Here is a 57,671-nt window from a genome sequence, read left to right as displayed (position 1 = left end):
GCCTCAGGGCGCCGGCTGCTCCCGCGCGCGTGCCTGCTCGGCCGCGCGGGTCCTCGCGAGCAACGCCGGCCACTCGGCCTGCGCGTGGAGCGAATCGAAGTCGTCGTTCTCCTCGACCAGCCGCGGCTGATCGAGCCCGAGATCGACGGCCTGTCCCAGGAGCGCGAGCGCCGGCTCCGGCTCGCCGCCGAGCGCCCGCAGACACGCGAGGTTGTAGGGCGGGATCCAGGAGTCGGGACGGACACGCGCCGCCTCCGTGTAGTAGTCCGCGGCGGTCTTCGGGTCGTCGACGAAGCGCGCGGCGTTCCCCGCCTGCACGAGCACCTCGAAGAATTCCGGGAGCGTCACCAGGACCTTGCGGTAGTAGTCGAGCGAGCGCCCGAAGTCCTTGCGGTCGTAGAAGAGATCCGCCAGGCGGCGGTACACGTGCGGGAAGGTCGGATCGACGGCGATGGCCCGCTCGTACCATTCCTGCGCGCCGGCTTCGTTGCCGCGCACGAGCTCGACGAATCCGAGGTTGCTCATCGCCTCGACGAACGTCGGCGCCAGCTCCAGCGCCTTGCGGAAGCTCCGCTCCGACTCGTCGAGGTCGCCACGCCGGAGCGCCAGCGAGCCGAGGGCCCCGTACACCCGGTGCTGGCGCGGCTGCTGCTCGAGCGACGCCCGATACTGCCGCTCGGCCTCGTCGTAGTCGCCGCGCTTGACCGCTCCGTAGGCGAGGAGGTTGCGTGCGGTCACGTTCTCGGGCGCATCCGCGAGGACTTCGTCGAGCAATGCCTTGGCGCGATCCCACTGCTCCACCTGCACGAGCTGCCGCGACTCCTGCAGCTTGTTGTAGAGCGCCATCCCGTCCTTCGGATCGCGACCCGTCATCTCGGCGCGCTGCTCGGGTGGCGCCAGGTAGCCGAGCGCGCGCAGCATCTCTTCGGTCTCGCGATCGATCTCGCGCGTCGGCGCGGTCAGGGCTCGGCGCGCGCTGTCCGCGGTCACGGCTTCCAGCTCGGCCTCGAGCGGCTTCGCCGACGCGGCTTCGGCCGGATAGAGGTTCTGGAGCTCCCGCGGATCGCGGCGCAGGTCGTACAGCTCCGGCCGCGGCGCCTGGATCCACTTGTGCCCCGAGTGACGCACGCCGAAGAGCGGCGCCATGCCGAAGCCCTCCTCGGCCAGGCGCGCCTCGGAGTACTGCGTGAGGTCGATCGGGGGCGTGCCGCCCTGGAAGGCGGCGAGAAGGCTCGTGCCCTGCACGGTGTCGCCGCCGGGAAGCCCGAGCACCGCGAGGATCGTCGGGACGATGTCGATGTGCCGGACGGGCCCGCCATACGTCACGTTGGCGGGAATCACCCCGGGAAGGCGCCACACCATCGGCACGCGGATCGTCGCGTCGTAGATGAAGATGCCGTGCGTCGGCTCGCCGTGCTCGTCCAGGCTCTCGCCGTGATCGGCCGTGAGGACGACGAGCGTGTGGTCGAGGGCACCGTGCTCGCGGAGCCAGTCGATCAGGCGGCCGGCGCCGCGGTCGGCCTCCGCGATCTCGGCGTCGTACGGCGTCGGCGCCATCGCCGCGAGGTCGATCGACGCCAGCTTGTACGGTTGGTGCGGGTCGAAGAAGTGGACCCACATGAAGAACGGCTGGCGCCGCCCGCCCTTCCACCAGTCTTCGAGCCAGGCGAGCGCGCGCGCCGCCGTCCGCGCCGCGGGTCGCTCGCGGATCATGAACAGCTCGGGCTCGTCCTCCGACCACAGATCGTCGTCGTAGACCTCGAAGCCCTGGTCGAGGCCGTAGCGACGCGTGAGGACGGCCGCCGAAATGAATGCGCCGGTGTGATAGCCGGCCGACTGGAGCCGCTCGGCGAGCGTCACGGCCTCGGACGGCAGCGCGTAGTTGCCGTTGTCGCGCACGCCGTGCGCCGGCGGATAGAGCCCGGTCATGATCGAGCTGTGGGCGGGGAGCGTGATCGGCGCCGATGTCGTCGCGTCGGCGCAGCGCACACCCTCGCTGGCGAGCCCGTCGATCGTCGGGGTCTGCGCGAGCCCGAAGCCGTAGCAGCCGACGCGGTCGGCGCGCAGCGTGTCGATGGTGACGACGAGGACGTTCGGACGATCGCGCCCGTTGCACGCCGCCAGGACGGCGAGCGCGAGAACGGTAACCGCGCGGGTCGCCCGGCGCGGTGACGGGATCAAGAGAGCGTCGCCGTCCCCGATTTCCCTGCCGTCGCCTTCCAGGTGTAGGGCAGATCGGCCGCGTACTCGCCCGGGCCCGCGGTCATGGTGAGCGGGATCGTGACCGGCACGTTGCTCGCGTCGGCGTTGGTGAGCCCGTACTGCGCCAGCGTCGTCTGCAGGTCGCCCTTCAGGTTGAAGGTGACGTTGTAGGTTCCGGCCTTCGTCAGACCGTTCTTGAGGCTCACGTCCAAGTTGAACTTGTTGCCGTTGCCGTTGTTGGCCGAGCCGCCCTTGCCGAGAAGGAACGTCTGCGTGATGCCGCCGAAGTCGACCGCGACGGGAAGCCCGGCCAGCGAGATGCCGCCGGCGACCGTGATCTTTCCCTTCCACTGCACGGTGTCCTGCCCGGTCTTCTTGAAGTTCAGCTTCACCGTGGACTTCTTCGGCGTCGGCGGCGTGATGTGCGCGAAGTTGATGACCTGGGAGAGCTCCTGCTCGGACATGCACTTGATGGCGGACGACGGGATCGGCGTCTGCACCAGATTCTGGCAGGTCTGCTTGCTCTGCTTGTTCTTTCCCTGGACCGTGACGAACGTCATGATCACCGCCGTCCCGCCCGGCTCGATCGTCGGGATGTAGGTGAACGCCGCCTTCCCGGGCGGGGTCGTGGTGATGCTGATGCCGGCGTTCGACGGCGGCGTGGTGGCGCCCGGACCCTGCACGACGAATCCGAGGCGCGGCTCGTAGGACGTGATGCCCGCCGGCAGGCTCTGCTGGGTGGTGAACCACTGGTCCTGCGCGCTCACCTGCGAGTCACCGCTCGAGCTGGCGACCACGATCGTGTCCGATCCGGATGCGATCCGGCCGAGGAGTGAAATGGCCACGGACGTCGCCGTGGGCCCGGTGTTCGTCACGATGTTGAGCCAGCGTGCCCACTCCTGGTTCTGCGACACGTAGACCTTGCGGGTGAGCGACAGGTTCTGATCGGGGAACGCCTGGGCGGCGAAGATGAGCTGCTGGGGCTTGCCGTTGGCCATGCAGTTCGGGTCCTCGGTCGCGATCTGGCCGGGGTTGTACGCAAGCGGGACCGGAAGCTTCTGTCCGTTGAGACCAGAGATCAGGAGGGCGTTGAAGCCGGCGAAGGCCGGCGTGAGCGGTACGTTCACCTCGTGCTGGACCGTGTAGGTGGTGAGGAAGCCGAACCACGGCGTGAAGCCGATGTAGTAGCTGGTCACCGTGACGGGCTTGATGAAGGTGGCGTTGTTGAGCCCGCCCGACGCGGATGAGGGGCTGAGGGGCGGCGGCGCCGGAACCACCTGCGTGTTGACGTTGTACTTGGTGCCGTTCGAGTCCTTGAGCGTCACCGGCAACGCATAGGCCAAGCTCGCCGTCAGTAAGACGGAAGCGACAATGGTGGATCGGAGAGCGGCGCGGGCTGTCATCGGGGGCTCCTTGCCTCGATCGGGTAACGTCGATCGGATTGGGGGTGACGGGACCATAACAAACCGCGACGTACCCCATCTTGCCATTCCACGCCATGGGCAAACTGCCGCGCGTCCTGGCCAGGTGTCGGACGATACGCTCGGAGGGCGTTCAGAGCCCGATGCGCGCCAGGAACCGCCGCGTCGCCGTCATTCCGTGATCGATCGCGCGACCCGCCGAGGTCGCGGACGGAGCGTTCGCACGCGTCACGTGTGGGCCCGCGTCGCGGGGCTCGAGGTCCACGCGCACCTCGGACGGTTTGCCCGCTTGCACGCGCACCTCGCGCGCCACCTCGGCGAACTTCGGGTGGGTGACGCGAACGTGGTAGAGCCCGGGCCCGAGCGGACGCCGGGCGACGCCGTCGTCGCCCTCGCTCATCGTGGTGACGATCGCGTCGTCGGGCGTGCGAACCTCGACCACCGCCCCGTGCACGACGCGCTCGCTCCCCGACTCGTGGACGACCGCGACGATTTCCCCCGGCTGTCCGGCGGCGCGCAGATAGTCGACCGCGGAGTAGGCGGCCCCGCCGATCGAGGTCAGGCCGGCCACGAGCGCGACGGCCGACTGCATCGACGACAACGACGGCTTGGCCACCACACCGACCTCCTCCGTCGAGGATGGCTGCCGGCGGGCGAACTCTCAATCACCGCCGGCCGATGCCATGCGCCCTGCCTGGCGCTGCGGCGCCGAAGCCGATCACGCCGACCTGGCAGATGCCAGCCCGGGCACGACGATTTTTTCCTTCACTTCTCGGTCCGGGATGTGGCAGGCTCCGGTCGTGGGGGGATCCGTCGTGCACCCGGTGTTACCAGGCGACCGCCGGGTCGGTAAGACGTTCTGATCCCGCTTCGTACCACTAGGCTCGCAGAAGGAGAACGCTCGTGAAACGATCGCTCGGCTCCGTGTTGGCCCTCGCGCTGCTCGCCGCCGTTCCGGCGGCGGCCGCGGACATCGCCCGCTACATCCTGCCTCCCGGCAACTTCGGAGGCGCACCGTTCACCGTGAACTCCACGGATCAGCTCCCGCTCTATTCGAGCCTCTCCCCGCTGCGGGACAACATCACGCTGGCCGACATCGATGCCCACTACCTCCCCGAGGACTTCACGCCGATCGAGCCCTCGCACGAGGAAGTGACGGGGCGGCCGGGCCTCCAGCTCATCTACGATGCCTGGGGCATCCCGCACATCTACGGTCAGACGCGGGCGGACGTGGCCTTCGGAGCCGGATGGGTCACGGCGCGCGATCGCGGCCTCCTGCTCGCGGTCGGGCGCGGGCCGGCGCGCGTCGCCGTCGCCGACGTGCCCAACATCGACGCCTTCTCGCTGGTGACCACCCTCCAGCCGTTCACGCCGAGCGCGGAGGCCGAAGCGCTGGTGACCCAGCAAGCCCAGCTCCTCGTCACCACCTACGGCGCCAAGGGACAGGAGATCCTCGACGACGCCCAGGCCTACGTCGACGGCATCAACGGCTACCTGGCCGCGAACAGCCTCCCCAACCCACAGCCCTTCGTCGTGAACGACGTCATCGCGGTGACCGCGTTCATCGGCTCGATCTTCGGCGCGGGTGGCGGCGGCGAGGCGGCCAACGCCGATCTGCTCGCCAAGCTCGAGCAGTCTCCCCTCGGCGTCGACCAGGGCTACAAGGCGTGGTCCGACGTGATGCTGGCCGACGATCCGGAGGCCCCGACCACGATCAACCGGAGGTTCAAGTACCCGCCCCTCACCGGTGGCCCGGTGACGGGATCGGTGGTGGTCGACGCCGGCTCGATCCAGAGCATCAACCCGCGCGTGCCGCCCGCGATGGCGGCCCTGGCGCCGCACCGGCTGCGGGCATCGAACTTCCTCGTCACGTCGCCCAAGCGCTCCGCGTCGGGGCACTCGCTCGCGGTGATGGGCCCGCAGCTCGGCTACTACTACCCCGAGATCGTCCAGCAGATCGATCTGCACGGCCCCGGCATCAACGCCCAGGGCGTCGGGGTGCCGGGTCTCTCGATGTACATCCTGATCGGCCGCACGCCGGACTACGCGTGGAGCCTCACCTCCGCCGGTCACGACGTGCGCGACGTGTACGCCGAAGAGCTGTGCGAGCCCGACAATTCGACGCCGACGCGGGCGTCGACGCACTATCGCTACGCCGGTGACTGCCGCGCGTTCGACGTCTTCAACGCCGGCGTGCTCGGACCCAACTCGCTCATCTACAACGTCTCGGTGCACGGCCCCGTGTTCGCCACCGCCACCGTCGGCGGGAAGCCGTACGCCCTCTCCCGCCGCCGCTCGACGTTCGGTCGCGACGGTCTTAACCTGGCCGCCCTGAAGGACATGACCGAGGGCAAGGCGTCCTCGCCGCCGCGCTTCTGGCGCGCTGCGAACCAGTTCGGGTTCACCTTCAACTGGGCCTGGGTCGGGCGCAGGAAGACGGCCTACTTCTCGTCCGGGTATCTCCCGAAGCGCCCCGCCGGCCTCGACCGGCGCCTGCCGACGCTCGGCAACGGACAGTACGAGTGGGCGGGCTTCCTCACCGAGAAGAAGCATCCGCACGACGCCGGCGGTCCCCAGGGACTGCTCCTCAACTGGAACAACCGCTCGGCGCCGGGGTTCATGCACGGCGACGACGAGCCCTACGGCTCGGTGCAGCGCGTGGAGATGTTCAACAAGTGGCCCGACCAGGTCGAGATCACCGACAACGTCGGCATCATGAACCGCGCCGCCACGCAGGACACCCGCTCGCCCGTCTGGCCGCTCGTGAGCCGGGCGCTCCACATGAGCACGGCGCCGAGCCTCCGCGACCAGCAGATCGTCGACATCCTCGACGACTGGGTCTCCCGCGACGCCCCGCGCGTCGACGCCGACTCCGACACGTACTACGACGAGCCCGGTCCGGTGATCATGGACGCGCTCTGGCGACCGATCGCCGACGCCGTGATGTCGCCGGTGTTCGGCACGCTGATCCCCGATCTGGACAACGTGCGTGACCTCGACGGCATGGAGGGCCTGTCCTACGTGGACAAGGACCTCCGCACCCTGCTCGGCGACCCGGTGACGGGTCCCTTCAACCTCCACTACTGCGGCCTGGGCTCGCTCATGCCGTGCGTGGACTCCCTGTGGCAGGCGGTGCACCAGACCGGCGACACGCTCACGGCGCAGCAAGGCCAGGTGAACCCGGCCCTGTGGCGGAAGCTGGCGGCAACCACGGGGTTCGTGCCGGGACTGCTCCCGAACCGCTTCCCGTCGACGAACCGCCCGACCTTCCAGCAGGTGCTGGAGTTCGAGCGGCAGTAGAGAAACCGACACGATGCCGGCGGGGCCAGCGTTCGAATCGACGCTGGTCCCGCCCCCAAGCACGGGGCACATCTCGGTCGCGCTGCTCGCGCGCCATTGGTACGTCGCCTGCCCATCGACTGGTAGGCGGCGCTAGCGCTTCACGGGCGCGCTGGAGACGACGACCTGCTTCGCCTCCGCCATGTAACGAGCAGCGGCCGCGGAGGCCTCCTCCGGGGTGCCCCCGCGCTCGCGAGCATCCATGTATGCCGCGTACCAGTCCCACCAGTCGTGCGGTGGGGCGACCGCCTCGAACGAGCCGTGATGCTCGGCCGTTTCATGCAGGAGCCGTGCGAGAGCCGCGACGTCCATCGTCACACCCGGCCGGGGAGCCGCTCCTTGATCTCCTGCAGGAGCCAGACGTTGCCGTCGTGATCGTTGAAGGAGGCATACGTGGCGTAGGAACGACGTTGGGGATCCGGACCTGGGGCGCGTCCCCCGCTGCCCGCGTAGAAGCCGCCGCCGAGGCCACCACCGGCGTCGTGGAACACGTTCACCTCGATGCCGTGCGAGACGATCGCGTTCCGCGCGGCGTCGATGTCGTTCACCGCCAGGACCAGGCGGTCGATCGAGCCCGGCCGAGCGGAGGTGACCCCCTTGCCGAAGATGATGGAGCATGCCGAGCCGGGCGGCGTCAGCTGCACGATCCGGTAGCCGTCGCTGCCGGCGAAGTCGATGTCCTCGCGGAATCCCAACCGCTTGTAGAAACCCTTGGCCCGATCGACGTCGGAGACGGGAATCACCACGACCTCGAGCTTCATGTCCATGCGCCCCTACTGCATGCTCGCCATCAGGCGTCGACGGGTTTTCGTGCCGTCACGTGTCGAGCACCGCGGGCGCGTGGTCGGGCGGCGGCCGCGCTCACCGCCCGACTTTTCCCGCGTCGGCCTGAACGCGGCAGGTCTCGATCGGCCGCACCTCGACGCCCCAGCCCAGGTGCTCGTTCAGGGGCGCTCTGCAAAAGTCGGTGCCGCGAGGGCGCGGCGAGGTATTGTCATGACGCGCGTCGCGTTGCTGTCCGGGTCCGTCCCGGGGCGGACGCCACGGCGGTGTCTATGTCCCGCGGTCCCAGACGACGTTTGACTGGCTCGAATGAGCAGTCGTATGGCTCGTGTCGCCATGATGCGACGTGGCGTTGGCTCGGCACGTTACGTTGGAGCGGGATTCGTCCCGGCCATCGCCATCACACTCGGTCTGCTCGGCCGCGTGCCGGCCGAGGCGGCGTCCGCCGCCAAGGTCTGCCGTAGGAGCTGCACCGCGGCCATCGGCGAGTGTCTCGCGGGCGCCAAGCAGGAGCGGACGGCGCGGCTGGCCGTCTGCACCTCCGGGGCCGCCGACCGGCGGACCTGCCAGCGTGAGGTGGCGCGGGCGGCCCACGCCACCGGCCGGGCCTGCGGTAAGCTGCGCAAGGGCTGCACGGCCTGCTGCCGCGCGCGCGGGACGGCCTGCGACCAGCCGCAGGTCACGCGCGACCAGGGGCGGGCGGCGAGCGGCCTCATCGCAATCAGCGGCGGCACGCTGACGGCGACCGCCGCCGACGGGACGACCTACACGCTCACGGTGCCCGCCGACGCGCTCCTCGACGACACGACGATCACGCTGACGCCCGTGACCGCCATCGGCGGATTCGCGGTCGGCCGCGACCTCGTCGCCGCCGTCGACGCCGAGCCGAGCGGCCTGCTCTTCCTGAAGCCCGCGACGCTCACGATCACGCTGCCGCGGGCGCCCGCCGAGCGCCTGCTCGGGTTCGGCTACGAGGGCGACGGGACGGACTTCCACGGCGAGCTGCTCGCCGCCAATGGGACGACGGCGCGCCTCATCGTGACCCACTTCAGTGGCTTCGGGGCGGGCCCCGAGTCCTCGCCTGAGCTGCACGCCCTGCTCGCGCGGCCGCCGAGCAGCGCCTCGCAGCAGTTCGACGGTCAGCTCGCGAATCTCGCCAGCCAGGGCGTGACCGACCTCCAGACCTACGTCGACCTGTTTCGCCGCTGGTACCAGCAGGTGATCCGCCCCCAGCTGCAAGGTGCCGTCGGCAGTGACCCGGCGCTCCGCCAGGCGCTGAAGGATTACGACCAGTGGTTCACTGAGTTGCAGAACGGCCTCCTCCTCATTGGCCTCAACGCCGGGACTGCGCTCGCTCCCGAGCAGGCCGAGGCGCTCACCCTCATCGCCGCGGCCCTGCGCGACGCGGTCGCCCGCGCCGACGCCCGCTGTCTCGCGCAGCACAGCCTCGCCGAGGCCGAGCGCGCGCTCGAGTGGCAGGTGATCGCCGCCGCGGCCGACGTCGACACGCCCGCCAACGCGCTCGATCTCGACACGGTACTCGACGGCCTCTGTGTCGAGGCGCACTACGACGACCTCTCGTATCCGAACGATCCGCCGCTCGGCGTTCGCTCCGAGCTTCGCCTCCACGTCGGGCTCGACTTCATCGACGGCGCGCGCGCGAGCGGCGATCGCATGCTCGTCGACATCACGCCGCACGGCACGGTCGAGCTGACGGTCCCGGCCGACACAAACCCGGACCGGAGCTTCGCCATCGACTTCACTCCGCGAGGTGACCGCGAGCTGCGGCTCGACATCCACTCGTGCGGCGACGTCCCGGGCCGACGCCGGCTCAAATCCGTCTGTCAAGACGCGTTCGTCGTGCGCGGCTTCGAGGTACGCCCGCCCACTGCCACGGTCGCGCCGGGCGGGACGCAGCAGTTCGGGGCGTTCCTGTTCGATCAGCCGACGACGAACATCACCTGGTCGGCCACGGGCGGGACGGTCGACGCGACCGGTCGCTTCACCGCCGGCAGCCAATCGGGAAGTTTCAAAGTGCGGGCGACCAGCACCGTCGACCAGAACGTCGCCACGGCCGAAGTCACCATCGGCAGCGCGACCACAACCACGGTTCCCAGCACCACCACCTCCACCACCCTCCCCGTGCCGACCGGGACGGCGACGTTCAACGTGAATCTGCCGCCGGGGTCTGATCCGATGTTCGTCGTTGCCGGAACGTTCAATGTCTCGATCAGCCATACGAGCGGAGGCGGATTCGATGCGTCGGCGAGCTGGCCCGGCGCCACGATGTTCTTCGGGAGCTCCACCGGCTGCCCGGGGGCGGAGTACGGGCTCCACGACGTGGGGGGCAGCCATTTCACCATGGTCAGTCCCGTGGTTGGGCAGCTCACCATCGGCGGCATCCAGGTCACCTCCCCGCCCGGCGGGTGCTTCACTAGCAGCGGCTTCACGGCCATCACCTTCGGTGGGCTTCTGCTGCAGCCGGACGTCATCCAGTTCTTCAGCGTGTGCATCGCTTCAACTTGCTATGATTCCCGGTTCGTGCCGGGCGTTCAGGTGGGGGGCGTCGTGCAGATCAGCGGCGCGCCGTGAACGAGGGTGAATCGCCTGACGCCGCGCTGCTGGGGGAGCATGTCTGCAGCGCTCGCCACTGCCTCCGCCTCGAGGCGATCCCCGTGCGCGGCAACCGGCGCCGTGGACGCGCCCGCCGGCCCGAATTCAGAAGACCGCGATGTGAAAGGGCGCGTTCTGGAGCGCGCTCTGAGTCGTGTTCTGGATGAACACGCCGACGTGCGACGTGTCATCGAACAGCGGGTTGCAATCCCCGCCGGCCGGGCCTCCGCCGCAGATGTTGGCCTGCGGCGCACCGGAGAAGATACAGGTCGCGTCGAGACAGGCGGCCGTGACCGACAGCGTCTTCCCCTCGAGGCCGGAGCCGAAGCCGACGTAGTACTCGCCCGGGTTGGGGTGGTCCACGGTGATCCCGCCCGACTGCGCGGCGATCGTGCCGTCGTCTTTGACGACCGCCCAGCGGGCGGCCGCGTCGCCTTTGTCCCCTTTGTCGCCCTTGGGACCGACCAGCCCGAGCGCCGCGGGATCGACCGTGGTCTCCTTGCCCTTGCAGGTCGTACGCGACGCCAGCACGCCCTTCTTGTTCTTGCAGAGCACCTCGGCCGACGCCCACGTCCCGGCGGCAAACACGAGCAGAGCGGCGGAAATGACGACGCTGGAGCGCTGTCGCGTCACAGGGAACCTCCTTCGGCTGCCGATTTCGTCTCGGTCGAGTGCTCCGAAACTACCGGTGAACACCTCGTGCGATCAACACGCGCGCGTCACGGGAAATCCCGAGGGCGACCAGGGACAGAGGTGTTGGCAATAGTTGTGGATCGGGCTCTGGAGGCCGGGTAGTATCCAAACGCCCTTGCGGAGTGGGGACACCCACGATCAATCTTCGCGTGGCTGCTACGAACTGGAGCGATTGGGCCCATCATGCCACCGCCCTTGCTCCGCCGCCGGTGGCGACCGTGGGGCTCGCCTCCGCCGATGCAGGAGAGAGCGTGATGCGAAACGTCGCGACGACGATCGGCACGACGCCGATCACGAGGAACACCATATCGGCCCCGATACGGGTCCACTCGAGCAGGTGGAAGGTGCCGCTCGTGAGGAACGCCAGCCGCCGTGCGTGCCAGTAGCCGTTCGAGAGCACATCCCAGAGCTGGAGCACGCCGCCCGGAAAGAGATCGAGCAGGACCATGAGTCCGAGCCCGACGTTGAGCCCCCAGAAGCCCGTCCGAATGAGCCCTTCGACGCGCTGCCACCGGGCATCGTCCGCCAACGCGCGCAGGCAGAACACGACGACGGCGAGGGCGAGCATGCCGAACACGCCGAACATCGACGCGTGCCCATGATTGCTCGTGAGCAGCGTCCCGACCTCGAAGTAGGAGACGATCGGCAGGTTGATGAGGAAGCCGAAGATGCCGGCGCCGACGAAGTTCCAGAAGCCGACCGCCATGAGGAAGTATATCGCCCAGGTCTGCCGTGCCGCGAACGCATGCCCGCATTCGGCGCAGCGGCGATCCTTCAGGCTGACGAAGTCCCATGCGTCGAGCGTGAGCAGCGTGAGCGGCACGACCTCCATAGCGGAGAAGCAGGCGGCGAGCCCCATGTTGAGGGTGCCCTGGCCGGTGAAGTACCAGTGGTGCCCGGTGCCGACGATGCCGGCGCCGAGGTAGAGGATGGCGTCGAGATATACGATGCGAGTCGCCGTCCTCGCGGCCACGAGGCCCATCTGGAAGAACATGACGGCCACGAGCACGGTCGCGAAGAGCTCGAAGAAGCCTTCGACCCATAGGTGGATGATCCAGAACCGCCAGTTGTCGATGACGGCGAAGTTGGTGTGTGGGCCGTAGAACAGGGCGGGGAGGTAGAAGACGGGAATCGCGACCGCGGCGTACAAGAAGAGCGACGCGAGATCGCCGTCGTGCGGTCGTCGCATCGCGGGGCGGAGCGCTCGGAACATGAGGACGAGCCAGAAGACAAGTCCCGCGGCCAGCAGCAGCTGCCAGAGGCGCCCGAGATCGAGGTACTCCGAGCCCTGGTGACCCAGCCAGAACCAGAGGCTTCCAAGTCGATCGTTTATCCCGAGCCACTCACCGAAGAGGCTGCCGCCCACGACGAGGGCGAGTGCGCCGAGGAGCACGAGCACGCCCACGCGCTGGCCTGGCGGCTCCGCGCCACCCACGAGCGGCGCGAGAAAGAGGCCGCCCGCGACCCATGCGGTAGCGATCCAGAAGATGGCGAGCTGGAGATGCCAGGTCCGCAGCAGGTTGTACGGCAGCCACCGCGCGAGATCGAAGCCGTAGAATGCTCCCGGCTCCACGCGGTAGTGCGCGAGCGCCCCGCCGGCGAGGGTCTGGAGGAGGAAGAGCACGGCCACGACCGCGAGGAAGAACCGCGTGGCCCGCTGGCTCGGCGTGAGCTGCCAGTCCAGGAGCCGGTTGTCGTGCCGGTGTCCGGGGCCACCCTCACCTCTCCATCCGAGATAGTCGAACTTCCCGAAGGCGAGGAGGATGAGCCCAAGTCCACCGAGGAGCGTGACGAGGCTGAGCGCGCTCCAGAGGTACGTCGATGCGGTCGGGACGTTTCCGACCAACGGCTCGTACGGCCAGTTGTTGGTGTACGAATAGTCCTTGCCGGGACGGTTGGCGACGGTGGCCCAGGCCGCCCACGCGAAGTAGGCCGCGAGCGCGTCGAGCTCGGTACGGTTCGCGATGTAGCGCAGTGGGAGGCCGGGAGCGCCAGTGGCTCCGCCAAAGTACTCGCCCCATTCCCGCTGCTGGGTCGCGAACGCCGCGGCCTCGGCCGGCGAGAAGCGGAGCGTCTCGGTGGCTGGATCGTAGCGGTTCTCCTTCGCCTCCGTGCGAACCGCCTCGCCAATGTCCCGCGCGATTCCCGGCTCGAGCGCGGAGTACGGCTTCCCGTGCTGAGCCATCGCGAGCGTGTCGCGGCTGATCTCGGCGAGGCGATGGAGGTATTCCGCCGTGTAGTCGGGCCCGAGGTACGCCCCGTGCCCCCAGAGCGTCCCATGCTCCATGAGCCCGTACTTGAGGAAGACCTCCTGCCCCCGGAGAACGTCGTCGCCGGTGAAGATTGTGCGCCCGGCCCCGTCGACGACCCGTGCGGCGATCGGTGGCGCGTTGTCGTAGGTCTCGACGGTGACGATCGAAAGGATGGTGAACCCTACGATCATCACGAGGATGGCGCCGTGTCGCCACCAAGTGGAGAGGGATTCTGCGTGCGATCGCTCGTCCATCATGTCCCCCCTCATCGGCGCGACGCGGAGCGCCCGTGTTCTTCCGGCCACGTTCCTGAACGAGAGAGGGTCTAGAGGACGCGACGGCCAAGGGGAAGAGACCGGTGTGAAGATAACTGTTCAAGGCCGTGGAGGGCGCGCCGTGATCAGGCCGCTCTCGATCTCGTCCTGTTGACCTTCCCCTCCGACTGCGAAGCCGATGCCCGCCCGGACGAGCGGCAAGTGTGCGCCGTCGAGGCGTCGCCATCGCGCCTGTGCCATGTCGAGGAGCTTATAGGCCATCAAGAGGCCCTTCGTGCGGGAGCCTGCGCCCTTCGTCACGCGCTGCCGTGCCCGCACCGTCGCGAACGGCGACTCGACCACGTTCGACGTGCGAAAATGCTTCCAGTGCTCGGCGGGGAAGTCGAAGAACGTGGGGAGCACGTCGGCGTCCTTCTCCAACGTCGTGACCGCCCACGGCGACGACGGGTAGGCGCATGCCGTGACGCTTCAAGTCGCGGAGCACGGTCTTCCAGCTCTCGGCGCTGTCCCGGTAGCCGTCCTCGACCGTGATCAGCTCCTTCGTCCCGTCGGGTCGCACGCCGATCATGACGAGCGTGCAGAGGCGGTCGTCCTCCAGCCGGATGTTGAAGTGCAACTTCCGGTCACAACTCCCAGGGACAAGCGAACGGTTCCCCACACGTAGAGCGCCCGGAAGTACTCGCGTACCTTCACGACGGCATCGCCGGTCATGCGGGCGTACCTGGGCCGTTCCAGATCCGCATCGGCGGGTACGCCCGTGTACCTGGGCCATTGCACGACCCGGATCGGCCTCACGCGTCGTACCTGCGCCCTTGCACGACGGAAATCCGCCTCTTCCCAGTGTACCCGGCCGATCGCACGTCCGAACTGACAGGGCGACGAGCGTGCCGCGCCTCGGCCGTTGATGAAGCACCGGAGGGTCCGCTACAGAGCGAGCGATCGGGTTACCGCCGTCGGACGAGGAGGACGTCGTGCCCATACGCGGCCCGTTGATCGGCCCTGCTCTGCGACTCCGGATCGGTGCCTCGATGCTGTCCGCTGCCGGCGCCGTCGATACGCGGCCGGTGAAGAAGAGGCTCGTGCGCTTCCAGCGCGAGCACCGTCGCTATTTCGCGGCCCAGCGGAAGGTGATCGCCATCGAGCGGCGTCTTCGGACCGCGCGAGAGCGCCTGTCGCGACTCGATGCGGCGCAGGACGAGGCGGTGGAGACGCTCGCCCGGGCGCTGGTCGCCGATGGTCATCGGCGCCGGAACCCGTTTGCGGCGTTCGGGGCACCGTCACCGAGCCGCGTCGCGCGCCTGCCGTTCGCCGACGAAGTCGACGTCGTGCATCGCCTCGTCGCGGCCGTCCGGCGAGGCGGAGCGCTCGGCGAGCGGACGTCCGAAGCCGCCCGGGCGGCCGACGACGCGGCGCGAGCCGTCGGGCAGGCCGTCATCCGAGTGAACGAGATCGAGGCCCAGGTCCGCGCCGCGCGCCGGACGCGCGATGCCGTGGGACGTGCCTGGCATTCGGCGTATGCGGGGCTGAAGCGCGGCGCGCGGGCCGCGGCCGACGACGGGGCGCCCGAGATCCATGCGATTCTCTTTCCGGCGGCGTCGCGCGCGAGGTCGAAGAGGCCCCTGGGCGTGACCGCGCCGGGAAACGCAACCGGCGTGAAGCGAATCGCCGATTGAGAGTCGCGACGCACGGGTACGCGATGGGCACCATCGGCACCGGCACGTCCTCCGCCACACCGACGGTGCGAACCTGCCCTAGTTGATCTGCACGAAGAAGCCGGAATCGATCGGTGTACCCGCGGACAGGACCTCGACCATCGCCTGTTTCCCAACGCAGGCGCCGCCGGGAGCGATCCCTGCCTGAATGACCTCGGTCACGCCCGCCTGCACGACGTCCACCGTCGCGACGATGTTCTTCGGAGCGAACGACAGGCCATCGAAGCACCATTTGCCGGCGGCGGGATGGGTGACGTTGACGTCGGCGACGTTGCGCGCGTACGCCCCGTCGACGGTGTCGCCTCCGGTGGGCGCGGTCCCGTTCACGCGCGCGTAGGCGAGCGCGGTGCCCGTATCGCCCGTCTCCCCACGCGGCCCCTGCTGAGCCCACGTGATCGGTCGCTCGTTCTTGCGACAGTCCGAGCCCGCCTCGACCACACGCAGGCGACCGCCGCGCTTCGTGTAGCACCCCGCGATCGAACCGTCCCCTCCCGGGATGGCCCCGGCGGCCAAGGCCGCAGCGCCGATCGCCGCGCAGGCGGCGAGTGTGGCCATCACGTTCGCGTACCCGAGCTGTGTGCGAACCCGTGTCAGCATGCGTCCTCCTTGCGTTTGCGGCGGACTCAGCGAGCAGAATGGTGCCCGTCCGAAGGGCCTCGAGCAAACCACGGTCGTGGTAAGGGTAGATGTCGTGGTCCCAGAGCGAGTGCCAGTGGATGCGGCGGGCTGGTCTAGCAGCGCGGTGTTCGCTTACGGGTCCAACGTCAGCGGCAAGGGCACGCACGTGTCCGCGGTCCGCGCCACGTTCGAGGGGCGGACGGACGACTCGCCGGCGACGCATGAGTGGAAGGTCGACAAGTGATCGCCTAGCCGCCGCTCCGTCGTGCGTATTCCGGGCGGCGCACGGGCCGCGCGTCAGGGCTCGATGCGAAGCGGCAGCGTCAGCCCGAGCGAGGGGATGTCGAAGACCGTCATCGCCGGACCGAGATCGAGTGCGATGGGGGTGATCGCCACTTCGCAGCAGTTCCCGTTGGCGAGCGGCTCGTCCGCACCGCAGCCCGCCCCCGGCTTGGTCTTCTCACGCGACGCGGGGACCCTCGATTCGACGGGGTCGCCGGCATAGTAGCCTGTCGTTCCGACCACGTTCCCTTCCCGCACGAGCGCGTTGCGCCTGGAGACAAAGACGAGGCCCGCGTCGGCGCAGTGTGGGACCATATGGTAGAGAAATCCGTTCTGATCGAATCCCGCCGGGCCGATGATGAGGAACGTCACGACCTGACCCCCGGCTTCGAAGAGGACCGACGGGGTGTCGTCCTCGTTGGCCGGCTCGGCGAACAGGCCCACGGGCACGCCGGCGGCGTCGACGATCCGGACCGGCGGCGCGGTAGCGGCTCCGGCATCGCCCGGAGGTCCCTTTGGGAAGTCGAGCGTCGCCTCGCGCTTCTTGCAGCTCGTCCGGACGATCACGCGACCGTTGCGGGCGCGGCAGAGCACGTCGGCCGCGGCTGGCTCGGCGACGAGGATCGCGACGAACAGCACGGCGCTCCACGGCCGCTTCATCGCTCGATCTCCACGTGGAACGGCGCTGTGAAGGCGTCGAGGTCGAGCGAGAGGGCCGGTCCCGTCGCCTCCGTGAACGGAGTCCGCGGCTCGCAGCACGCGTCGAGGAGGACGTTGTAGGTTCCTCCAGCCGTCGTGCAGGCGGACGGAGTCTGTATCGCCAGCACTGACTTGAGGAGGTGATCGGTCAGGGGTTCACCGGTGTAGTAGGCGGTGCGGCCGACGACGCGAGCCCGCTGGTAGAGCGTCGAGTACTGGAAGGGCACGAATCCGGCGCCGCTGCAGTCCGTCGTCTCGAAGAAGAGCCCGCCCGTGGGCACGAAGCCGTCGGTCGTCGCCGTCATGGCCAGGGCGACGTCCCCTTGCCGGACGACGACGAGGCCGCTGGCATTGATGAACCCGATCGCCTTCCCGGATGCGTCGACGGCGCGCACCCGCGGACCGGATGGACCGGTCGGCCCCTGGTCCCCCTTGGGGACGACCACCGGGGTCTCGCGTCGCTTGCAGGCCTCGCGCACGAAGAGTGCGCCGCCCTTGCCGCGGCAGAGTGCGGCGTCGGCCCCCGAGGCGACGACCAGGACGGCGAGGACGGCGGCGTGAACCGGCGTCACTCTTCCACCTCGACGCGGAAGGGCGGGGTGAAGCCGCTCAGATCGACCGGGGTCGCGGGACCGCTACGCACCGACGACGGTCCGTCGGAACAACAGAAGCCGGTGGCGGGGACGTACGTCTTGCCGACTCCCGTGCACGCCGCCGGCGTCGACGGATAGGCCGAGGACATGAACGTCCGCATCGCGATCGGCTCGCCCGCGTAGTACGCGATCCCGAGCTCGACGGGAACGCTGGTGTAGAGCTCCTCACTCGCGGCGACGAAGCGATCCTCCGTGCAGCCCATCCCGTTGTAACCGAAGCCGCCGCCCGAGAAGCCGTCGGAGTGGACGACGATGCCGAAGACGTGGTCGCCGTCGCGGTAGACGAACCGCCCCGCCACGTCGAAGGTCCCGGGCAGCCGGCGCCCGCCGCTGTCGACGGCGCGCAGCCGGGGCTGGCTCCGTCCCTGCGCGCCGACGTCGCCTTTCGGTGCCCCCGCGCTCGCGGCGAGGTCGATGGATGTCTCCTTCCGCTTGCACCTGTCGCGGACGAAGACGGCTCCGCTCCGGCTCTTGCAGAACGCCGCCTCGACCGGCCGTGCGGGAACGGCCAGGAGGGCGATCACGACGAGGGTGAGCAGGCGCATGAGTCGCACGTGAGGTCTGCGCTCCGTAGCACACATGCTCGCCGGCCGGGAAGGCGCGGACGGTGCCGCTGGGCGCCTCTACCGCGTGCACGATGCCGTCTTCGTGCGACGTTCCGTTACGACTCAAGGGCGTGACACCCACCCGATCGTCGGAGTCGAATCCGTGCCCGGGTCCCGCCCGACGGGCATTCTCGACGGACGCACGCGCGGCACGATGGTTGCTCCGGCTCCCGTGCATGGAGCGAAGGCCGCTCGGCCACGTCGCGACCCTCGCGACGATCGCGATGGCGGGCGTCGCCTCGCTCGCCTGGGCCGGATTCGTCGCGGGTGGGGGATCGGCGGAGTCCGACTGCTACGTCGAGCTGCACGTTCGGGGGCTCGAGGACGCAGGGGTGAGCGGCAACCGCGTCGTGAGCTGCACCGACGGTGATGCGTGCGACGACGACCGGCGGTGCGGCAACGACGCATGCGAGTTCTCGATCGCCGTCTGCGTCAGCCGGCCGGATCCGAGCCTTTCGGCCTGTACGCCCGTGCCGCTCCGTCGCCTCTTCGGACGTGCGCGTTCGGTCGGGGCCGACCGGCATCAGACCTCGGACCGCAACCAGCGATCGCTCCTGCTGACGTCCTTCCCGGTGGCATACAAGTCGGGGACGTCGTGCGGAACTCCAAGCGGCCTGACGGCCCGTGTGCGCGTCGACCGGAGCGGCCGAAAGGCTGCGGGCACGATCGCCGTCTCCCTCGACGCGACGGCGGCGCGCGGCGCCGTCCCTGCCCGCGATCGCGACCGGATCGTGCTCCGCTGTCTGCCCCGCACGGGCGAATGCCCCGGCAGCACCTCCACCACGACGACGACGCTGCCGGGCCTCTCGTCGTCGCCGCTCGTCCTCGTCGGCGCCGACGGCATCCACTTCGACCCGGAGACGGTGCGCATCCGCGCCGGCGACACCGTGCGATGGCTCTGGGCGGGAAGCGGGTACAGCGTCGTCCATGCGCCCGCGACCGGCGATGCGGCCTTCTGCTCGCCGAACGACGAGCGCTGCGATCGGGCCCCGTTCTCCCTGTCCGGCAGCACCTACGAGCACACGTTCCCGGACGCCGGCACGTTTCCGTACGAAAGCGATGCGGGCTTCCCGCTCAAGGGACTCGTGATCGTCGATCCTTGAGTCGGCGAACGGAACGGCGTCGCGCTCCACGACCTCGGCAGCGGCGGCGCAGTAGACGCGCGCGCCACCGATTCCCAGCGAAAGAAGATGGCGGCGGGCTGGATCGAGGGCCCTGCCACTCGGATCCTCGGGATCGAGACCACGCTGCCGCAGCAGGCGACGCACCCGGGCGTGGATCGTCGCGAGCACCCGGGCCACCTGCGCGTCGGTCGGCGCCTGGAGCGGCAGGAATCGCAGCACACCCTCGCCGTCCGCCGCGAAGACGCCCTCCAATACGAGCGTATGAAAGTGCACGTGTAGATTGACGCCCCCGCCGAAGCGCCGGATCACCACCCCGCCCTGCCCGTCCCGCACGCCGGCGCGTCGCGCCCGGCGTCGATGGGAGCCCAACAGGACGCGGACGTAGACGCGCAGGATGGCACGGCAGAGCCGATGATCGAACGCCAGGAGATAGCGCAGCCGGTACGGCACGCTCAGCACCCATTGGCGCACCGCGCGGCAGCACCACGTCGACCAGGTGCGCGGCCTGGCCCGTCATTCGCCGGCCACCAGCAAGGTCACGGAGCTGCCGGCCGAGAAGAAGCCGCAGGAGCCGGCAGGCGACGTCGACGAGCCAAGGGCTCCGACCGGCTAGCTCCCCTGGAACGACCAGCTGACGTGTCGGGTGTTGCCGCTCGAACTATCGGTCCAGCTGTCTGCGTATGTGAAGCCGTCCGCGGAGATGGCCCCGCCGTTGTCGCCGATCGTGACCTGGGCGTCGACCTCCACGACTTCCCCATTGTGTCCCTCCTCGCCCATCGGGCAGTTCGACAGCACGACGTTCATCGTCGGGTGTCCCGAGCATCTGGCCGCCTACATGCGCGCGTGGAACCGCAACCCGACACCGTTCGCGTGGACGAAGCCCGCCCACGCGATCATCCGTTCACACCGTCGAATGATTGAGCGCATCTCGGCGGCGGTGCACTAGCGGGCGCAACGGAAGCCGAGGTTGACCTCCAAGCCGGACGGGTGGAAGTTGCCATAGACCGCAAAGGGGCCGGCGTAGGGCCCGTTCCCGTAGCTGCCGCCGCGCACCAGCACGCCGGGCTCGCCGGTAGTAGCCGCCCCCGCCAGGCACTGGATGTCCGTCGGGCTGACGCCGGCGCTCCAGGTCCCGCACGGCACCGAGCGCGGCACCCAGTCCGCCACCCACTCGGCGAGGTTCCCCACCATGTCGAAGGCCCCGTCCGCCGACACGCAGCCGCTGCGCGACCCCGTGGCGCTCGGCCCAACCGCGCTCGTCGTGTTGCAGTCCGTCGTGCCGTTGTCCGGGCCCGGGTCCGGCGTCCCCAGCACCGCCGCCTGCCACTCCGCGTTCGACGGCAGCCGCTTGCGCGCGTTCTTGCACGCCGCCTGGGCCTGGAGCCAGGTGATGTAGCGCGAGGGCATCACGCCGGGGAGGCTCGCCGCGTAGATGTCGTTGGTGCAGTTCTGCCCGCTGTCCGCGCACGGCGCGTAGTCGCCGATGGCATTGCCGAGCCGGGTCGCGCCGCCCGCGGCGAGGTCGGCGGCCGTCGCCTCGCCACCCTGGATCTTCGCCACCAGGACGGCGTTCGAGGTCGTCGCCCCGGGCACCCGCCACACGCTCGCCTCGTACTTGTCGATGCACGCCGCCCCCGCCAGGACGGCGTCCGGGGGGCAGGTGGCGAGCGGACCGATCCCGGGCGGCCCCTGCGCTCCCGGGTCGCCCTTCTCTCCCTTGGCGCCGGCGCCGCCGAGCTGCGCCAGGTCGAGGGGCCGCTCCTTGCTTTTGCACTTCGCTCGCACGAAGACCGCCCCGGATCTCCGCTGACAGAGCTCGGCCCCGGCCGGGGAGCCCCCGTAGACGAGCAACGCGCCGAGGGACGCCGCGATGATGTGTCGCATGGCTCGATCCTCCTCGCGGGATTTGTACGACACGTCGTCGTCCGCTGACCACCGCGATGTATGCGATCCCGCGCTCGGCAGGGCCGTAGTCGCCATAAGCCTCGGAACAGCGACATAAGTCTTCCTATCGGAGGCTGCGCCCCTACCCTTCCCCCTCAGCCCCCGGCTCGCGCGGTCGCATACGCATCGTGACGTAGCCGGAAGCCAAATCTCAAATCCACCCCTGCCGCTGGGCGGCCGTCTTGATCTGCACTGCGATCTCGTCCGCCGTCCGCTTCGCGGCACCCTCGATGGTGGCCGAGCCGCTCGCCTCGCCGGCCAGCTTTGCGGTGCCTCCGACCGCGAGCCCGATCGGGTTCGCGGTGGCGGCGAGAACCGCCGCCGGCAGGACGACACCCGGCAGCTGTCCCCCCGCCGATCTGACTTCGCTGCTGCGGAGTGAGCGCAGGCCCTGCGCCGTCATCTGATAGCCTTCGACCACTGTCTGGAGCTCGGCCGACCCGGAGCCGAACCCGAGCAGAACCCGTTTGGTCGCGCTGCCCGGCGCGAGCGTGACGAAGTATCCGCGCAGCACGATGTCGTCGACCCGCGGCAGCGGCTGGCCAGCGGCCTCCACCGCCGGAAGCCCCATGGCGCGCAGGTCCGCCACGAGCTGCTTCGCGATCTGGGCGCCGAGCTTGTCGCCGAGCGCGATCTGCTGCGCTGAAGGCGTGCCGGCGCTGGCGAGGTCGGCGGCGAACGGGGATTCTCGTGGCACGTCCGTGGCATCCGCCGTGAAGTCGTGGACGATGATCCGGTTGGGTCGCGCGAGCTTCTCCGTCCCCTCATACCGCGTGCGGTCGGTCACCTTGGTCGACGCGCAGCCCGTGACCAGGACGAGGCCGAGAACGCATCGTACGGCACCGCTGGCTGATCCCATGACACACCTCCCAATCGAGAACTTTCAGAGACCCCATGGTGAGCCTAGGGGCTGGTCGCGTACGGGTTCCACGCCAGCCATCGCACACGCGAGGCATGTGCTGGTCAGTTGTTCGGCGGCGAAAGGCTTTCGAGCTCCTGCAGGCGCTTCATGGCCTGCATCGCCTGCAGCGTCGTGTAGTTGATGTTCGCCGCGTTCAGGCTGCTGCCCTGCTGGAAGGGAAACTCCGGCAGCGTCAGCAGGAAGGTCTTGAGCTTCTGCTGTACCGGGACGAAGAGCCAGATGTTGTCGCCGTACCAGCGGAAGTACAGCGGGGACTCCTCCGCCGCCTTTTCGAGGGGGTCGGCTCGCAGATTGACGATCTGCGGCCACGCGGGCACGTCACGTATGGCATCCGCAATGTTGCCGTGCATGACGGCGAAGTTGACCTTCCAGTCGTTCCAGCGGACGCCGTTCAGCTCGCCGCCCTGCCCGAAGTAGAAGATCTCCTCGCGAGGCCCCTTCTTCGTCTCGCCCCGGAAGAACGGCAGGAAGTTGTAGCCGTCGAGGTGGACCTTCCACGTCTTGCCGTTGGCCTGATAGCCCTTCTTGACCTTCTCGACGATGTCGGGCTCGCCCGCGGCTGCCAGGAACGTCGGCAGCCAGTCCTCCTGCGAGAAGATGTCGTTGACGACGGTGCCGGGCTTGATCACGCCCGGCCAGCGGACGAACATCGGCACGCGGAAGCCGCCTTCCCACGTCGTTCCCTTCTCGCCACGGAACGGCGTCATGCCGCCGTCGGGCCACGTCCCGACCTCTGCGCCGTTGTCGGTGCCGTAGACGACGATCGTGTTGTCGGCGATCCCCAGATCGTCGAGCTGCTTCAACACTCCGCCGACCATGTCGTCGTGCTCGACCAGGCCGTCGGGATAGAGGCCGATGCCGGTGCGACCCTCCGCGGATGGCTTCAGATGCGTCCACACGTGCATGCGCGTCGTGTTGAACCACACGAAGAAGGGCTTGCCGCTCTTGGCCGCGCTCGCCACGAACTTCTGCTCGGCGTCGTAGATCTCCAGGTCGATCGTGGGCATCCGCGCCCGTGTGAGCGGGCCGGTATCCTCGATCTTCTGCCCGCCCTTGCCGTCGGACCACGTGTGCAGGACGCCGCGCGGGCCGAACTTCTTCCGGAATTCGGCATCCTTCGGGTAGTAGTAGGTCTCCGGCTCCTCCTCGGCGTTCAGGTGATACAGATTGCCGAGGAACTCGTCGAAGCCGTGCACCGTCGGAAGGTGCTGGTCGCGATCGCCGAGGTGGTTCTTGCCGAACTGGCCGGTGGTGTAGCCCTGCGCCTTCAGCAGGTCCGCGATGGTCGGCGCCCAGTCGGGGATCCCCTGCGGCGAGCCCGGCATGCCGATCGTGAGCAGGCCCGTGCGAAACGGATGCTCGCCGAGGATGAAGGAGGAGCGGCCCGCCGTGCAGCTCTGCTGGGCGTAGGCGTCGGTGAAGAGCGCCCCCTCGTGGGCGATGCGGTCGATGTTCGGGGTGCGGTAGCCCATCACGCCGAGGTTGTAGGCGCTCAGGTTGTAGATCCCGATGTCGTCGCCCCAGATGACCAGGATGTTCGGCTTCTTCGCCGGCGCTTGTGCGCGCGCCGGCGCGGCGCTGGTCCCGAGCACGGCCAGCATCGCCGCGAGCACGATCTTCGAGATCTGCATTCCAACCCTCCTTGGAGTCACGAGCGGTGAACATAGAGCGGGCGGGCGCTTCGGCCGCCCGCTCGGTGACGAGCGTCAGCGCCTAGTCGCTGGGATGGCGTGCGGTGGCCTTGTAGAAGAACACTTCGCGCGCCGACTTCTCCGACTTGCCCTCCAGGTAGTCGCGCTGGTTGAAGCCATCGAGCGTCGTCTTGACGATGCCGGGATACTTCCCGGCTTCGAGCTCCATCTTCAGATCGTTACGCTTGGCGCCGCCGCCGATGTCGACCAGCGTCGGCAGCCAGTCGAGCGACGCGAAGAGCTGGTTCTGGCCGTGGCCGTAGTCGCCATAAGCCTGGGAACAGCGACACAAGCCTTCCTATCGGACGCTGCGCCCCTACCCTTCCCCCTCAACCCCCGGCTCGCGCGGGGCATACAACGCCCAAACGACGCGCGTCAACCAAAAATGTCGCCAGCAACTCGGCTCTCTCCGGCGCACTGGCCCCATCCCGGCGGCCGTCGGCCATGCCGGCATCCTCGGGCAATCGGGGCGATGACCTTGTAGCTGCCTGCCTGCTGCCGGTCAGCGATCGCCCGGCTACGGCGGGCCGCGCTCCGGGAGGGGATCGCCGGTATCGAGCGAGAGCCCGAGGTGCGTCAGAATGCGGCGGATCACGGCCGGATCCTCGATGGTCGCCAGCAGGATCATCCGTCCGCCACACCTTGGGCAAGCGAGCACGTCGGTATCGAATGCCCGCCGCATGAGCTCGGCCCAGCTCCGGTAGCGCGGACGGCTACGAAGGCAGCGAGCTCCGAGTCGTCGTCGACCGCACGTTCCCGCTCTCGGAGGCCGCCGCGGCGCACCGGTACATCGAGTCGCGGGCCGCGCTCGGGCTCAAGAAGCCCCGGTGGCTCTGCCGTCCGGCGAACGTGAACGGCGGGGCGCCGGGCGCCGAGACGCTCGCCGATCAGCTCCTCTGCTATCAGGTGACCGCGCCGAAGAGCGCGAAGCTGGCGCCGGTCTATCTCGCCGACGAGCTCGGCTCCTCGACCGTCTCCGTGTCGCGGGCGGAAGAGGTCTGCCTGCCCGCGACGCTCGGGCCCTGACGGAGGCCGTCCGAGCAGGCGAGTGCGGGGAGTGCTTCCGCGGCGGCGGCCTGCGGGCGCGGTGTGGAGCGAGTGGCCACCGCCCCCGAGGCAGGCGTGCCAGAAGAGGTTCCCGCTCTGCCCGCTCGTGGCGCTGCCGGGATCGCGCCCGTGAACGTACAGGTCGCGGCGCCGCACGAGCGCGACCACGCGGTGACCGACGCCGCCGACGCCGCGTCGTTCATGTAGGCGAGACGGTACGGAGTTCGGCACGCGTCACGACGATGCTGCAGGCGCTGCTCCGCGACATCGCGAAAGGGCGAGCTCCGAGTCGTCGTCGACCGCACATTCCCGCTCTCCGAGGCCGCCTCGGCCCACCGGTACATCGATTCGCGGGCGGCGCTCGGCCGGGTGGTACTGACCGCAGGTGCAGAAGTCGCCCGATGAATCTTTTGAATCGCCGAGCACAGCGCTGGTGAAACAGATCAATGAGGTACTTAAGGATGCCAGGGCCGTATTCGCCATAAGCCTGGGAACAGCGACGTAAGCCTTCCTATCGGACGCTGCGCCCTACCCTTCCCCCTCAGCCCCCGGCTCGCGCGGCGCCACAAATCTCTTGACTTCCTTGGACACCTCGCGCTATCGGCGAGTCTGCCGTGGATACCACGGCGCGACTCGCAAGCACGCCACTCACGATCGAACCAGGGAGGTCGTCATGGGAAAATGTGTCGCTGCGTGCGTCACCATCGCGGTCGCCAGCGCATTGTTCGGTTCCCGACGTGCGAGCGACCACCGATCCGGCCGATGTCGCGCTGGCACGCCGTTCGTCGCGAACGGAGGCATCTTCACGTCGGGGCAGAACGGCGACGATCGGATCACCGGGATCGAGTCCATGGCGGTCTCCGGCATGCGGAACACCCTCGGCTCGTTGCCGCACGGTTCGCCACGTACGGGAAGCACGTCTTCATCGGCGATGAGAGTGCGTCCCTGGGCGGGCACGTGACCGATCAATGCATCGGGATCTTGGACAGCGAGGAGAAGCAGTCTTGCTCTCTGCCCGTGAACGCCAACACCGGCGCGACCGGCCGCACGGTCCTCGCCGCGAATCCCGGCGCGTCACTCTCGCGTCGGAGGATGAACTGATGGGGAAGGCAATCCAGACCATGGGTGCAATGACGCGGAGGACCGCATGCCGGTTCATTCCGCTCGGAGGGGATTGACGATGGCAGCTCCACGTAAGCGGCGAATCCCAGTGGTCAAGGATAGTCGCGGTCATGTTTCAGCTCCTCGAAGGATCGTGGCGCGGGGAATGGCCCACGAGGAAAAGAGGCTGAAACGCCGCTTCGACGAACTCGAGAGGCACCGCAAAGAGTCCGCCCGGGCCAACTCCGTGGTGCGAAACAGGCTGCTGGGGCCCCTGAGGAGGGATCCCGATTGGGCCTCCTACATTCGGGAGCGGCGAGATGCGGCGAGATCAGTCTCGTCCAAGCGCGTTGCTCCCCCGGGGGATCGCGTGGCAGGGATCCCCGTGATTCTCGGTTCCCTGATTCGCACCTTCACTCCACCGTTCGACCACGTTTGGACATCGAAGCAAACGCATGGCTCGCCTACGGCTTCCGCCTCGGCCACGGCAAATGGGGACCTGGCAGTTCGGGTGGTCACAGGAGACAACGAAGCGAGCGCCACCGCCAGCTCGAGAGTCGGCATTAGCTTTGCGTCGCCGCTCGATGGAGCCAACAACTTTAGGTTCTGGGCCAGCCCCGCCTTCTCGTTCAATTGGCACGAATACGTTACTGCGTCTTCGGCGCACTCCGACGGTTCCATTGGCCTTTACGCCCAGCGGTACGATTGGGCCGGGAATTTTGATGGTACGGTACTCGATTACACGGTTCCCCTCTGGAAAGACGACACTTGGTGGGACGATGGCGGGGGCTTCGATTACGTCAGCGCTTTCCCCCTTAGCGCCGGTTTCCAGATCGATTCAGATCACTGGTATGTCTTGTGGGTTGGCTGCCAAACCCATGACTCGGGGGACGGCTTCGGCACCTTTTCCGGCAGCAGTGTCCACGCGAGCTTGAACGTCCGGGTGCCTTCAATCGGTTGGGAAGTGGGCTAGGTTCGCCGCATCCGCAAGCGCACCCTGTTTCGCGATGAGATCCGGCCAATCGGCCGAGTTCGGCGGAGTTGGCATACAAACGGCACACAAGATTTCGTGAACCTGTCCATTTGTGGGTCTCTGGAGTATCGTCGAGAGCCCCGACTGTGCCCTCGGCCACAATGCGGCGCACGACCGCGAAAGATACACCCGTGGATGAGACGACTAGCGGGGCGCGTCTGTCGAGTTGCACTTGATGAACAGGTCCCGGGTGCTGCTGTAGCCGTAGCTGTAGCTGCTGGTCGTCCCGCCGGGCATGTTGACGATCGTGTAGCCGTTCGCTCCGCAGATTTCCCCGGCCTTCTGATAGCAATCCGCCGGGACGGTGACGCAGGTGTCGCAGCTGACGCGGTGTCCGCGCGTGCCATCGGGAAAGTATATGTCGTGCGCGGTCGTGCACGCTGCCAGCATCGCCAAACACGCGACGACAATGTACCTCATCGACATGTAACGCCTCCCTCCTCAAGTTCTGTCGTTTACCCTTTCTCCTATGTGCGGGTCCAAAGGAAAGTGGACCCCTACGGTCTCTAAACGGGTCGCTTAGTGGCCCAGCGATCGGGGTCAAGACCCGCCAGCCCATCAACTCGACGCCGTACAGCGGCTGAACCCGGCACCAACTGCCACCGCTACAACCACCGAGGATCGAGTCGAGAAACGCCCGACTGCCGACGGTGCGGAAGTCGTCGACTGCCCAGCGAAAGAAAATGGCGGCGGGCTGGATCGAACAGCCGACCTAGGGATTATGAGACCCTCGCTCTAGCCAACTGAGCTACGCCGCCCCAGACGTCGGAGGGCGGTAAGATGGCGAGCGCTCCCCGCGAAATCAAGCCAGGTCGCGCGCGGTGAGCGAGTCGCGGCGCACCGTTCCGTCGCCGCGCCGGATCTGGAACAGCTCTCCGTCCGGCAGCGCGATGCACGTGAGCGCGCCGCCGTAGACGCAGCCGGTGTCGATGCCGATCTTGTACGGCAGATCGACGACGACGCCGCGGTGGGGGGTGTGGCCGAAGACGACCGTCGCGCCCAGGTCGTGCGGCTCGTCGAGGAACTCCTCGCGGATCCACAGGAGGTCCTCGAGGCGCTGGCGGGCGAGCGGGATGCCCGGGCGGATGCCGGCGTGCACCAGCAGATACTCGTCGCGCCAGCGGTGGCTCGTCTCGAGGCCGTCGAGGAACGCGAGATGCTCGTCCGGAAGACGGGCTGCGATCGCCGCGGCCGGCTGATCCGGATTGATCCCGTAGCTGCGCAGCGCCGCCACGCCGCCGTTTCGGAACCACACCTCGCCCCAGTGTCCGGGGCGGCCGAGGAACGCGAGCGCCATGTCCTCGTGGTTCCCCTTCAAGAACACGGGCTGCGCCGGCGTCTTCGCGCGCCACGCGAGCAGCGTCGCGATCACGCCGCGCGAGTCGGGGCCGCGATCGATGTAGTCCCCGACGAAGACGACCGTGTCCTGCGCCGAGAGCGGCAGCGCCTCGAGGAGCGCCGACAGCTCGTCGACGCAGCCGTGGACGTCGCCGATGGCGAACAGGCGGCCGCGCGCATCAGCCATGGCGCGGCTCCTTCGCGAGGAGCGCGGCGAGCGCCTGAGGGTCCGCGAGGATGCGCGTCGCCGCGGTGTACGGGTCCATCGTGCCGGCTCTCACCGACTCCACGAGCGACGCGAGACCGTCCGAGGCGAGGCCTTCCCGCACCCGCCGGTGCAGCTCCTCGTCCAGGATGTCGAGCACATCGCCGGCGCGACGCGCCCGCTCCCGTTCGTCGCGACGATCGTGCGTGCGGACGAACGCGCGATGGCGCTCGAGCGCCTCGACGACCGGCGTCGTGCCGACGTCGTCCTTCGCCTGCGCGCGCAGGACGGGGATCGTCCATTCCGTCGCCGGGCGCAGCGTGAGCATCTGCGACAGCTCCTGCTGGAGCCGGTCGGCACCCTCGCGATCGGCCTTGTTCACGACGAAGAGGTCGGCGATCTCGAGCAGGCCCGCCTTCATAACCTGCACGGCGTCGCCTGCCTCGGGGACGAGCACGACGATCACCGTGTCGGCGAGCCGCATGATGTCGAGCTCGGTCTGCCCCACGCCCACCGTTTCGACGATGACGTCGTCCATGCCGAACGCGTCGAGCAGCCGGACGATGTCGCGCGCGGCGCGCGGAATGCCGCCGTGGCTGCCGCGCGTGGAGAGGCTGCGGATGAAGACGCCCGGATCGAGGAAGTGGGCCTGCATGCGGATGCGGTCGCCCAGCACCGCGCCGCCGGAGAACGGGCTCGACGGGTCGACGGCGACGATCCCGACTTTGCGGCCCTGGGCGCGGAGCTGCGCCGCCATGCGATCGACCAGCGTCGACTTGCCCGCGCCGGGCGGCCCCGTGACGCCGATCACGTGCGCCTTGCCGACCCGCGCGTAGAGGCGCGCCATGATCGCCGGCACCGCGGCCGCCCTGCCCTCGACCAGCGTCATCAGGCGCGCCAGCGCGGTGCGGTCGCCCGCCAACATGCGGTCGACGAGCGATACCGCGTCCATCGAGGTCCACGTAGAGGCGTAGCTGCGCATCGTCAAGCCGAGCGAGGTTGACCCGCCGGCGGCGCGCGGAGAGGATGTGCACCATGGCGGCACGGCAGGTGGAGCTCACCGTGCAGGCGCTCGCGCGGAGCACGTGGATCGTGGGCGGGCTTCTGCTCGTCGCGATCGGCATCGGCGACCTCGCGGTCGGACGCTCGAAGCTCGCGCAGTACCAGGAGGTGCTCACACGCGCGCCGGAAACGCCGCCGCGCGATCCGGCGACGCTCTTCCCGAAGGCGACGGAGAGCGAGGAGCAGCGCGCGGTCGCGGCCGCGAAGGTGGGCTTCTACCGCCTCTTGTTCGTCTCCGGGCAGCTCCTCACGCTCGGCGGGCTCGTGCTGCTCGTCGTCGGACTCCTCCAGCTTCGCCCGCGCGCGGTGCCCGATGCGGCCGAGGCACCTCGTTCACGTTGACATCCTCACCCGTCGCATCTACAACGCGAACAAATTTGCACACCGGAGCTCTCTCTGGTGGTGGGCGAGGGGCGGTTGGGAGCGACAGGGAGTCGTGACGAGCTGGCGGATGCGGGTGACCGTGGGAGGGCGCTCGCCGTCCGGACCGGTGTTGTGGATGCCTTCGTCGCCCTGTTCGTCCGCGCGCTCGACCTCGACCGGCTCCTCTTCCTGATCGACGATCTTCCGGGCCAACCGATGCGCTGCGTGGGCGCCCACGGGCCCGTCCCGCGCGAGCCGGTCGTGACGGGCGCGGTGCCGCCCGGCGGCCCATGGAGCGCGAGCTTTCCGGTCGAGTCGGGCGGCCGCGTGGGCGGCGTCCTGCTCCTCGGCCGCGCCAACGACGAGCCGCTCGACGCCAAGGACTACGCCCTCGCCCGGCAGCTCGCCGACGGCGCCGGATCGATCCTCGAGAACGCCGGCCTCGCAGCCGACCTCGAGCACGCCCGCGGCCTCCTCCAGCGCGCCGACCGGCTCTCCGCGCTGGGCACGCTCGCGGCCGGCGTCGCGCACGAGATCCGCAATCCCCTCGTCTCGGTGCGGACCTTCATCCAGCTCCTACCCGAGCGCGTCGACGACGAGGAGTTCCGCACGAGCTTCCGCGAGCTGGCGTTGAAGGAGATCGAGCGCATCTGCGAGCTGATCACGGACCTGCTCTCGTTCTCGCGTCCGAGCCCGGCCGACCGCGAGCCCGCGAGCCTGAACGAGATCGCGAGCCAGATCGTGCGCCTGCTCGAGCCCGAGGCGCGCAAGCGCGACGTCACGATCACGGCCGACTTCACCGACCTCGTGCCGATCGTCGTCGTGCACGAGTCGCAGGTGAAGCAGGTCCTGATGAACGTCGTGCTGAACGCCATCCAGGCCTGTGCGGGTCACGGCAGCGTCACCGTCACGACGCAGGTCGACGCCGCCGGCTGCGTCATCGAGGTCGCGGACACGGGCGTCGGCATGACGCCGGAGCAACGCGAGCACATGTTCGATCCGTTCTTCACGACCAAGGACAACGGCAGTGGGCTCGGGCTCTACATCGCCAACCGCATCGTGTCCGACCACGGCGGTCGCATCGAGGCGCGGCCGCGCGAGGGCGGCGGCACGATCTTCACGATCACGTTTCCGACCGACCCGCAGGAGCGTCATGGGTCGCCAGCCTGAGCGTACGGCACCGGCTCCGCTCCCGCCCATGCGCGCCGAGCAGGCGCGCCGCCTGCTCGCGCCTCCCTGGCTCCCGACCGTCACCGCCCCGTCGATCGCCCGCGCCTATCGCGCACGACCGCTCGCCGTGCCGGTGCAGCTCCTCGTGCCGACGCCGGCCCTCGGTGTGCGCCTGGCACGCGCGCTCCACGCGACGTCGGGGCCCACGGGCGATCTCGCGATCGCGCTCGGCGACGCCCCCGAGCTGCGCGCCCTGCCGGCCGGATCGACGCTCGTCGTCGAGCCGGCGCGCCTGGACGACGTCGCGCGCCTGCACCTGGAAGCGCTGCTCGACGACGGCGAGGTGTGGGTGATCGCGGTCGTCACGCCCGACGTCGTGCTCGACGAGGGCCTCGCGCAGCGGCTCGCGTCGATCGTCGTCGACGTGCCGCCGCTCACGCGCCGGACGCTCGAGCTGCCGGCGCTCTCGTCGGCCATCCTGCAGACGATCGCGCAGCGCGCCGGCCGTCCGACGCCCGCGCTCTCGCCCGCGGCGCGCACCCGCGTCACGACGCACCCGTGGGCGGGCGATCTCCTGGAGCTGGAGCAGGTGCTGGCGCACGCCCTCGCCACGACCGACGGCGACACGATCGACGTGCCGCATCTCGGCTTCGAGCCGGAGCCCGTACCGATCGAGGCCCCCACGGAGCCGCGCGACGAGGCGGCCGCCGCGGCGGATCAGCGGCTCGAGCTGCTCCTGGCCGAGCTGTCGCACGAGCTGCTGAACCCGCTCGTCACCGTGAAGACGTTCGCCGGCCACCTGCCCCAGCTTCTCGGCGACGACGAGCTGCGCGCCCAGTTCGCCGAGCGCGCCGACGACGCGATCGCACGGATGCAGCAGCTGCTCGACAACGTCGTCGAGTTCGCGCGCCTGGGCGCGCCCCGACACGAAGCCGTCGAAGTGGGTCCGGTGCTCGACCGGTTGCTGAACGAGGTTGCGCCCGAGCTCGCCGCGCGCGCCGTCCGCGTACGGCGGAACGGCGGCCCCAGCATCGCCTGCGAGGGCGACCCGGCGCAGCTCGAGTACGCGCTCCGCAACCTGCTCGCGGGCGTCGTGCGCGAGGTCCCGGCGCGCGACGAGCTGGTCGTCGACACGGCGCAGAACGGGGTCGTCAACGTGCGATTCGCCGCCGGCGACGCCACCGCCGCGCGGCTGCGGCGCCTGGTGGCGCCCGAGGGCGCGGGCGATCTCGGGGATCCGACCATGTTGCCGCTGGCGTTCACGCTCGCGCGCACGGTGCTCGAGCGCAACGGCGGATCGCTCGACGTTCGGGAAGACCCGCAGGGGCCGACGACGCTCGTCGTCCGGCTCCCTACGGCTGTGGGGATGAGGTGAGGAGGCAGCGATGGAGGTCGAGAAGATCAAGCGTCGGGTCCTGATCGTCGACGACGAAGCGGGTGTCCGCGAGTCGCTCCGCATGGTGCTGAAGGACACGTACGAGGCGGTCGCCGTGGGCAGCGGCGGCGATGCCCTCGATGCCCTCGTCGCCGGCGGCGTCGACGTGCTGCTGCTCGACATCGTCATGCCGGGCATGGACGGGCTCCAGCTCCTGGAGGAGGTGCGGAGCCGTTATCCGCGCCTGCCCGTCATCATGCTGACCGCGACCAAGACCGTGAAGACCGCCGTCGGCGCCATGAAGCTCGGCGCGTTCGACTACGTGACCAAGCCCTTCGACGTCGACGAGCTGCGCGTGATCCTCGACAAGGCGACGGAGAACGCGGCCCTGCAGCGCGAGGTCGAGGAGCTGCGCCACGAGGTCGGCCGGCGCTACCAGGTCGAGAACATCATCGGCCGCTCGGCCCGCATGCAGGAGGTCTTCAAGACCGTCCTCACCGTCGCACCGCTCAAGACGACGGTCCTCATCACCGGCGAGAGCGGCACGGGCAAGGAGCTCATCGCGAAGGCGATCCACTACGGGAGCCCGCGCGCCCGCCGGCCGCTCGTCACGCTCAACTGCGCCGCGATCCCCGAGACGCTACTCGAAAGCGAGCTCTTCGGTCACGAGAAGGGCTCGTTCACCGACGCCCACCAGAAGAAGCTCGGGCAGTTCGAGCTGGCGCACGGCGGTAGCCTCTTCCTGGACGAGATCGGCGAGATGGGACCGTCGACGCAGGCGAAGCTCCTGCGCGTGCTCGAGCACGGCGAGTTCCTGCGCGTCGGCGGACAGAAGCCCGTGACGGTCGACGTCCGCATCATCGCCGCCACCAACCGCGACCTCACGAGCGCCATCAAGGACGGTACGTTCCGCCCGGACCTCTACTACCGCCTGAACGTCGTCTCCGTGCACCTGCCGCCGTTGCGCGAGCGCCGCGACGACCTGATCCTCCTCATCCGCCACTTCGTCGCCAACAAGTGTCGCGAGATGAGCCTCCCGGAGAAGCAGGTGAAGCCGGAGGCCGCGGACGCCCTGCTCCGCTATCCATGGCCGGGCAACGTCCGCGAGCTCGAGAACCTGATCGAGCGCGTGCTCGTGCTGTCCGAGGGCCCGACCATCAGCCTCGAGGACCTGCCCGAGCAGGTGCGCCGCACCGACGCGTCGCCCGGCGACCTGAAGGATCAGGTGCTCGCGGGCCGGAAGTCGCTCGGCACCGCGGTCGACGAGTTCGAGCGCGAGATCATCGCCGAGGCCCTCCAGCAGATGGAGTTCAACCAGACGCGCGCGGCGGAGATGCTCGGCACGACGCGGCGGATTCTCAAGTACCGGATGGACAAGCTCGGGATCGACACCCCGGATCGCTGAGCGACGTGCACAGAGAGCCGCATCGACAACCGCGGCGGTGTCGGCTAGGCGGGAGACCGGGCCATGGCCTTCCCCTCGCTTCGTCCGCTTTCGGTCGTCGTGCTCGTCGGCGTGCTGTCGGGATGCGCCAGGCAGGTCCCCTACCAGCCGAACGACGCCGTGCTGGAGGGTATGACGCGCGCGCAGCGGGAGCAGGCCTTCGTCGAGACGCTGAGCCGCGCCCTCAAGCCGCGCATCGTCCAGGCGTGGATCGACGATGCCTCGTACGGGTACGACGCCGCCGTGACGATACGCGACGGGTTCGGCATTCCCACCGGGTACTACGGAGGCCGCCGCCGCGTCGTCTACTTCGCGAACATCCGCGAGCTGCGGCTCTACACCAACAACGCGGTCTTCGTGGTCGACACGAGTGGTCGCACGGTCGACAAGCTCGTGTACGCGTACACCGACGACGCGCAGCGAATGATCGATCTCATGGCCGCCTATCGGGCGCGGCGCTACTCGGGCGCCAGCCAGGCGGAGCCGCAGTCGCCGGGTCGACCGCACCGCGCGTGGCGTCCGCCGCCGTACGATCAGCAATACGACCCCCGCGGGAACGCGCCGCCGCCCGGCTACGACGACCAGAGCGGGCCCGACGACGGCAACCCGCCCGACGGCTCCGGTCGCTGAGTCAGACGCGCGACACCGCCCCGGCCGGAGGGACTGTGTCGGCACCGAGTCAGACCCGACACGCGGACGTTCAAGACTGTGCAGAGATTCCTTCCGCACGGCCGTGGCGTATGATCCTTACCCTCCCCGCAGATGGCATGCTTCGTGCTGTTCGGACCTCGCCATGATCGAGCGCCCCCGTGTCCTCATCGTCGACGACGAGCTCGGCGTTCGCGAATCCCTGCGCGCCATCCTGGGCAAGGATTGCGACGTCCTGACGGCGTCGTCGGGTGACGAGGCGTTGACACTGGTCGGACGCGAAGCGGTCGACCTGGTCACGCTCGACCTGCGCATGCCGGGCCTGGGCGGCATCGCCGTCCTCGAACGCATCAAGAAGGCCGACCCGGAGATCGAGGCGCTCATCATCACCGGCTACGGCTCGCTCGACACCGCCATCCAGGGCCTGCGCCACCACGCCTTCGACTACATCTCGAAGCCGTTCGACTGCGACCAGGTGCGCACCGTCGTGCAGGCCGCGCTCGCGCGGCGCATGGCGCTCAAGCGCATGCGCTCGGCCCCCGAGCAGATCCTCGCCACGCTGTCACACGAGTTCCGCACGCCGCTCAACGTCATCATGGGCTACTCGACCATGCTGCGCGACGAGAACCAGCAGGAGCTGTCGGACGAGCAGCGCCTGGCGCTCGATCGCATCCAGTCGAACTCGACGGCGCTCCTCGCCTACGTCGAGACGCTCTTCTACATGGTCGAGCTCGATCGTGGCCTCGTTCCGGCCCACATCGCGCGGGTGCGGATTTCGGAGGAGCTGGCGCGGGTCGTCGACGAGGTACGCGCGATCTCCGATCAGAAGGGTCTGTCGGTCAGGATCGAGGCTTCGGGTGCGCTCGAGCTCAAGACCGACCGCCAGATGCTGGGCCGTCTCATCCGGGCGCTCACGGACAACGCCGTCCGCTACACCCTCGCCGGCGAGGTCGTGCTCGCAGCCGAAGCCGGTCCCAACGGCACGGTGCTGCTCGAGATCCGCGATACGGGACCGGGCATGGCGCCCGAGATGATCGCCGAGACGCGCGACGTGATCGCCGCGCGCCCGAACGTCGATCCGCCGCGCCTGCTCGGCTTCGGCCTCCGCCTCGCGGGGCGCCTCGTGCGCGTGCTCGGGGCGACGCTCGACATCACCTCGGGCCCGACCGGGACGCGCTGCGCGCTCGTCCTTCGCCCGCAGGCGGGCGTCGTCGACCAGGACCAGGCCTCGGCCGTCGCGTAGCGCGCGTCGGTCACCGAAACGTCATCGGTGACGGGGCGTTAGCGTCGCGCGCATCCTTGACAGGCCTGCGGGCCTCCGATAGCTGCGACTCGTCCTGTGATGGAACCGTCCGCGCGACTCTTCGACGCACTGGAGCGCGGGCGCATCGGTGCGGAGCTCACGCACGCCGAGGCGACCGCCCTGCTCGAGTCCGTCCCGGCGACCGACGCCCTTCTGGCGACGGCGGCGGAGCGCCGCGACCGCGCCTGGGGGCGGACGGTCACCTACTCGCCGAAGGTGTTCCTTCCGGTCACGAACCTGTGCCGCGACCGCTGCACCTACTGCACGTTCCGCAAGGATCCCGGCGATCCCGACGCGTGGACCATGCGCCCCGAGGAGATCCGCGCCTGGTCCGAGCGCGGGCGTCGCCTCGGATGCGTCGAGGCGCTCATGTGCCTCGGGGACAAGCCGGAGATCGCCTTTCGCGGCTACCGCGACCTCCTGCGCGAGCTGGGCCACGCCACGACCGCGGCGTACGTCGAACGCGCCTGCGAGATCGCGCTCGACTGCGACCTGCTCCCGCACACGAACGCCGGCATCCTCACGCGCGACGAGATGGCGCGGCTGCGGCGCGTGAACGTGAGCCTCGGGCTCATGCTCGAGAACGTCTCGCCCCGACTGCGCGAGCGCGGCCAGGTGCATCAGTGGGCGCCGGACAAGGATCCGGCGGTCCGCCTGTCGATGCTCCGCGAGGCCGGCGAGCTCGCGATCCCCTTCACGACCGGCCTTCTCATCGGCATCGGCGAGACGCCGGCAGAACGCGTTGACACCCTCTTCGCCATCCGCGACCTGCACCGCGCCTACGGCCACGTGCAGGAGGTGATCGTCCAGAACTTCCGCACCAAGCCGACGATCCCGCTCGCCGACGCACCCGAGCCGGACGCGCTCGACCTCGCACGCACGATCGCGATCGCGCGGCTCGTGCTCGACGACGAGGTGAGCGTCCAGGCTCCGCCGAACCTCTCGCCGGACGACCACGCCCTGCTGCTCTCGGCCGGCCTCAACGACTGGGGCGGTATCTCGCCGCTCACGCCCGACTACGTGAATCCCGAGGCGCCGTGGCCGCACCTGCGTGCGCTCGCGGGCGTGTGCGGGGCGGCGGGCTACGCGCTGCGGCCCCGCCTGCCGATCTACGATCGCTACGCCGGCGATCCCGCGTGGCTCGATTCGGCGCTCCGCCCGGCGGTCGCGCGTGCGCTGGACCGGTTCTCGACGACGGCGAGCATGGAGGTACACCCCGCATGAGCTGGCTGGATCCGTGGGACGCCATCGAGGCGGTCGCGCTGAACGACGAGCCGGTCGAGCGCGTTCTCGGACGCGCGAAGCCCGAGATCCGGGCGATGCTCGACGGCGCGCTCGGACATCGCGAGCTCTCCACCGCCGACGCCGAAGTGCTCCTCCAGGTCGAGGGCGACGACCTGCTGGCGCTCGTGCGCGCCGCCGACACGGCACGGGCGGCGGACGTCGGCGGCGACGTCACCTACGTCGTCAACCGCAACATCAACTTCACGAACGTCTGCTTCGTCAACTGCCAGTTCTGCGCCTTCAAGCGCCAGCGCTGGGAGGAGGACGCGTACAACCACGGCATGGACGTCATCCTCGGAAAGGTCGAGGAAGCCATCGCCCGCGGTGCCACCGAAGTCTGCATGCAGGGCGGCATCAACCCCGACATGGAGCCGTTCACCTACCGGGACGTGCTCGTCGGCATCAAGACGCGCTTCCCGCAGATCCACGTCCACGCCTTCTCCCCGATGGAGATCATGTACGGCGCGCGCCGCACGCAGATGGACTACCCGTCCTACATCGGGATGCTGCGCGACGGCGGGCTCGGCTCGATCCCCGGCACCGCAGCCGAGATCCTCGACGACGAGGTGCGCGAGATCCTCTCGCACAAGAAGGTCGACGTGCGCACGTGGATCGAGATCATCACGACCGCGCACCGACTCGGCGTGCCGACCACGTCGACCGTCATGTACGGCCACATCGAAACGCCGGGGCACGTCGCGCGGCACATGGACCTGCTCCGCTCGATCCAGAAGGAGACGCGCGGCTTCACCGAGTTCGTGCCGCTCGGGTTCATCTGGGAGAACACGCAGCTCTACCACGACGGGAGGGTGACGCCGCAGCCGAAGGGCCTGCGTGACCTCCGCATCTACGCCGCGTCGCGCCTGTTCTTCCGCGGCTGGATCGACCACATCCAGACCTCGTGGGTGAAGCTCGGCCACCGGCTCTCGCAGCTCACGCTGCGCGCCGGCTGCGACGACTTCGGCGGCACGCTCATGGAAGAGAGCATCTCGCGCGAGGCCGGCGCCGACGCCGGCGAGTACACGTCGGTCGAGGAGATCTGCGCGCTCGTCTCCACCATGGGACGCCGCCCGGTGCAGCGAACGACCCTCTACCAACGCCTGGGAGCGTCCGGTGCCGCAGCCGCGGATCACGGTGCTGGCGGGTGGCGTGGGGGGCGCCCGGTTTCTCCGGGGGCTCTCGCGCCGCACTGACCCTCGCCGGCTCGCCGTCATCGGCAATACGGGCGACGACGAAGAGTTCTTCGGGCTCCACGTGTCGCCGGATCTCGACACGGTGCTGTACACGCTCGCCGGTCGCGCCGATCCCGGACAGGGATGGGGCATCGCCGGCGACACGTTTGCGACCCTGGGTGCGCTCGGCGATCTCGGCGAGCCCGCCTGGTTCCGGCTCGGGGACCGCGATCTCGCGACGCACCTCTATCGCACCGATCGGCTGCGACGCGGGTGGTCGCTGTCGCGCGTGACGGCCGCGCTCGCGTCACGACACGGCCTCGCGGCACGCGTGCTCCCGATGAGCGACGACCGCGTACGCACGTTCGTCCACACCGATGCCGGGCGCCTTCCCTTCCAGGACTACCTGGTGCGGCGGCGCGCACGCGGACGCGTGCGGCGAATCGAGATCGCGGGCGGCTTCCGCGCCCGTCCCGCGCCAGGCGTCCTGGCGGCGCTGCGCGCGAGCGACGCCATCGTGATCGCTCCGTCGAATCCGCTCGTCTCGGTGGGACCGATCCTGGCGATCCCGGCGATCCGGCGCCTGCTGGCCCGCCGGCGCGCGCGGGTCGCGGCCATCACGCCCCTGGTCGCGGGGCGGCCGTTGAAGGGCCCGCTGCACCGGATGCTGCGCGGCCTCGGCCACGAGGTGTCGCCGCGCGGCGTCGCTCGCCTGTACGCCGGTGTCGCGGGAACGTTCGTGCTCGACGAGCGGGATCGCCATTGGGCCGGGCGCATCGAGGCCCTCGGCCTGCGCGTGGTCGTGACCGACACGGTCATGCGGACGCCGGCGCGCGCCGCCCGCCTTGCCGGCGTCGTCGTGCGTGCGCTAGGAGCCGGGCGCCGATGACCGTCGCCGTGATCCCCGTGCCCGGTCTCCCGATGATCGAGCCCGGCGCGAACCTCGGCGTGCTGCTCGGCAATGCGATCGAGGACGCCCGCGTCGGCATGAAGCCGCAGGACGTGGTGGTCGTGTGCCAGAAGGTCGTCTCGAAGGCCGAGGGGGCCGTCGTCCGGGTCGCGGACGTCACCCCCTCGCCGATCGCCGAGCGCCTCGCGGCGCAGACGCAGGGCAAGGACCCGCGCATCGTCGAGGTGATCCTGCGACAGACCAAGCGCATCGTCCGCAACGATCGTGGCCATCTCATCGTCGAGACGGCGCACGGGTGGGTGTGCGCGAACGCGGGCGTCGACGAGTCGAACGGCGTCGCCGACGACGTGGTCACGCTCCTCCCCGAGGACGCCGATGCGTCGGCCGAGCGCCTGCGCACGACGTTGTCGGATCGCTTCGGCGTCGCGATCGCAGTGGTCGTGACGGACACCTTCGGCCGTCCCTGGCGCGAGGGCCTGGTCGAGGTCGCAATCGGGTGCGCCGGCATGGAGCCGCTTCTGGACCTGCGCGGGCGCGCCGACCTGCTCGGGCGCGAGCTGCACCACACCGTCGTCGCGCTGGCCGACGAGGTGGCGGCGGCGGCGGGCCTGGTGATGGAGAAGGACAGCGGGACCGCCGCGGCGATCGTGCGTGGGGTTCGCTACACCCTGGGCCCCGGGGGCGCCGCCGCGGCGCTCGTCCGCAAGCCCGAGTTCGACCTCTTCCGGTAGCCCGGCTACACTTCCAGCTCGATGTACGAGGAGTACTTCGGGTTCCGGGAGCCGCCCTTCCGGATCACGCCGGACCCGCGGTTCCTGTACCGGAACCCGTCCGTCGAGGAGGCGGCCGCTGCGCTTTCCTACGGCATCGAGCGGCGCAAGGGCTTCCTGTCGCTCGTCGGCGAGGCGGGCACCGGCAAGACGACGCTTTTGCGCCACGTGCTCGACACGCTGGCGGGCAACGTCAAGACCGTGCTCCTCCTCCATCCGACCGTCGAGTTCGACGAGATCCTCGAGTACCTCCTCTCGGAGCTCGGCATCCCGGTCGACGGCGGCCGCAAGCTGGTCCTCCTGCAGCGCCTGCAGGACTATCTGCTCGAGCACACGCGCGCCGGAGGCAACCTGGCCCTCCTCATCGACGAGGCGCAGGACCTGGCGCCGCACGTGCTGGAGGAGCTGCGCCTGCTCTCGAACCTCGAGACGGGTACCGAGAAGATCCTGCAGATCGTGCTGGCGGGACAGCCGGAGCTCGAAGCCAAGCTCGCCGATCCGGCCCTGCGCCAGCTCCGGCAGCGGATCGCGCTCCACATCCGCCTGCGACCCTTCTCGGCCGCCGAGGTCGCTGCCTACATCTCGCGACGCCTCGAGCTCGCGGGCGCGACGCGCGCGGACATCTTCGCGCCGGCCGCCATCCGGCGCATCGCCACCGTGAGCCACGGCATCCCACGCATCATCAACGTGCTCTGCGACGCGTCGCTGGTGACGGCGTTCGCGACCAGCGGGCGTCAGGTGAGCGCCGACATCGTCGACGAGGCGTGGGCCGACTACGCGCGCCTGGGTGTCCAGGTGCCGGAGGAGAAGCCGCTCGTGGCCCCGCCGTCGCCATCGCCCGCACCGCCGACATCACCGCTGCTGCCACCAACGCCCGGGCCCGTCGAGCCCGAGCCGGCTCCGCCTCCCGTCCACGTGATCGCGTCGCCTCCGGCGTCGCCACCGCCGCTCGTGGACGTGAAGCCACCGGACGAGAAGCCCCTCGAGCCGCTCGTCATCAACATCGGCGGCGGCGCGGCCCGATCGTGGCTCGCCGGCGTGCCGGTGCGCAACTTCGTCGGCGGCTTCCTGGTGGCCGTCCTCGCGATCCTCGGCGTCTACACCATGCGGACGCGACCGGCGTCGACCGCGCTGCCGGAGGAGCCCGTCGTCCTGGGCCCGCCGACGGCGGCCGAAGCGCGCGCCGTCGTCCACGAGTACATGCTCGCCTACGAGGACCGCGACCTCGACCGCATGATGGCGCTCTTCGCGCCGCAGGCGATCGCGAACGAGATCGACGGCGCCGACGCGATCCGCGAGGACTATGCCAAGACGTTCGCGAGGCTCGCCGAGGTGACGTGCGTCGTGCCCCGCGTCGACGTCACGCTCTCGGACGAGGATGACATCGTGACCGTCTCGGGGCCGCTCGTCATCGACTATCGCGACAACAATGGCGAGACGAGCGCGCTGCGGGGTGACGCCCGCTGGGAGATCGCCCGCCTCGGCGGCGCGCCCCGCATCGTCGGCTTGCGCTACACGCTGGGCGACGCGTCGTAGACCCGCGCGTCCGTTCGGTTGAAAGGAAAGCGGCCAGCGTGTTGAATCCGCCCATGGCTGCACCCGCCGGGGCGACGTCGCCCGAGATCCGCGCACAGATCCTCGACACCGTGCGCCGCTTCGTCGACCGCGACGTGATCCCCGTCGCGAGCAAGTACGAGCACGCCGACGAGTATCCCGCGCCCCTCGTCGAGAAGATGCGGGAGCTCGGCCTGTTCGGCGCCACGATCCCGGCCGAGTACGGCGGGCTCGGGCTCGACTACAGCACCTACGCGATGGTCGTCGAGGAGCTGTGCCGGGGCTGGATGAGCCTCTCGGGGGTTCTCAACACGCACCTGATGTTCGCCTTCCACGTCGGCACGCACGGCACCGAAGAGCAGAAGCGCTACTGGCTGCCGCGCCTCGCGACGGGCGAGGAGCGCGCCGGGTTCTGCCTCACCGAGGCGCACGCCGGCAGCGACACGCAGAACATCCGCACCGTCGCGCGCCGCGACGGCGACCACTACGTCGTCAACGGCTCCAAGATGTTCATCACCAACGCCCAGACCTGCACGGTCTTCTCGCTGGTGGCGAAGACGGACCCCACCGCCGAGCCGCGGCACACCGGCATCAGCCTGTTCGCGGCGCCCAAAGGACCCGGGCTCACCGTCGGCCGGCATCTCGACAAGCTCGGCTACCGTGGCATCGAGACCTGCGAGGTCACGTTCGAGGACTACCGCCTCCCGGCGACGGCGCTGGTGGGCGGCGTCGAGGGTCGCGGGCTCAAGATCGCCCTCTCGGGGCTCGAGGTCGGCCGCATCAACATCGCCGCGCGGGCCGTCGGCGTCGCGCGCGCCGCCTTCGAGGACGCGATTCGCTACGCGCAGGAGCGGCAGACGTTCGGCAAACCCATCAGCGAGCACCAGGCGATCCAGCTGAAGCTCGCCGACATGGGCACGAAGATCGAGGCAGCGCGCCTCCTCGTCCGGCAGGCCGCCGCCATGAAGGACCGCGGCGAGCGCTGCGACATCGAGGCCGGGATGGCGAAGCTCTTCGCCTCCGAGACCTGCCAGGAAGTGTCGCTGGAGGCGATGCGGATCCTCGGCGGCTACGGCTACATCAAGGAGTTCCGGGTCGAGCGCTACTACCGCGACGCGCCGCTCATGATCATCGGCGAAGGCACCAACGAGATCCAGCGTCTCGTGATCGCGAAGGGCCTTCTCCAGCGGTACAAGATCTGAACGCCGCCCGCCGCCTCTGGGTCGCCGTCGCGCTCACCGTCGTCACGCTCGGCTGCACCCGCTCGCCGCACCCGCTCGTCGTGCCGCCGGCGACGCGCCTCGTCGTCGTGGCCCCCCATCCGGACGACGAGACCATCGCCGCGGGTGGGCTCATCCAGCGCGTCGTCGAGACGGGCGGCCAGGTCCAGGTCGTGTTCGTGACCAACGGCGACGGATATCCCGAGGCCGCCAGCGCTCTCACCGGCGATTCGACGCCGTCCCATTCCGACTTTCGCGCCCTCGGCGCCCGCCGGCTGCAGGAGGCCGCGCGAGCGACGCGGACGCTCGGTGTGCCGGAAGGACACCTCACTTTCCTGGGATTCCCCGACGGCGAGCTCGCGGCCCTGCGCGGCCGGTGCTGGTCGCGCTGGACGCCGTGCGCGTCGCCGTACACGGGCGTGGGCCCGTTCTCCGGTGAGCGCCTCGTCGCCGCCCTCGAGCGCGCGCTCGCCGACGCGCGGCCGACGATCGTCGTCGCGCCCGACCCGCGTGACGTCCATCCGGACCACTCCGCCGCCGGGCACTTCGCCCTCGCCGCTTCGAGGACACTCAGGCCGGCGCCCATGGTGCTGACCTACGTCGTCCACGATCCGGCGTGGCCGCCCGCCGTCCGCGAGCGCCCCGACCTCCCGCCGGTGCCTGGCCCACGCTACGCCCAGGATACCTGGTGGACGCTGGCGCTCACGCCCCACGAGATCGCGACCAAGCACGCGGCCCTGTCGAGCTATCGCACGCAGCTCGCGGTGCTCGAGGACCTCCTCGATCGCTTCGTGCGCTCGAACGAGATCTTCTCGCGCGTCGCGACGCCCGGCGGTTGACGCGCGACAGGGCGCGGCATGCCATCTGCTTGGGCGGCTGCCCGAGGCGGTCCTCCACTCGCCGGCCGTGACGCCGCCGGCCCCGACGTGGTAGCGATCGGGCGATGGGCGTGCGCGCGATCCTCGTTCTCGTGGTGACGGCCACGCTCGTGGCGCCCGCGCTCGCGAAGAAGCCGAAGCCGCAGCCCTGTCCGGCGGGACGCTTCCTGGTCGCGGGCGGCGCGCCGCTGCTTCCTTCCGGCACCACGCCACGCCTGGAGGCGGTGACGCTGGGGACGTCCGGAACGGTGGCCGTCGCGAGCGGCTGCGCCCCGGTGGCCGCGCGGGTGAAAGCGAAGGGAAAGAAGACGCGCGTCACGGTCCGCTGGCCGTCGGGTGCCTGCGCCGGCGTCCGCGGCACGGTCCACCTGGTCGCCGCGATCGACGCCACGTGCGCGAGCATGCGCGGCAGCCTCGCCGGCAAGAAGCTCCACAAGCCGTTCCAGGCGACGCGCTCGACCTGCGGCGACGGCGTCGTCGACCGTGACGGCCTCGAGACGTGCGACGGCTCGGCACCCTGCGACGCCACCTGCGGCGCCGGCGCAACGCTTGGCGCCCCGGCGAGCACCCCGCTCGCCGACGCCGTCACGTCGTTCCACGTCGCAGGCGGTATTCCACAGGACGAAATCGACGCAACGCCCGGCGGACGGCGCGTCGCGCGGACGATCCTCGACGTCGGCTTCGCAGCGGACGCGACCGTCGGCCAGGCGACGGCGCTCCTCGACGCGGTCGGCGGGCGGATCGCCGACATGATTCCGCACGTCTCCGTCATCGTCGTCCGCATCCCGGACCCGGGCTCCCTCACGGGGCTCGACGCCGTCGTCGCGCAGGCCGCATCGATGCCCGGCGTGATGTTCGTCAATCAGGGCGATTTCAGCGAAAACGAGTTGCCGGCCAACTACAGCCCGAACCTCTTCCCACCGCCCCAGAGCCCGCTGGCGAAGATCGGGCACCACCTCGGCATCCGTGCGCACGGCGCCTGGAACGCGCGGGCCGCGATCAAGACGGGTCGCGAGCCGACCGTCGTCATCGCGGACGAATTCGGCGACGGACCGCCGTCGGACTCGCTCGCCGGGACGATCGTGCCCGAAGACTTCCGTACGTTCTCTGGGCCGTTCGCGGCCCATGGCTACTTCGTTCTCGGCGTGCTGGCCGGCGATTTCGGGGGTACAACCACCGACCGCGGCCTCGTGACGGGAATCTATCCTGCGGAGGGGTTCCCCGGCGGCCTCCCCATGCGCGTCATCGACCGATTGGAGAACATCAGCGACGTCCAGGTGGAGAAGCTCCTGAGCGAGCGCATCGCTGAGCTCGCAATGGCCGGGGGACACGTCGTCGTCAACACGAGCTACGGGTACAGCGGCGTCTGCGACCCCGTGGGCAACGATTGCATCGACCGCACGAAGGCGCAGGCGAAGGCGGAGGCCTGGGCAACCGTGGTCCGCCAGGCGGGGATAGCGGGCAAGTACGTACACTTCACGTCCGCCGGCAACATCAACCACGACTTCCCGAACGTCGAGAGCGCCGTCACGGACAGCTCGTTCGCCAGCGCGGCGCTCCTGCTGAACCCGCCCCTCCCGAACACGGTCGTGGTCGAGAACGCCCGCGGGGAGGGTCCGCCGACGTTCGCCCCCCGCTGCATCAGCGACGAATCGCAAGCGGGGGGCACCATCGCCGGCATCGGCACCGACGTCTGGTCGCTCGACGGGCCCGACGCCGCCGTGGGTGCGAGCTTCCGGTTCGGGACGTCCTACGCGACGCCCCAGGTCGCCGGCCTCGCAGCGTACCTCTGGAGCATCGATCCGATGCTCGAGGCGTCCGACGTCGTCACCACGCTCATCAAGACGAGCCGCGAGCTACCGGAGCCGGGCGGCGTCGGCTGCTCGTCGTTCGCGAGCCTCATCACCGCCCGACACATCGTCGATGCATACGATGCGGTCCTGTCGCTCGACGCCGTGAGCCCGCCGTCGCCCGACGCCATGCCCGTGCGCCTGGCCCTCCTCGACGTCACCGGTGACGGGGTGTTCGATGGCGCGGACCTCCCTGCCTTCGTGGCGAAGTACCTCGACCACGGCCAACCGATCCCCGAGCCGACCGTGCCCGACTTCGGACGCTTCGACCTCAACGGCGACGGCTTCACGGGCGGCAGCAACACCGTCCCGTTCGACCTCGACCGCGTCGGTTCGATGCGACTCCAGCTGGGGAGCCTCGACCCGCTCGTCCTCGAGAAGCTGGTCTCCGACGATCGAACGATCTACGGCGCCTTCGACGAGCGCGCCGCGAGCGACCTCGACATCCTGTGCTACTACGCCTACTCGCCGCTCTACACCGGCACCCCGGCCGAGCGCGGGCCGCTGTTGCCGTTCGCGCTCTGCAACCGCTGGGTGTTCCGCCAGGGGTTCGCGGCGCCTCCCCAGACGAACGTTCCCGTGCAGCTCGCGATCCGCTCCGGAGTCTTGCAGCGCGACGGCACCACCGTGGACTTCCGTGCCGGCGCGCTCGTGCATCTCACGCCGACCAACGCGACGGTCGACCCGACGGACGGGGTCACGGCCGAGCTCGTTCCCGGGGATCCGCCGGCCTTCACCACGACCGTCACACCGGCCGTCCAGAACGGCACGTTCGACATCGGCGTCGAGATTCGAGCCGTCGCCAGCGGTCCGGTCATCGCGTCGGGAACGATCTCGCGTACGATCGGCACGCCGACCACGACCACCGTCACGGGGACGACCTCGGTCCCGACGACGACCGAGACCCCGACCACGACCGAGACCCCGACCACCACCCTCTGCACCTTCTGCTTCGCGCCCGAGGTCTGCTGCGGGCATTTCTGCTGCTTCTGAGGGGCGGTGGCGTCCTACAGTCCCGCCACGCGGAGCAGATCGTCCATGACGCGGGTCGCGTCGAAGTACTCGCGCGCGATCATCCGAGCCGACGCCGACGCCCGCTCGTAGTCGCCCTCGATCGCGCGTAGCGCAGCCGCCGCTTCGGTGACCGTCCGGAACGCCTGGATGCCGTCTCCAACCGGCAGCACGTCGCCGAACCCAGTATCCTGGACGACGACCGGCCGGCCGGCAGCCAGGTAGCAGGCCGCCCGGTCGCTGAACCACCCGCTGCGCAGCCGCACGTTCAGCTCCTTGGCGACCGTGAACTCGCCCCGCGAAGTCTGGAGGAACTCGCGATAGCGCCACGGGTCGCCCGAGACGTCGCGCGGGCTCACGACCTTCCAGCCGTGCGCGCCGAGCATCTGCAGATCGCCCGGCGCGCTCTCGACGTCCATCGCGATCTCGAACTCGCAGCCGGTGCGCTCCGGCAGGTCGAGGCAGCGCAGCCACTCGGTACGCTTTCGCCACGTGAACGTCTCGCCGCGAAACGCGAGGTCGCGCTGCGTCTCGTTCCAGCGGCCGACCGTCGTGTACCGGCGCCCCGGCGGACCCGAGTCCGCCCACCACTCGATCGCGACCGGACAGCGCGTCGCGTGCCAGCGGAAGCCGGCGTCGGGAATCGGCGACCGGCCGGTCCCGATGTTCTCGCCGATGGTGAACAGGTACTGCTGCTCGGCGAGGATCTGCCGGAGCCGGCCCTCGTTCGCCTCGGCCTTGATCTGCGTGAACGCGGGGTCGATGTCGACGTACACCGACGGCCGCCCGCCCCGCTGCTCGGGCACGATGCGGTTGATGCCCGCCACGTTCACGAGGAGATCGGCCTCGCGCAGGAGCGCCGCCGCCCGGCCGGCGGCCGGTCCGTGCTCGCGCCCGGCGGCGACGTCGACGAACACCCAGCGATCGCCGAACCCGAGGCGCGACAGGAAGGCGCCCGCGGCGCCGACGCCGTACTCGTACGCCGATCCGAAGTGGTTCGTCACCGGGTCGTATGCGAGGTCGTAGAAACCGGTGTCCTCGTAGAACCAGACGTCGTGCCCGCAGGCGCGGATGCCCTGCAGGAAATGCGCGGCCTGCCAGGCGTAGCCGCCGATCGGATTGCGCACGAGGTAGCCGGCGACGACGATCCGCGCCATTACCCCTCACCCGAGCGCATCCGCGAGCAGCCGCTCGCAGACGCGCTCCGCGCGAAAGCACGACTCCGCGACCTCGCGCGCGTGGCCGCAGGCGCGCGGATAGTCGCGACGGACCTCGGCGAGCGCCCGAGCCGCCTCGTCGATCGTGCTGAACGCATGCAGACCCGGTCCGGTCGGCAGGTGCGCCGAGAACGCCGTGTCCTGGAGGACGACCGGCCGACCGGCGGCCAGATACGCGGCACTGCGCGTGCTGAACCAGCCGCTGCGCGTCTCGACGTAGGCGTTCTTCGCGATCGACAGCTCGCCGCGCGAGCGCAGGATGTAGTCGCGGTAGTCGGCGGGTGTACGCGACACCGCGCCGGCCTCGACGACGTGCCAGCCCGCGGCCCGGATGCGGTCGCGGGGCGCGTCGCCGGAGATCGCCACCTCGAGCCGCTCCGGCGTGTGCGCCGGCAGGTCCATGAAGCGCTCGAACTCGACGTCCTTGCCGCCGTACACGCGCCCGTCGACGATCGGGGGCGACGGCTCGATCTTCCACGACATGACGGTCGTGAACGGGCCGTCGGGCCTGGGCGCGGTCGGCCAGCGATCGAGCACGATCGGCTGCCGCGTCGGTTTCCACTCGATGCCGACGGTCGGAATCGTGCAGTCGGGCGCGCCGATGTGCTCTCCCAGGGTGAAGAAGACATCGTGTCGCCGCATGAGCGCGACGCTTCGGTGCAGCTCCGGATCGACCGTGCCCGTGTCGACCGCGGCCGCGCGAGCCTGGCTGTAGCCCGGGTCGGTGTCGACGTACGCGGCGACGCGTGCCTTGCGGTACGCGTCCCGCAGCCAGCACGAGCCGGAGACGTTGAGCAGGAGGTCGGCGCCGTCGCAGACCCGCGCCACGTGCGCCGCGTCGCGACCGTGCACCACGTCGTCGGCGCCCCGCACGCTCCACGCGCCCGCGAGGGCCGGGTCGAGCGTTGCGATCGCGTCGGCGAGAAAGCGCGCGCCGCGCGACGCGTCGGGCACGAACGTGCCGGCGCTCGGGTCGTAGAGCCAGCGCCCCGAGTCCTCGAGGTAGAACACGTCGCAGCCCAGGCGCCGGAACCCTTCGACGTACTGGAGATAGTCCCACGCCACCCCGCCGACGGGATACGTGGCGACGAATCCGGTCACCACGACGCGCACCGCCCGGTCTCCCTACGCGAGGCCCGCGTCGGCGAGCATGCGCCGCAGGACCGGCTCCACGCCGAAGTGCTCGGCGGCGACCCGCCGCGCCGCAGCCGAGTGCCGCCCGTAGTCGGCATTGATGCACGCGAGCGCGTCCACCGCCTCCTCCATCGTCGCGTACGCGAACAGCCCCTCGCCGGTCGGCACGAACTTGCCGAAGGCGCTGTCCTGCGTGACGACGGGCTTCCCCGCCGCCAGGTAGCAGACGCTGCGATCGCTGAACCATCCGCTGCGCGGGCGCACGTAGATGTCCTTCGCGACCGTGAACTCGCCGCGCGACTCCTGGATGAAGCGGCGGTAGCCATCGACGTCGCGCGAGGTGGCGTCGGGGTCGACCATCTCCCACCCGGCGTCGCGCACGCGGCGCTCGATGCCCGGATCGAGCGGCTTCATCGCCATGAGGAAGGGTTGGGGCGTGCGCCGCGGGAGGTCCAGGAAGCGCAGGAAGTTCTCGTGTTTCGACCACTGGTACGTGACGCCGTCGTAGGTGATGTCCTTGCCCTTGTTCGAGAACGACGCGACGGTCGTGAAGTACTTCGCGGCGAGGTTGGTCGGCGTATCCCAGCAGTCCATGACGACCGGCGGGCGCGTGGTGTGCCAGGTGAACTCGCGCAGCGGGACCGGACAGTCGGGAGCGCCCAGGTTCTCGCCGTAGGTGAAGAGCACGTCGTGGCTGCGCAAGAAGCCGAGCGACGAGGCGTCGCCGAGGGCGATGTTGAGCTGCTCGTAGACCGGATCGGTCTCGACGTAGATCAGCTTCGCGCCCTGCTTGTGCTCGGCGCGGGGCGCCGTCGCGCCGCAGAGGTTCACGATCGCCGTGGCGTCGCGATAGAGTTCGTCGAGCTTCGCCCGCGACATGCCGTGGGTCTCGTTCTTCATCATGTCGAGGTAGACCCAGCGGTCGCCGAAGCCGACCCGACCCATGACGTCGCCCACGTAGCGGACCGCGTACGAGCACTCGCCGGTCACGCTCGCGGCTTCGGGATCATACGGGGCCGCACCCGAGTCCTCGACGTAGTAGACGTCCCATCCCAGGCGCTGGAACCCGAGGAGGTAGTGGATCGCCTGCCAGGCGACGCCCGCCATCGGGTACTGGCCGACGATGTGCAGGACGAGGAGCCGATTACGAGGACGCGACACGATCCACCTCCCCCGCGAACTGGGTGCGGTACAGCCGCGCGAAGTGTCCGCCGCGCTGCACGAGCTCCGCGAACGAACCCTGCTCGGCGATCTGTCCCTGGTCGAGCACCAGGACAACGTCGGCGCGGCGGACGGTCGAGAGGCGATGCGCGATGACGAACGTCGTCCGTCCCGTCATGAGGTTCTCGAGCCCCGCCATGACGCGCGCCTCGGTCTCGACGTCGAGCGCCGACGTCGGCTCGTCCAGGATCAGGAGCGGCGCATCGCGCAGGAGCGCGCGGGCGATCGTCACGCGGAGCTGCTCGCCCGAGGAGAGCGTGGCACCGCCCTCGCCGATCACCGTGTCGATGCCCTGCGGCAGGCGCGCGATGAACTCGCCCAGCTGCGCCAGCTCGGCGGCCTGGCGAACCTCCTCGACGCTCGCCTCGGGGCGGCCGTAGGCGATGTTGTCGCGCAGCGAGGTCGGGAAGACCAGCGGCGGCTGCAGGACCATCCCCACCTGCTGGCGGAGCGAGCGGAGCTTGAACTCGCGCACGTCGACGCCGTCCAGCCGGACGCGTCCGGACGTGACGTCGTAGAAGCGGGGAATGAGACCGACCAGCGTCGTCTTGCCCGCCCCGGTCGCGCCCACGACCGCGACGAGCGACCCCGGCACGACTTCGAAGGTGACGCCGCGCAGGACGGGGCGGCTCGCCTCGTAGGCGAAGTGGACGTCCTCGAAGCGCACGCGTCCCTGCACGTCGGCGCGCCGGAGCTCGCGCTGGCCGTCCAGCAGGTCGGGTGCCGTCTCGAGGATCTCGAACACGCGCTCCGCGCCGACCCGGGCGCCCTGGATGAGGCCCCAGGTCTGCGTCAGGCTGTTGATCGGGGCATAGAGCGACGCGAGATAGCTCGTGAAGACGAGCACGTCGCCGATGCTGAGCGTGCCCTGCATCACGTGGCTGGCGCCGAACCAGAGCACGCCCGCCGTCCCGGCGGCGATCAGGATGCCGACGAACGCGGAGTAGACGCTCTGGAAGGTGTAGAGGCGCAGGTTCGCGTCGAGGCTCGCGCTCGAGGTGTCGACGAACCGCCGGTGCTCCGAGGGCTCGGTCGTGAATGCCTGGATCACCCGGATGGCGCCGATGGTGCGCTGGGCGACGGCCCACAGGGCGCTCTCCTTCATGCGCGCGTCGGTCGCGAGCGCGTTGATGCGCGCCGAGAGCGTGACGATGGTAACGAAGAGCAGCGGGACGATCGCGAGCGCGACCAGCGTCATCATCCAGTCGAGCCGCAGCATGACGACGAGCATGCCGCCGAGCAGGACGACCGACGTCAGGATCGGGAAGAACCCGTTCATCGTGAGCGTCTGGATCGCGAACGTGTCGGCCGTGAGCCGGAACAGCAGATCGCCCACCTCGCGCCGGCTGTGGAAGGCGAGCGACAGGCGCTGGAGGTGCGCGTACAGCTCGGCACGGAAGTCGTTCACCATGCGCTGGCCGACGCTGATGGTCGCGTAGTTCGAGGTTACGCTGAGGGTACCGAGGAGCGCGTAGACGGCGATGAGCGCCACGCACGCGACGGCGAGCATGGTCATGCGGCCGAGCGAATCGAAGGCGGCGATGCCGAGCGGCTTTCCGCCGAGGACGTTGTCGACGACGATCTTGAGCGGCCAGGGCTTTGCCAGCTCGAGGAAGCCGATCACCAGCACCTGCAGGACGGCGCTCGCGAACAGCCACCGGTGCGGCCGCAGCCGGCGCAGGATCTTCCCGACGACGGGGAGCGTTCCCGACATCAGTTTGACAGGGGGTTCGCTCGCGCGAACCCCCGCCGGAGTGCCCCCGTGCGTGCGGCGCCTGCGGCGCCGTGCTCCGATGGGCGTCGGCCGCTCACGCGGCCTCCCGTCGACTGTGGGTTCCTCACGGAACCCACCCGGGCCCCCGTGCGCACGGCGCCTGCGCCGCCGTGCTCCGATGGGCGTCGGCCGCTCACGCGGCCTCCCGTTCCGGTTCCTGCTGGTGGTCGCCGTTGAGGGGGCGGAGGGCGACGGAGTTGGCGGCGATGTCGAGGGTCTCGTTGATGATGCGCGCGAGCCGATACGTCTCGGCGATGATGACGCCCAGGTTGACGATGCCGAGCGCGGCGCCGATGCCCGCGATCTCCGGCGCGGCGAAGAGGACCCCCAGGACCGTCGCGATCGCAAAGCCCATCAGCACGAGCTGGGAGACGCGCGTGAGTCGCACCTCGCAGCGGGCGTTCAGCACCCGCTTCATGCCGCCGTGGTTCTCGGTCGCGACGCCGACCCGCGCCTTGGCCCAGATGCCGCGGTAGACCTCGAGGTCCCACGGGTTCCAGCCGGGATCGACGGCAATCAGGTACTTGCGCGGGATCAGGAAGTCCATGAGCGCGCCCAGGAGTGACTCCTTCTCGTGCCCCTGCTCGCTCCAGTAGCGGACGACGAAGGCCCGCCGCCGCCAGTCGATCTTCGCCGGCTGGCGGCGCCCGGCGGGGACGATCTGCTCGACGTCGGCGCGGACGCGCATGCGCCACAGGTAGCGCTGGACGCCGCGCACGACGGGGCCAAGATACGTGAGCACGGCAATGAGGCCGCGTGCGCCGAGGCCCGAGAAGCGGGGATCGATGCGCGCGCTCCAGGCCGTGCCGATCGACCAGGCGACGGAGATGCCGAGCGGAATCGCCGCGATAGGCAGGATCGACGGCGAGACGAGCCCCGCCAGGAAGAGCAGGATGCCGATCGCGTTCCACTCGAGCGTGAACGGCAGGTAGGAGAGCAGCGAGGACGGCGGCTCGTACATCGACTGGAAGAGCCCACGTCCGAAGGCGCCGAAATAGATGACCGGGCGGCGCGACAGCACCGCCGTCGTGAGCTCGCCGTAGATGCGACCCAGCCAGCGCGACTGGCCGAGCATGTTGAAGCGGTACGGATGCTTGAAGTAGAGCAGCGCCTCGGCCTTGCCGTAGCCCATCTGCTGCCGGAGGTATGCCTTCACCGTGTTGCGGCGGTAGTGCCAGACCGTCGCCGACGGGCTGAAGCCAACGGCGTAGCCGCGGTTCTGCAGGCGCCAGCAGAAGTCCACGTCGTCGCCGGCGGCCGCGAAGATCGGCTCGAAGCCCTGGATCTCCTGCATCACCTTCTTCGTGAAGGCCATGTTGCAGCCCGGGATGTGCTCGGCGACCTCGTCGTCGAGGAGCACGTGCGCGGGACCGCCCGGCGACACCGCGACCGCTGCCGGGACGAGGCTCGGCTCGGGCGGCGGATAGTTCGGGCCGCCGACCGCGACGTAGCCGTTGCGCAGGAACTTGTAGACGAGGAAGTAGAGCCAGTCCGGATCCGGCACGCAGTCCGAGTCCGTGTAGGCGATGATCTCGCCGGTCGCGGCCTCCATGCCGACGTTGCGCGCGATCGAGAGCCCCTTGTTCACCTGGTCGATCACCACCATCGGCGGCCCGTTCGGATCCGCGTCGTACGCCGCCTTGTGCTCGGCGGTGATCGCAGGCGTGCGATCGGTCGAGCCGTCGTTGACGACGATGACCTCGTAGTCCGGATAGTTGAGGTTCCGCAGCGATGCGAGGCATGCGTCCATCGTCCGCTCGGCGTTGTAGGCGCAGATGACGACCGACACCTTGGGCGGGCGCTCGAGCGGCGGCGGCAGCGGCGCATCGTACTGGGCCTGGACGGCGCCGAAGGCCGGCTTCGGGTTGCGCTCGACGTCGACCAGGCCGAACGCCCAGTCGGTGATCTGCGTGTTGTTCGTGTACCAGTCGTCGGTCCACGCGAAGATGGTGGTGCCGGCGACGCCGCTCTCGAACGCGGCGCGCACCATCCACGACAGCAGCTTCGCCTGCTCCTCCGCGCCCTCGCGGATGGAGTCGACGCCGAACTCGGACAGGACCAATGGCTTGTCGATCGCCAGGTTGTGGAGGCGCGAGATGTAGCGCCGGAAGTCGCCCTCGCGATGCAGGTAGACGTTGAAGCACAGGAAGTCGAGAAAGTCGCCGAGGTCGAGATACTCGGTCGACGGGAAGTTCGCGTACGAGATCAGCGTCGACGGGTTCGCCTGCTTCACCTCGTCGCCCAGGTCGCGCAGGAACGCCGCGACGCGATCGGCACCATGCCAGCGCACGATGTCGGGCGGGATCTCGTTGCCGAGGAGCAGCCCGAACAAGGCCGGATGCCCGCCCAGGGTCTCGGCCGCGGCCCGCACGATGCCGTGCGTCTCGCGCATGACGTCCTTGTCGTCGAGGAAGCACGTGTACTCGAGCCACGGGATCGTCACGAGCACGCGGAGGCGGTGCGCGGCGGCGTGATCGAGCAGCCAGCGTGGCGGCACCGTGAACGTGCGCACGACGTTCGCGCCCAGCTCGCGCATGAGCGCGAAGTCCCGATCGAGGACCGCCTCGCCCGGGAACGGGAAGCCGTGGCTCGCCGTGCCGAACGGGCCGTACGAGACGGCGCGCACGTAGAACTTCTGCGGCCCGATGAAGAAGAACTTGCCGCCTACGGTCGGCAGGACCCCGTCGATCGGCGGAGCGGGATCCCGCTCCGGCATGGGACGCAGCATGGCATCGAGCATAGACGAGGTGCCGAAAGGGTGAAGATAAACGACGTCGAGCGGCCCCACAACAAGCGGCGGCAGCCGCGGTTACGACCGCGCCTCGGTTGACGACCGGGCCGGTCGGTGAGGTAGGACGGGCTCGTGCCGAGCACGTCGGGAGCGTGGCGCGTCGAGGATCTCCCCCCGCTTCTGGAGATGCTCTTTGCCGCCTCGTCGCTCGGCATCGCGCTCTTCGACCGCGACCTGCGGTGCGCCTACGTGAACGAGGTGCTCGCATCGGCCGGCGGCCGCACCGTCGACGACTGCCGGGGGCACACCTTCGACGAAGTCCTGCCCGCGATCGGCGCCGTTGCCGTGCCCGGCCTGCGGCGGGTGCTCGACACCGGGACCCCGCTTCTCGACCGGCGCTTCACCGACGGCACGCGGCACTGGCTGGTGAGCCACTATCCCATCCGCACGCGAACCGGATCGCTGCTAGGCGTCGGATCGGTCTGCCGCGAGGAGACCGAGCGCAAGCGCGTCGAACGCCTCCACGAGGAACGCGAGCAGCGGTACGGCGCACTCATCGACATGTGCCCCGACGCGATCGTCGAGATCGAGGACCAGCGGGTGTCGTTCGTGAACCGGGCGGCCGTCGATCTGATCGGCGCGGCCAGCGCCGAGGATCTGATCGGCCGCTCGCCATGGCAGTTCCTCCATGTCGAGGACCTCATGCGGGCGCAGACGCGCTTCGTGGCGGCCATGGAGCGCGGGCAGCGCTTTCCCTACCCGTTCGGCGCCCGCATGAAGCGGCTCGACGGCCGCGAGATCCTGGTGAACGTCCGTGGCGCCGTCTACGACCGCTCGGGGCGCGCGGCCGTGCAGGCGGTGCTGCACGACGTCACCAGCCAGAAGGCGGCCGAGCAGGAACGCGAGGAGCTCATCAAGGCGCTCGCGATGGAGCGTGAGCTGCTGCGGACCGTGCTGAGCCAGCTCCCGGTCGGCGTCGTGGTGATCGACGCTGCCACCGACCGTCTCGTGCTCGCCAATCCGGCGGCCGACCACATCTGGGGTCGACGACTCGGGCAGCGATCGCTCGCCGAGCCGGCGCCCGGACGCCCGAACTGGTCGCTATTCGCCTCGCTGCGCGAGGGGCTCCCGTCCGGCGAGATCGAGGCCGAGGTGCAATGCGGCGACGGCGAGACGCGCGTCCTGCGGGGCGGCTCCGTTCCCATCCGCAACGCCGACGGCGCGGTCGTGAACGCCGTCGCGACCTTCCGCGACGTGACCGACGAGCGCCGGTCCGAGGACGCCCTGCGCCGCGCCCACGACGAGCTGGAGCAGCGGGTCGCGGAGCGGACCGCGAGTCTCGCGGAGGCCTACGAGCAGCTGCAGCACGAGGTGACCGAGCGCGAGCAGGCCGAGCGGCAGCTCCGGACCGCGGAGCGTCTGGCGTCGATCGGAACCTTCGCCGCCGGCATCGCGCATGAGATCAACAATCCCCTGGCGGCGATCCTCGCGACCGCGGAGCTGGCGCGCGCCCTCAACGCCGAAGGCGCTCCACCGGTCCAGGTCGACGCCTCGCTCGCCCGCATCGTCGCGGAGGCGCGACGCGGCGGCGAGATCGTGAAGGGCATCCTGCGCTTCGCGCGCGAAGAGGAGGCCGAGCGCTGGCTCGTCGACGTCAACGGCGTCGTGCGCGGCGTGTGCGGCCTCGTCCGCGAACGCAGCGTTCCCGCGGGCTGTCTCGTGCGCACGCGCCTGGCACGCCGGCTGCCCCGCATCGGCATGAAGCCCTCCGAGCTGGAGCAGGTTCTCATGAACTTGATCCAGAACGCGGCCCAGGCCGGCGCGTCGTCGATCGTCGTACAGACGGGCTCTTCGGGAGGACGCGTCACCCTCCGCGTCCGCGACAACGGGCGCGGCATCGCCCGCAAGCACGTGGATCGGATCTTCGATCCCTTCTTCACGACCCGCCACCGCGACGGCGGCACGGGCCTCGGGCTCAGCATCGTGCACGGGATCGTCACACGCTACTCCGGGTCGGTGAACGTGCACACGCGAGAGGGCCGCGGCACCACGTTCACCGTCGAGCTGCCGATCGACACGGCCGTGATCGAAGGCATTCGCGCCGCGGAGTGACGCGGCCGCTGGCCCGGGAAGCCGACGGTCGAGGGGGTCCTGACGCAGAGCCGTTGTGCCTTCGGACGGCACGCTGTCTAGCCCCCTGTCAAAGGTACTTGCAGTCCAGGTGAGCATGGGACTATGCCTCTCACTTGTCATTATGCTCTCCACGGACGCCACGCCGACGGTCAGAGGGCGAGGGCGGAAAGAGGTGACGGCCATGACCATGCGACGGCTCGCGATCTTGGTGTTCGGGGTCCTGCTCGCGGCGGTGGCAGGAGCGACCGCGGAGGCGGCTTCGATCACGGTCGATGCGACGGTGTTGAGCGCGCCGTTCTTCGTCGTCGACGGCAGCGGTGCCATTACCAACGGGTCGCCGACGGTCCTCGACTTGACGGTGGGCCCCCACACGTTCGACCCCGGGCCATTGGGCTTCGCCTTCGACGTCACGGTGCTGGGCACCGTGGATTTTGACTCGTCGCTGGACGCCTACGTCAGCGGACGCGGCACGAGCACGCTCACGGTGACCGGATTCGCCATCGCGGTCGATGCGACCGCGATGACGGCTCCCTCATTCAACATCGAGCGGGGCAATGTGGCGCCATTGACGTCCACGGCGACCGTCGCGACCGTGCATCTGCTGCCGGGAGCATACGGGGAGTTCAATTGCGGCGCGGGCAGCGAGTCCACGAGCTTCCCTTTCACCGTGACCACGGCGGGGTTGCTGGACCTCAACCCTTCGCTGGACGCCTACGTGAGCGGCCGCGGGACGAGCACCCTCACGGTGACGGGTTTCCCCATCACGGTGGATGCAACCGCGATGACGGCGCCCACGTTCAACATCAACAGGGGCAATGCATCGCCCCTGCTCCCGACGGCAGTCGTGACGACGCTACACCTGCTGCCGGGCCTCTACGGTGAATTCAACTGCGGG

Annotated in this window: 48 protein-coding genes, 1 tRNA gene and 4 pseudogenes; 26 read left to right on the top strand and 27 right to left on the bottom strand. The window is 69.6% G+C overall.

Features of this window, described 5'->3' with window-relative positions:
- Positions 1-3: 3 nt before the first annotated feature.
- The 3 genes from VMS22_09225 to VMS22_09215 all read right to left on the bottom strand — a co-directional run bounded on the left by VMS22_09225 (position 4) and on the right by VMS22_09215 (position 4,242).
- Positions 4-2,181 carry a sulfatase-like hydrolase/transferase gene (locus VMS22_09225; GenBank protein ID HXJ34205.1) on the bottom strand — a complete coding sequence of 726 codons (2,178 nt, stop codon included), beginning with the start codon at positions 2,179-2,181 and terminating at the stop codon, positions 4-6.
- Positions 2,178-3,527: a hypothetical protein gene (locus VMS22_09220; protein ID HXJ34204.1), complete on the bottom strand. Its 1,350-nt coding sequence runs from the start codon at positions 3,525-3,527 to the stop codon at positions 2,178-2,180. Before VMS22_09220 ends, VMS22_09225 begins: the two co-directional genes overlap by 4 nt.
- A gap of 229 nt (positions 3,528-3,756) precedes the next feature.
- Positions 3,757-4,242: a carboxypeptidase-like regulatory domain-containing protein gene (locus VMS22_09215; GenBank protein HXJ34203.1), complete on the bottom strand. Its 486-nt coding sequence runs from the start codon at positions 4,240-4,242 to the stop codon at positions 3,757-3,759.
- A gap of 284 nt (positions 4,243-4,526) precedes the next feature.
- On the opposite strand from VMS22_09215, the gene VMS22_09210 reads away from it, so the two are divergent.
- Positions 4,527-6,923 carry a penicillin acylase family protein gene (locus VMS22_09210; protein ID HXJ34202.1) on the top strand — a complete coding sequence of 799 codons (2,397 nt, stop codon included), beginning with the start codon at positions 4,527-4,529 and terminating at the stop codon, positions 6,921-6,923.
- A gap of 132 nt (positions 6,924-7,055) precedes the next feature.
- Here the strand turns inward: VMS22_09210 and VMS22_09205 are convergent, their stop codons facing one another.
- On the bottom strand, positions 7,056-7,274 hold the full coding sequence (locus tag VMS22_09205) for a bleomycin resistance protein (protein ID HXJ34201.1): 219 nt from the start codon (positions 7,272-7,274) through the stop codon (positions 7,056-7,058).
- Positions 7,275-7,276: 2 nt separating this feature from the next.
- A complete protein-coding gene (locus VMS22_09200; protein HXJ34200.1) occupies positions 7,277-7,723 on the bottom strand; it encodes a VOC family protein in 447 nt (148 codons plus the stop codon).
- Between the two features lie 361 nt (positions 7,724-8,084).
- Here VMS22_09200 and VMS22_09195 point away from each other — a divergent pair, with 361 nt between their 5' ends.
- A complete protein-coding gene (locus VMS22_09195) occupies positions 8,085-10,337 on the top strand; it encodes an Ig-like domain-containing protein (GenBank protein HXJ34199.1) in 2,253 nt (750 codons plus the stop codon).
- Positions 10,338-10,463: 126 nt separating this feature from the next.
- Here the strand turns inward: VMS22_09195 and VMS22_09190 are convergent, their stop codons facing one another.
- The 4 genes and pseudogenes from VMS22_09190 to VMS22_09175 form a co-directional block, all read right to left on the bottom strand.
- Positions 10,464-10,991 (bottom strand): hypothetical protein, encoded by a 528-nt coding sequence (locus VMS22_09190; GenBank protein ID HXJ34198.1) that lies wholly within the window; start codon positions 10,989-10,991, stop codon positions 10,464-10,466.
- A 241-nt stretch (positions 10,992-11,232) separates the two neighbouring features.
- Positions 11,233-13,557 (bottom strand): cbb3-type cytochrome c oxidase subunit I, encoded by a 2,325-nt coding sequence (locus VMS22_09185; protein HXJ34197.1) that lies wholly within the window; start codon positions 13,555-13,557, stop codon positions 11,233-11,235.
- A gap of 120 nt (positions 13,558-13,677) precedes the next feature.
- Positions 13,678-13,980: a hypothetical protein gene (locus VMS22_09180; protein ID HXJ34196.1), complete on the bottom strand. Its 303-nt coding sequence runs from the start codon at positions 13,978-13,980 to the stop codon at positions 13,678-13,680.
- 109 nt (positions 13,981-14,089) lie between these two features.
- A pseudogene (locus VMS22_09175) lies at positions 14,090-14,146 on the bottom strand (hypothetical protein).
- 460 nt (positions 14,147-14,606) lie between these two features.
- On the opposite strand from VMS22_09175, the gene VMS22_09170 reads away from it, so the two are divergent.
- Positions 14,607-15,251, top strand: a complete 645-nt coding sequence (locus VMS22_09170; protein ID HXJ34195.1) for a hypothetical protein — start codon at positions 14,607-14,609, stop codon at positions 15,249-15,251.
- A gap of 78 nt (positions 15,252-15,329) precedes the next feature.
- On the opposite strand, the gene VMS22_09165 is transcribed toward VMS22_09170, so the two are convergent.
- The 4 genes from VMS22_09165 to VMS22_09150 form a co-directional block, all read right to left on the bottom strand.
- Positions 15,330-15,887 (bottom strand): hypothetical protein, encoded by a 558-nt coding sequence (locus tag VMS22_09165; protein HXJ34194.1) that lies wholly within the window; start codon positions 15,885-15,887, stop codon positions 15,330-15,332.
- 318 nt (positions 15,888-16,205) lie between these two features.
- Positions 16,206-16,850, bottom strand: coding sequence for a hypothetical protein (locus VMS22_09160; GenBank protein ID HXJ34193.1), 645 nt, complete (start codon positions 16,848-16,850; stop codon positions 16,206-16,208).
- On the bottom strand, positions 16,847-17,461 hold the full coding sequence (locus tag VMS22_09155; GenBank protein HXJ34192.1) for a hypothetical protein: 615 nt from the start codon (positions 17,459-17,461) through the stop codon (positions 16,847-16,849). The genes VMS22_09160 and VMS22_09155 overlap by 4 nt, the downstream gene beginning before the upstream one ends.
- Positions 17,458-18,087, bottom strand: a complete 630-nt coding sequence (locus VMS22_09150) for a hypothetical protein (protein ID HXJ34191.1) — start codon at positions 18,085-18,087, stop codon at positions 17,458-17,460. Before VMS22_09150 ends, VMS22_09155 begins: the two co-directional genes overlap by 4 nt.
- Before the next feature lie 236 nt (positions 18,088-18,323).
- Here VMS22_09150 and VMS22_09145 point away from each other — a divergent pair, with 236 nt between their 5' ends.
- The gene (locus VMS22_09145; protein HXJ34190.1) at positions 18,324-19,250 is read left to right on the top strand and encodes a hypothetical protein; all 927 of its coding nucleotides are present in this window, start codon (positions 18,324-18,326) and stop codon (positions 19,248-19,250) included.
- Between the two features lie 87 nt (positions 19,251-19,337).
- A complete protein-coding gene (locus VMS22_09140) occupies positions 19,338-19,550 on the top strand; it encodes a hypothetical protein (protein ID HXJ34189.1) in 213 nt (70 codons plus the stop codon).
- A 330-nt stretch (positions 19,551-19,880) separates the two neighbouring features.
- Here the strand turns inward: VMS22_09140 and VMS22_09135 are convergent, their stop codons facing one another.
- The 5 genes and pseudogenes from VMS22_09135 to VMS22_09115 all read right to left on the bottom strand — a co-directional run bounded on the left by VMS22_09135 (position 19,881) and on the right by VMS22_09115 (position 24,078).
- On the bottom strand, positions 19,881-20,075 hold the full coding sequence (locus tag VMS22_09135) for a hypothetical protein (protein ID HXJ34188.1): 195 nt from the start codon (positions 20,073-20,075) through the stop codon (positions 19,881-19,883).
- A gap of 138 nt (positions 20,076-20,213) precedes the next feature.
- Positions 20,214-21,155: an SUMF1/EgtB/PvdO family nonheme iron enzyme gene (locus VMS22_09130; protein HXJ34187.1), complete on the bottom strand. Its 942-nt coding sequence runs from the start codon at positions 21,153-21,155 to the stop codon at positions 20,214-20,216.
- 211 nt (positions 21,156-21,366) lie between these two features.
- Positions 21,367-22,074, bottom strand: a complete 708-nt coding sequence (locus VMS22_09125) for a DUF4410 domain-containing protein (protein HXJ34186.1) — start codon at positions 22,072-22,074, stop codon at positions 21,367-21,369.
- Between the two features lie 104 nt (positions 22,075-22,178).
- Positions 22,179-23,738 (bottom strand): arylsulfatase, encoded by a 1,560-nt coding sequence (locus tag VMS22_09120; protein HXJ34185.1) that lies wholly within the window; start codon positions 23,736-23,738, stop codon positions 22,179-22,181.
- Between the two features lie 142 nt (positions 23,739-23,880).
- Positions 23,881-24,078 (bottom strand): annotated as a pseudogene (locus VMS22_09115) (arylsulfatase).
- A gap of 476 nt (positions 24,079-24,554) precedes the next feature.
- On the opposite strand from VMS22_09115, the pseudogene VMS22_09110 reads away from it, so the two are divergent.
- The 5 genes and pseudogenes from VMS22_09110 (at position 24,555) to VMS22_09090 (ending at position 26,949) form a co-directional block, all read left to right on the top strand.
- Positions 24,555-24,641: pseudogene (locus VMS22_09110) on the top strand (zinc-binding dehydrogenase).
- 36 nt (positions 24,642-24,677) lie between these two features.
- Entirely contained in the window at positions 24,678-24,854 is a 177-nt protein-coding gene (locus VMS22_09105; GenBank protein ID HXJ34184.1) for a hypothetical protein, read from the top strand.
- Positions 24,855-24,926: 72 nt separating this feature from the next.
- Positions 24,927-25,082: a hypothetical protein gene (locus VMS22_09100; GenBank protein HXJ34183.1), complete on the top strand. Its 156-nt coding sequence runs from the start codon at positions 24,927-24,929 to the stop codon at positions 25,080-25,082.
- A gap of 23 nt (positions 25,083-25,105) precedes the next feature.
- Positions 25,106-25,280 (top strand): annotated as a pseudogene (locus VMS22_09095) (zinc-binding dehydrogenase).
- Between the two features lie 1,066 nt (positions 25,281-26,346).
- Positions 26,347-26,949 (top strand): hypothetical protein, encoded by a 603-nt coding sequence (locus VMS22_09090; GenBank protein HXJ34182.1) that lies wholly within the window; start codon positions 26,347-26,349, stop codon positions 26,947-26,949.
- A 204-nt stretch (positions 26,950-27,153) separates the two neighbouring features.
- On the opposite strand, the gene VMS22_09085 is transcribed toward VMS22_09090, so the two are convergent.
- The 4 genes from VMS22_09085 to meaB all read right to left on the bottom strand — a co-directional run bounded on the left by VMS22_09085 (position 27,154) and on the right by meaB (position 29,504).
- Positions 27,154-27,435 carry a hypothetical protein gene (locus VMS22_09085; protein ID HXJ34181.1) on the bottom strand — a complete coding sequence of 94 codons (282 nt, stop codon included), beginning with the start codon at positions 27,433-27,435 and terminating at the stop codon, positions 27,154-27,156.
- 258 nt (positions 27,436-27,693) lie between these two features.
- Positions 27,694-27,767, bottom strand: a tRNA-Met gene (locus tag VMS22_09080).
- Positions 27,768-27,811: 44 nt separating this feature from the next.
- Positions 27,812-28,534 carry a metallophosphoesterase family protein gene (locus VMS22_09075; protein HXJ34180.1) on the bottom strand — a complete coding sequence of 241 codons (723 nt, stop codon included), beginning with the start codon at positions 28,532-28,534 and terminating at the stop codon, positions 27,812-27,814.
- Positions 28,527-29,504 (bottom strand): methylmalonyl Co-A mutase-associated GTPase MeaB, encoded by a 978-nt coding sequence (gene meaB, locus VMS22_09070; protein ID HXJ34179.1) that lies wholly within the window; start codon positions 29,502-29,504, stop codon positions 28,527-28,529. The genes VMS22_09075 and meaB overlap by 8 nt, the downstream gene beginning before the upstream one ends.
- 83 nt (positions 29,505-29,587) lie before the next feature.
- Here meaB and VMS22_09065 point away from each other — a divergent pair, with 83 nt between their 5' ends.
- The 14 genes from VMS22_09065 (at position 29,588) to VMS22_09000 (ending at position 46,548) form a co-directional block, all read left to right on the top strand.
- Positions 29,588-29,956, top strand: coding sequence for a hypothetical protein (locus tag VMS22_09065; protein HXJ34178.1), 369 nt, complete (start codon positions 29,588-29,590; stop codon positions 29,954-29,956).
- A 153-nt stretch (positions 29,957-30,109) separates the two neighbouring features.
- On the top strand, positions 30,110-31,147 hold the full coding sequence (locus VMS22_09060) for an ATP-binding protein (protein HXJ34177.1): 1,038 nt from the start codon (positions 30,110-30,112) through the stop codon (positions 31,145-31,147).
- A 28-nt stretch (positions 31,148-31,175) separates the two neighbouring features.
- Positions 31,176-32,522 (top strand): histidine kinase dimerization/phospho-acceptor domain-containing protein, encoded by a 1,347-nt coding sequence (locus VMS22_09055; protein HXJ34176.1) that lies wholly within the window; start codon positions 31,176-31,178, stop codon positions 32,520-32,522.
- A gap of 10 nt (positions 32,523-32,532) precedes the next feature.
- Positions 32,533-33,927 carry a sigma-54 dependent transcriptional regulator gene (locus VMS22_09050; protein HXJ34175.1) on the top strand — a complete coding sequence of 465 codons (1,395 nt, stop codon included), beginning with the start codon at positions 32,533-32,535 and terminating at the stop codon, positions 33,925-33,927.
- 63 nt (positions 33,928-33,990) lie between these two features.
- Positions 33,991-34,596 carry a hypothetical protein gene (locus tag VMS22_09045; protein ID HXJ34174.1) on the top strand — a complete coding sequence of 202 codons (606 nt, stop codon included), beginning with the start codon at positions 33,991-33,993 and terminating at the stop codon, positions 34,594-34,596.
- A 163-nt stretch (positions 34,597-34,759) separates the two neighbouring features.
- A complete protein-coding gene (locus VMS22_09040) occupies positions 34,760-35,857 on the top strand; it encodes a response regulator (GenBank protein HXJ34173.1) in 1,098 nt (365 codons plus the stop codon).
- Between the two features lie 99 nt (positions 35,858-35,956).
- The gene (gene cofG, locus VMS22_09035; GenBank protein HXJ34172.1) at positions 35,957-37,141 is read left to right on the top strand and encodes a 7,8-didemethyl-8-hydroxy-5-deazariboflavin synthase CofG; all 1,185 of its coding nucleotides are present in this window, start codon (positions 35,957-35,959) and stop codon (positions 37,139-37,141) included.
- Positions 37,138-38,394 carry a 5-amino-6-(D-ribitylamino)uracil--L-tyrosine 4-hydroxyphenyl transferase CofH gene (gene cofH, locus VMS22_09030; GenBank protein HXJ34171.1) on the top strand — a complete coding sequence of 419 codons (1,257 nt, stop codon included), beginning with the start codon at positions 37,138-37,140 and terminating at the stop codon, positions 38,392-38,394. Before cofG ends, cofH begins: the two co-directional genes overlap by 4 nt.
- Entirely contained in the window at positions 38,315-39,262 is a 948-nt protein-coding gene (cofD, locus tag VMS22_09025; protein ID HXJ34170.1) for a 2-phospho-L-lactate transferase, read from the top strand. The genes cofH and cofD overlap by 80 nt, the downstream gene beginning before the upstream one ends.
- Complete coding sequence (gene cofE, locus VMS22_09020) at positions 39,259-40,014, top strand: coenzyme F420-0:L-glutamate ligase (protein ID HXJ34169.1); 756 nt, start codon at positions 39,259-39,261, stop codon at positions 40,012-40,014. Before cofD ends, cofE begins: the two co-directional genes overlap by 4 nt.
- A gap of 21 nt (positions 40,015-40,035) precedes the next feature.
- Positions 40,036-41,589: an AAA family ATPase gene (locus VMS22_09015; protein ID HXJ34168.1), complete on the top strand. Its 1,554-nt coding sequence runs from the start codon at positions 40,036-40,038 to the stop codon at positions 41,587-41,589.
- Positions 41,590-41,642: 53 nt separating this feature from the next.
- A complete protein-coding gene (locus VMS22_09010) occupies positions 41,643-42,809 on the top strand; it encodes an acyl-CoA dehydrogenase family protein (protein ID HXJ34167.1) in 1,167 nt (388 codons plus the stop codon).
- 107 nt (positions 42,810-42,916) lie between these two features.
- Positions 42,917-43,666, top strand: a complete 750-nt coding sequence (locus VMS22_09005; protein ID HXJ34166.1) for a PIG-L family deacetylase — start codon at positions 42,917-42,919, stop codon at positions 43,664-43,666.
- 104 nt (positions 43,667-43,770) lie between these two features.
- On the top strand, positions 43,771-46,548 hold the full coding sequence (locus VMS22_09000; GenBank protein ID HXJ34165.1) for a S8 family serine peptidase: 2,778 nt from the start codon (positions 43,771-43,773) through the stop codon (positions 46,546-46,548).
- A 14-nt stretch (positions 46,549-46,562) separates the two neighbouring features.
- Here VMS22_09000 and VMS22_08995 read toward each other — a convergent pair whose 3' ends face one another.
- The 5 genes from VMS22_08995 to VMS22_08975 all read right to left on the bottom strand — a co-directional run bounded on the left by VMS22_08995 (position 46,563) and on the right by VMS22_08975 (position 54,640).
- The gene (locus tag VMS22_08995) at positions 46,563-47,723 is read right to left on the bottom strand and encodes a hypothetical protein (protein ID HXJ34164.1); all 1,161 of its coding nucleotides are present in this window, start codon (positions 47,721-47,723) and stop codon (positions 46,563-46,565) included.
- A 6-nt stretch (positions 47,724-47,729) separates the two neighbouring features.
- Positions 47,730-48,896: a glycosyltransferase family 1 protein gene (locus tag VMS22_08990; GenBank protein ID HXJ34163.1), complete on the bottom strand. Its 1,167-nt coding sequence runs from the start codon at positions 48,894-48,896 to the stop codon at positions 47,730-47,732.
- 12 nt (positions 48,897-48,908) lie between these two features.
- A complete protein-coding gene (locus tag VMS22_08985; protein ID HXJ34162.1) occupies positions 48,909-50,078 on the bottom strand; it encodes a hypothetical protein in 1,170 nt (389 codons plus the stop codon).
- Positions 50,062-51,852 (bottom strand): ABC transporter ATP-binding protein, encoded by a 1,791-nt coding sequence (locus tag VMS22_08980; GenBank protein ID HXJ34161.1) that lies wholly within the window; start codon positions 51,850-51,852, stop codon positions 50,062-50,064. The genes VMS22_08985 and VMS22_08980 overlap by 17 nt, the downstream gene beginning before the upstream one ends.
- 193 nt (positions 51,853-52,045) lie before the next feature.
- Positions 52,046-54,640: a glycosyltransferase gene (locus tag VMS22_08975; protein HXJ34160.1), complete on the bottom strand. Its 2,595-nt coding sequence runs from the start codon at positions 54,638-54,640 to the stop codon at positions 52,046-52,048.
- A 135-nt stretch (positions 54,641-54,775) separates the two neighbouring features.
- Here VMS22_08975 and VMS22_08970 point away from each other — a divergent pair, with 135 nt between their 5' ends.
- A complete protein-coding gene (locus VMS22_08970) occupies positions 54,776-56,755 on the top strand; it encodes a PAS domain S-box protein (GenBank protein HXJ34159.1) in 1,980 nt (659 codons plus the stop codon).
- 202 nt (positions 56,756-56,957) lie between these two features.
- Positions 56,958-57,671 (top strand): hypothetical protein (locus tag VMS22_08965; GenBank protein ID HXJ34158.1); only part of this gene is annotated, 714 nt, incomplete at its 3' end.

It is taken from the genome of Candidatus Eisenbacteria bacterium, from assembly GCA_035577985.1.
GTDB lineage: Bacteria > Desulfobacterota > Binatia > DP-6 > DP-6 > DATJZY01.
Note: the sequence above shows the minus strand (reverse complement) of the source record. Positions and strands in the feature narration are given on the sequence as shown.

Excerpts from the sequence above, each read along its gene's own strand:
- VMS22_09125 (HXJ34186.1), bottom strand. The coding sequence starts at position 22,074 with ATGGGATCAGCCAGCGGTGCCGTACGATGCGTTCTCGGCCTCGTCCTG.
- VMS22_08980 (HXJ34161.1), bottom strand. The coding sequence starts at position 51,852 with ATGTCGGGAACGCTCCCCGTCGTCGGGAAGATCCTGCGCCGGCTGCGG.
- VMS22_09160 (HXJ34193.1), bottom strand. The coding sequence starts at position 16,850 with ATGAAGCGGCCGTGGAGCGCCGTGCTGTTCGTCGCGATCCTCGTCGCC.
- VMS22_09085 (HXJ34181.1), bottom strand. The coding sequence starts at position 27,435 with ATGTCGATGAGGTACATTGTCGTCGCGTGTTTGGCGATGCTGGCAGCG.
- VMS22_08995 (HXJ34164.1), bottom strand. The coding sequence starts at position 47,723 with ATGGCGCGGATCGTCGTCGCCGGCTACCTCGTGCGCAATCCGATCGGC.
- VMS22_09185 (HXJ34197.1), bottom strand. The coding sequence starts at position 13,557 with ATGGACGAGCGATCGCACGCAGAATCCCTCTCCACTTGGTGGCGACAC.
- VMS22_09045 (HXJ34174.1), top strand. The coding sequence starts at position 33,991 with ATGGCCTTCCCCTCGCTTCGTCCGCTTTCGGTCGTCGTGCTCGTCGGC.
- cofG (HXJ34172.1), top strand. The coding sequence starts at position 35,957 with ATGGAACCGTCCGCGCGACTCTTCGACGCACTGGAGCGCGGGCGCATC.
- VMS22_09075 (HXJ34180.1), bottom strand. The coding sequence starts at position 28,534 with ATGGCTGATGCGCGCGGCCGCCTGTTCGCCATCGGCGACGTCCACGGC.
- VMS22_09140 (HXJ34189.1), top strand. The coding sequence starts at position 19,338 with ATGGCGGCGGGCTGGATCGAGGGCCCTGCCACTCGGATCCTCGGGATC.
- VMS22_09015 (HXJ34168.1), top strand. The coding sequence starts at position 40,036 with ATGTACGAGGAGTACTTCGGGTTCCGGGAGCCGCCCTTCCGGATCACG.
- VMS22_09205 (HXJ34201.1), bottom strand. The coding sequence starts at position 7,274 with ATGGACGTCGCGGCTCTCGCACGGCTCCTGCATGAAACGGCCGAGCAT.
- VMS22_09135 (HXJ34188.1), bottom strand. The coding sequence starts at position 20,075 with ATGAACGTCGTGCTGTCGAACTGCCCGATGGGCGAGGAGGGACACAAT.
- VMS22_09170 (HXJ34195.1), top strand. The coding sequence starts at position 14,607 with ATGCTGTCCGCTGCCGGCGCCGTCGATACGCGGCCGGTGAAGAAGAGG.
- VMS22_09195 (HXJ34199.1), top strand. The coding sequence starts at position 8,085 with ATGCGACGTGGCGTTGGCTCGGCACGTTACGTTGGAGCGGGATTCGTC.
- VMS22_08975 (HXJ34160.1), bottom strand. The coding sequence starts at position 54,640 with ATGCTGCGTCCCATGCCGGAGCGGGATCCCGCTCCGCCGATCGACGGG.
- VMS22_09055 (HXJ34176.1), top strand. The coding sequence starts at position 31,176 with ATGCGCGCCGAGCAGGCGCGCCGCCTGCTCGCGCCTCCCTGGCTCCCG.
- VMS22_09010 (HXJ34167.1), top strand. The coding sequence starts at position 41,643 with ATGGCTGCACCCGCCGGGGCGACGTCGCCCGAGATCCGCGCACAGATC.
- VMS22_09130 (HXJ34187.1), bottom strand. The coding sequence starts at position 21,155 with ATGCGACACATCATCGCGGCGTCCCTCGGCGCGTTGCTCGTCTACGGG.
- VMS22_09145 (HXJ34190.1), top strand. The coding sequence starts at position 18,324 with ATGGAGCGAAGGCCGCTCGGCCACGTCGCGACCCTCGCGACGATCGCG.
- VMS22_09040 (HXJ34173.1), top strand. The coding sequence starts at position 34,760 with ATGATCGAGCGCCCCCGTGTCCTCATCGTCGACGACGAGCTCGGCGTT.
- VMS22_09000 (HXJ34165.1), top strand. The coding sequence starts at position 43,771 with ATGGGCGTGCGCGCGATCCTCGTTCTCGTGGTGACGGCCACGCTCGTG.
- VMS22_09165 (HXJ34194.1), bottom strand. The coding sequence starts at position 15,887 with ATGCTGACACGGGTTCGCACACAGCTCGGGTACGCGAACGTGATGGCC.
- VMS22_09050 (HXJ34175.1), top strand. The coding sequence starts at position 32,533 with ATGGAGGTCGAGAAGATCAAGCGTCGGGTCCTGATCGTCGACGACGAA.
- VMS22_09150 (HXJ34191.1), bottom strand. The coding sequence starts at position 18,087 with ATGCGCCTGCTCACCCTCGTCGTGATCGCCCTCCTGGCCGTTCCCGCA.
- meaB (HXJ34179.1), bottom strand. The coding sequence starts at position 29,504 with ATGGACGCGGTATCGCTCGTCGACCGCATGTTGGCGGGCGACCGCACC.
- VMS22_09065 (HXJ34178.1), top strand. The coding sequence starts at position 29,588 with ATGGCGGCACGGCAGGTGGAGCTCACCGTGCAGGCGCTCGCGCGGAGC.
- cofE (HXJ34169.1), top strand. The coding sequence starts at position 39,259 with ATGACCGTCGCCGTGATCCCCGTGCCCGGTCTCCCGATGATCGAGCCC.
- VMS22_09200 (HXJ34200.1), bottom strand. The coding sequence starts at position 7,723 with ATGAAGCTCGAGGTCGTGGTGATTCCCGTCTCCGACGTCGATCGGGCC.
- VMS22_09120 (HXJ34185.1), bottom strand. The coding sequence starts at position 23,738 with ATGCTGGCCGTGCTCGGGACCAGCGCCGCGCCGGCGCGCGCACAAGCG.
- cofH (HXJ34171.1), top strand. The coding sequence starts at position 37,138 with ATGAGCTGGCTGGATCCGTGGGACGCCATCGAGGCGGTCGCGCTGAAC.